This is a genomic window from Paenibacillus sp. VTT E-133291 (assembly GCF_002264395.1).
Classification (GTDB): Bacteria; Bacillota; Bacilli; order Paenibacillales; family Paenibacillaceae; genus Paenibacillus_AQ; species Paenibacillus_AQ nitricinens.
Window position 1 is genome coordinate 1 of the sequence record NZ_NFVA01000051.1, and the last position, 51,010, is coordinate 51,010.

General features: G+C 44.6%; 45 protein-coding genes. 42 read left to right on the top strand and 3 right to left on the bottom strand.

The window, feature by feature from the left end:
* The first annotated feature begins 131 nt into the window (after positions 1–131).
* From CA598_RS19320 to CA598_RS19475, 32 genes are all read left to right on the top strand, one after another.
* Entirely contained in the window at positions 132–578 is a 447-nt protein-coding gene (locus tag CA598_RS19320; protein ID WP_094877530.1) for a glycosyltransferase family A protein, read from the top strand.
* A 133-nt stretch (positions 579–711) separates the two neighbouring features.
* Positions 712–2,727, top strand: a complete 2,016-nt coding sequence (locus CA598_RS19325; protein ID WP_094877531.1) for an ATP-dependent helicase ComFA — start codon at positions 712–714, stop codon at positions 2,725–2,727.
* Positions 2,724–3,542, top strand: coding sequence for a ComFC family protein (locus tag CA598_RS19330; protein WP_256990553.1), 819 nt, complete (start codon positions 2,724–2,726; stop codon positions 3,540–3,542). Before CA598_RS19325 ends, CA598_RS19330 begins: the two co-directional genes overlap by 4 nt.
* A 168-nt stretch (positions 3,543–3,710) precedes the next feature.
* The gene (locus tag CA598_RS19335; RefSeq protein ID WP_094871892.1) at positions 3,711–4,121 is read left to right on the top strand and encodes a TIGR03826 family flagellar region protein; all 411 of its coding nucleotides are present in this window, start codon (positions 3,711–3,713) and stop codon (positions 4,119–4,121) included.
* A gap of 102 nt (positions 4,122–4,223) precedes the next feature.
* Positions 4,224–4,508, top strand: a complete 285-nt coding sequence (flgM, locus tag CA598_RS19340; protein ID WP_042192418.1) for a flagellar biosynthesis anti-sigma factor FlgM — start codon at positions 4,224–4,226, stop codon at positions 4,506–4,508.
* A 12-nt stretch (positions 4,509–4,520) separates the two neighbouring features.
* A complete protein-coding gene (locus CA598_RS19345) occupies positions 4,521–5,021 on the top strand; it encodes a flagellar protein FlgN (protein WP_042192416.1) in 501 nt (166 codons plus the stop codon).
* A 54-nt stretch (positions 5,022–5,075) separates the two neighbouring features.
* On the top strand, positions 5,076–6,659 hold the full coding sequence (gene flgK, locus CA598_RS19350; RefSeq protein WP_094877532.1) for a flagellar hook-associated protein FlgK: 1,584 nt from the start codon (positions 5,076–5,078) through the stop codon (positions 6,657–6,659).
* Positions 6,660–6,674: 15 nt separating this feature from the next.
* Complete coding sequence (gene flgL / locus CA598_RS19355) at positions 6,675–7,592, top strand: flagellar hook-associated protein FlgL (RefSeq protein WP_179283710.1); 918 nt, start codon at positions 6,675–6,677, stop codon at positions 7,590–7,592.
* A gap of 16 nt (positions 7,593–7,608) precedes the next feature.
* Positions 7,609–8,175: a DUF6470 family protein gene (locus CA598_RS19360; RefSeq protein ID WP_094877533.1), complete on the top strand. Its 567-nt coding sequence runs from the start codon at positions 7,609–7,611 to the stop codon at positions 8,173–8,175.
* 106 nt (positions 8,176–8,281) lie between these two features.
* Entirely contained in the window at positions 8,282–8,737 is a 456-nt protein-coding gene (fliW, locus tag CA598_RS19365; protein WP_256990554.1) for a flagellar assembly protein FliW, read from the top strand.
* Position 8,738: 1 nt separating this feature from the next.
* The gene (gene csrA / locus CA598_RS19370) at positions 8,739–8,981 is read left to right on the top strand and encodes a carbon storage regulator CsrA (RefSeq protein ID WP_076297902.1); all 243 of its coding nucleotides are present in this window, start codon (positions 8,739–8,741) and stop codon (positions 8,979–8,981) included.
* A 241-nt stretch (positions 8,982–9,222) separates the two neighbouring features.
* Positions 9,223–10,428 (top strand): flagellin N-terminal helical domain-containing protein, encoded by a 1,206-nt coding sequence (locus tag CA598_RS19375; RefSeq protein WP_094877535.1) that lies wholly within the window; start codon positions 9,223–9,225, stop codon positions 10,426–10,428.
* 199 nt (positions 10,429–10,627) lie between these two features.
* Positions 10,628–11,017, top strand: coding sequence for a flagellar protein FlaG (locus tag CA598_RS19380; protein WP_094877536.1), 390 nt, complete (start codon positions 10,628–10,630; stop codon positions 11,015–11,017).
* 17 nt (positions 11,018–11,034) lie between these two features.
* Positions 11,035–12,573 (top strand): flagellar filament capping protein FliD, encoded by a 1,539-nt coding sequence (gene fliD, locus CA598_RS19385; protein WP_256990556.1) that lies wholly within the window; start codon positions 11,035–11,037, stop codon positions 12,571–12,573.
* A gap of 19 nt (positions 12,574–12,592) precedes the next feature.
* Positions 12,593–13,000 (top strand): flagellar export chaperone FliS, encoded by a 408-nt coding sequence (gene fliS, locus CA598_RS19390; RefSeq protein ID WP_306440477.1) that lies wholly within the window; start codon positions 12,593–12,595, stop codon positions 12,998–13,000.
* Positions 12,993–13,328, top strand: a complete 336-nt coding sequence (gene fliT, locus CA598_RS19395; protein ID WP_094877538.1) for a flagellar protein FliT — start codon at positions 12,993–12,995, stop codon at positions 13,326–13,328. Before fliS ends, fliT begins: the two co-directional genes overlap by 8 nt.
* 234 nt (positions 13,329–13,562) lie before the next feature.
* Entirely contained in the window at positions 13,563–13,760 is a 198-nt protein-coding gene (locus tag CA598_RS19400) for a cold shock domain-containing protein (protein WP_019915069.1), read from the top strand.
* A 384-nt stretch (positions 13,761–14,144) separates the two neighbouring features.
* Positions 14,145–15,587, top strand: coding sequence for an S-layer homology domain-containing protein (locus CA598_RS19405; protein ID WP_179283711.1), 1,443 nt, complete (start codon positions 14,145–14,147; stop codon positions 15,585–15,587).
* 229 nt (positions 15,588–15,816) lie between these two features.
* Positions 15,817–16,365: a ribosome hibernation-promoting factor, HPF/YfiA family gene (hpf, locus tag CA598_RS19410; protein ID WP_042131328.1), complete on the top strand. Its 549-nt coding sequence runs from the start codon at positions 15,817–15,819 to the stop codon at positions 16,363–16,365.
* 279 nt (positions 16,366–16,644) lie between these two features.
* Positions 16,645–19,152: a preprotein translocase subunit SecA gene (secA, locus tag CA598_RS19415; protein ID WP_094877540.1), complete on the top strand. Its 2,508-nt coding sequence runs from the start codon at positions 16,645–16,647 to the stop codon at positions 19,150–19,152.
* 416 nt (positions 19,153–19,568) lie between these two features.
* Positions 19,569–20,682 (top strand): peptide chain release factor 2 gene (gene prfB / locus CA598_RS19420; RefSeq protein WP_143812426.1). Its coding sequence is split into 2 segments (ribosomal slippage): positions 19,569–19,640 and positions 19,642–20,682, totalling 1,113 coding nucleotides; the frame shifts between segments, so codons are not numbered across the junction.
* A 151-nt stretch (positions 20,683–20,833) separates the two neighbouring features.
* Positions 20,834–21,718 (top strand): YitT family protein, encoded by an 885-nt coding sequence (locus CA598_RS19425; protein WP_094871927.1) that lies wholly within the window; start codon positions 20,834–20,836, stop codon positions 21,716–21,718.
* A gap of 176 nt (positions 21,719–21,894) precedes the next feature.
* Positions 21,895–22,950, top strand: coding sequence for an N-acetyl-gamma-glutamyl-phosphate reductase (gene argC / locus CA598_RS19430; RefSeq protein WP_094877542.1), 1,056 nt, complete (start codon positions 21,895–21,897; stop codon positions 22,948–22,950).
* Between the two features lie 20 nt (positions 22,951–22,970).
* Complete coding sequence (gene argJ, locus CA598_RS19435; RefSeq protein WP_094877543.1) at positions 22,971–24,203, top strand: bifunctional ornithine acetyltransferase/N-acetylglutamate synthase; 1,233 nt, start codon at positions 22,971–22,973, stop codon at positions 24,201–24,203.
* Between the two features lie 42 nt (positions 24,204–24,245).
* The gene (argB, locus tag CA598_RS19440) at positions 24,246–25,076 is read left to right on the top strand and encodes an acetylglutamate kinase (protein WP_094877544.1); all 831 of its coding nucleotides are present in this window, start codon (positions 24,246–24,248) and stop codon (positions 25,074–25,076) included.
* A 70-nt stretch (positions 25,077–25,146) separates the two neighbouring features.
* A complete protein-coding gene (locus tag CA598_RS19445) occupies positions 25,147–26,433 on the top strand; it encodes an aspartate aminotransferase family protein (protein WP_094871936.1) in 1,287 nt (428 codons plus the stop codon).
* Positions 26,430–27,398: an ornithine carbamoyltransferase gene (gene argF, locus CA598_RS19450; protein ID WP_094877545.1), complete on the top strand. Its 969-nt coding sequence runs from the start codon at positions 26,430–26,432 to the stop codon at positions 27,396–27,398. Before CA598_RS19445 ends, argF begins: the two co-directional genes overlap by 4 nt.
* A 315-nt stretch (positions 27,399–27,713) precedes the next feature.
* The gene (locus CA598_RS19455) at positions 27,714–28,949 is read left to right on the top strand and encodes an argininosuccinate synthase (protein ID WP_094871939.1); all 1,236 of its coding nucleotides are present in this window, start codon (positions 27,714–27,716) and stop codon (positions 28,947–28,949) included.
* 93 nt (positions 28,950–29,042) lie between these two features.
* A complete protein-coding gene (gene argH / locus CA598_RS19460; protein WP_094877546.1) occupies positions 29,043–30,458 on the top strand; it encodes an argininosuccinate lyase in 1,416 nt (471 codons plus the stop codon).
* 146 nt (positions 30,459–30,604) lie between these two features.
* Complete coding sequence (locus tag CA598_RS19465) at positions 30,605–31,804, top strand: phosphoenolpyruvate hydrolase family protein (protein WP_094877547.1); 1,200 nt, start codon at positions 30,605–30,607, stop codon at positions 31,802–31,804.
* A gap of 195 nt (positions 31,805–31,999) precedes the next feature.
* Entirely contained in the window at positions 32,000–33,208 is a 1,209-nt protein-coding gene (locus CA598_RS19470; RefSeq protein ID WP_042131317.1) for a Tm-1-like ATP-binding domain-containing protein, read from the top strand.
* Positions 33,209–33,249: 41 nt separating this feature from the next.
* The gene (locus CA598_RS19475) at positions 33,250–34,080 is read left to right on the top strand and encodes a phosphoenolpyruvate hydrolase family protein (RefSeq protein WP_094877548.1); all 831 of its coding nucleotides are present in this window, start codon (positions 33,250–33,252) and stop codon (positions 34,078–34,080) included.
* A 104-nt stretch (positions 34,081–34,184) separates the two neighbouring features.
* Here CA598_RS19475 and CA598_RS19480 read toward each other — a convergent pair whose 3' ends face one another.
* Complete coding sequence (locus tag CA598_RS19480) at positions 34,185–34,973, bottom strand: alpha/beta hydrolase (RefSeq protein WP_094877549.1); 789 nt, start codon at positions 34,971–34,973, stop codon at positions 34,185–34,187.
* Positions 34,974–35,161: 188 nt separating this feature from the next.
* On the opposite strand from CA598_RS19480, the gene CA598_RS19485 reads away from it, so the two are divergent.
* From CA598_RS19485 to CA598_RS19495, 3 genes are read left to right on the top strand one after another with little or no spacing between them, the layout of a single operon-like run.
* A complete protein-coding gene (locus tag CA598_RS19485) occupies positions 35,162–35,710 on the top strand; it encodes a type IV pilus modification PilV family protein (protein ID WP_179283712.1) in 549 nt (182 codons plus the stop codon).
* On the top strand, positions 35,694–36,239 hold the full coding sequence (locus CA598_RS19490) for a PulJ/GspJ family protein (protein ID WP_094877551.1): 546 nt from the start codon (positions 35,694–35,696) through the stop codon (positions 36,237–36,239). Before CA598_RS19485 ends, CA598_RS19490 begins: the two co-directional genes overlap by 17 nt.
* Before the next feature lie 14 nt (positions 36,240–36,253).
* Positions 36,254–38,053, top strand: a complete 1,800-nt coding sequence (locus CA598_RS19495) for a hypothetical protein (RefSeq protein WP_094877552.1) — start codon at positions 36,254–36,256, stop codon at positions 38,051–38,053.
* Between the two features lie 86 nt (positions 38,054–38,139).
* On the opposite strand, the gene CA598_RS19500 is transcribed toward CA598_RS19495, so the two are convergent.
* Positions 38,140–42,720, bottom strand: a complete 4,581-nt coding sequence (locus CA598_RS19500; RefSeq protein WP_179283713.1) for a collagen-binding domain-containing protein — start codon at positions 42,718–42,720, stop codon at positions 38,140–38,142.
* A 375-nt stretch (positions 42,721–43,095) separates the two neighbouring features.
* Between CA598_RS19500 and CA598_RS19505 the strand changes: the two genes are divergently transcribed.
* From CA598_RS19505 to pilO, 7 genes are all read left to right on the top strand, one after another.
* Complete coding sequence (locus CA598_RS19505; RefSeq protein ID WP_094877554.1) at positions 43,096–44,760, top strand: GspE/PulE family protein; 1,665 nt, start codon at positions 43,096–43,098, stop codon at positions 44,758–44,760.
* A gap of 43 nt (positions 44,761–44,803) precedes the next feature.
* Positions 44,804–45,853, top strand: coding sequence for a type IV pilus twitching motility protein PilT (locus CA598_RS19510; RefSeq protein WP_094877555.1), 1,050 nt, complete (start codon positions 44,804–44,806; stop codon positions 45,851–45,853).
* Positions 45,853–47,058, top strand: a complete 1,206-nt coding sequence (locus tag CA598_RS19515; protein ID WP_094877556.1) for a type II secretion system F family protein — start codon at positions 45,853–45,855, stop codon at positions 47,056–47,058. The genes CA598_RS19510 and CA598_RS19515 overlap by 1 nt, the downstream gene beginning before the upstream one ends.
* Positions 47,059–47,225: 167 nt before the next feature.
* A complete protein-coding gene (locus tag CA598_RS33355; protein WP_094877557.1) occupies positions 47,226–47,684 on the top strand; it encodes a type II secretion system protein in 459 nt (152 codons plus the stop codon).
* Between the two features lie 107 nt (positions 47,685–47,791).
* On the top strand, positions 47,792–48,541 hold the full coding sequence (locus tag CA598_RS19525) for a prepilin peptidase (protein ID WP_094877558.1): 750 nt from the start codon (positions 47,792–47,794) through the stop codon (positions 48,539–48,541).
* Positions 48,542–48,556: 15 nt separating this feature from the next.
* Positions 48,557–50,179 carry a pilus assembly protein PilM gene (pilM, locus tag CA598_RS19530; RefSeq protein ID WP_094877559.1) on the top strand — a complete coding sequence of 541 codons (1,623 nt, stop codon included), beginning with the start codon at positions 48,557–48,559 and terminating at the stop codon, positions 50,177–50,179.
* Complete coding sequence (gene pilO / locus CA598_RS19535; protein ID WP_094877560.1) at positions 50,166–50,771, top strand: type 4a pilus biogenesis protein PilO; 606 nt, start codon at positions 50,166–50,168, stop codon at positions 50,769–50,771. Before pilM ends, pilO begins: the two co-directional genes overlap by 14 nt.
* A 49-nt stretch (positions 50,772–50,820) precedes the next feature.
* Here the strand turns inward: pilO and CA598_RS32735 are convergent.
* The coding region (locus CA598_RS32735) for a hypothetical protein (protein WP_218832612.1) at positions 50,821–51,010 on the bottom strand (190 nt) is incomplete at its 5' end.

Genomic DNA, 51,010 nt, shown 5'->3' on the forward strand with positions numbered 1-51,010 from the left:
ATATTTCTCGCTTAAACGCTTACCGTCCTTCCAAGGACGCCGAAGGCGTATATGCTTGATAGGAACGCTGGGCAGTCACCGACCTTTTAAAGCCGGCATATAGTGTTGGTATACAGAGGAGGTGCATCTCCATGGTAGCCCAGTTGATATGGATTGCGGCTGTTTATGTATCCGCTGCAGTGATTATTCATATGCTGCATAATCGGCAGAAGGTGCGGCAGACACCGCAGTCCGTGAAATGGATTCATTATATTTTGATTACTCGCAATCATGCATCTGTTGTGGAATGGTACATTCGGGCGCTGACATTTCAAGCATTTTTAACCGGAAAACGATTTCGAGTAACGTTCATGGATGATGGCTCGAGCGATGGAACCCTTGGAATTGTTTCCAGGCTGGCTGATAGTGGCTGCTCTATCGATCTTGCAACATCTACGTACACTTTTCAGATGAGTGAAGAAGAGCTTCAGCAACAAGGGATTGTGGTAGACTTGCGGTTGTCAGGGCAATCTGTTTCGTTGCCCTTTATGGGGATGGCAGGAAGTAGGGGATGCGAATCAAAGCGCGACAGATTTTAAGTGAATATGTGAGTAACGGGTGAAGCACACTCTCCAAGAAATGGGGGAGTGTGCTTTTTGCGTTTGAGGCAGGGAAAGTGGAGTGGGCAAAAGCGACTAATGGTGAGAGTTAAGAGTTAAGGAGGCGGTTTTTATGCGAGTTGGTGTGTATGTCTTGGAATGTAGAGGGATCTGGAGTGTTTGGATTTCTTTAGATCTTACAGTAGATGTATGGTGGTGGTCTGGGGCTGGATCAGAGAGTCAAGGTAGGGGCTTAATAACGGAGGACAAGCTGGTTTTATTATCTCCTGCGCTGCCACTGGGATGGGCGGTGAAGCTTCGCGATTCTTTTAAACCAAGAGATGGAATGAGGAACTGGGGGGCTAAGGAATGGGGTCAATACGTAAGCACTGTTCTTGAGCCGGAGTTGAGGGAGGAAAGGGAAGCGGGAGGAATGGGAAAGGAAGAGTGGCCTAATGATGGGGTATCGCTATGGCGGGTTTCTGAACTAAGAAAGATTTTTATTGAACAGGATAAGAAGAACAATGAAGGAGGAAATTATTGCGGAGGAAATGATCTCGATTATGCTTTACTTGAATCGGAAGCAGAACAACTATCGTGGGCGGTGGCCGGCCGCTCTTTACTGCAGCCGGAAATAGAAGCGCTGCTGGCAGAAGGATTGCCAGAGCTGACAGGTCGTTGGCGCCAGGCGGCACAACTGGCGCATTTGCAGGGGCGGCTTACGTTTGCCGCCGCCGTTGGTAGTCACGCCCCGGCTACGCTTGGGGCGTGGGCCCGCCAGCTCCCTGCGGGTGCTGGCGCTCTGGCGCGTGCGGCGGCTAGTCTGCCGCACGTGTGGTGGCGCGGCGCTGTCGCCCGCCGCGCCGTTTCGCGCTGCCTGCGCTGCGGCAGCGCCCCCACCGGCCGCACGGCATGCGCCGCGTGCGGCCTTATGGGCTGCGCCTACTGCGAGGCCTGCCTCGCACTTGGGCGCAGCCGGGCTTGTGCGCTGCTACTGCGCAGCGCAGCGCTTCCGGCCGTGCGGTGCACGGCCGCCCTTGACCCCACCGCGGCCGCAGGCCGGTGGGGGCTTAGCCCAGCGCAGGCGGGAGCCGCTGGCGCTGCGCTGGGTTTTCTGGCGGAGCGGCGTGAGCGCTCCGCCAATTCGTGCCCAGAGCGGTTCCTGCTCTGGGCGGTGACGGGAGCCGGGAAGACAGAAATGATCTTCCCGCTCCTAGAGGCCGTGCTCGCCGCCGGTGGGCGGGCGCTCGTAGCGACGCCGCGACGCGACGTCGTACTCGAGCTCGCTCCGCGGCTCGCCAAAGCTTTCCCGGCGGAGACTATCGCCGTGCTTTACGGCGGCAGCACAGAACGCTGGGTGGGTGGTCGCTTAACGCTCGCGACTACCCACCAGCTGCTGCGCTTCCATCGAGGCTTTGATCTCGTAATCATTGATGAGCTGGATGCGTACCCCTATCACAATGATCCTATGTTGGCTTATGCTGCCGAACAAGCCTGTAAGGTAGATGGCTCTTTTATCTACTTATCAGCCACACCACCACAAGAAATGCAGCGGTTGGTACGCTCAGGTAGACTTCCACATGCCAGAGTACCTGTTCGCTTCCATGGTCATCCCTTGCCTGTACCGCAGCATTTGACTATGACATCCGTTCATACATGCCTAAAGCGTGGAAATTTACCTAGATCTCTCGTACATACGCTTCGTAAGTCACTCGAGCGCAAGGCGCAAATCTTTTGTTTTGTTTCTCGTATCGCTCATATTGACGGGTTGCTGGCTCTGCTTCGCCGGAGCTTTCCCGGCGTAGTTATCGAGGGGACTTCCTCCAAAGATCCATCCCGGGCAGAAAAAGTAATTGCTTTTCGTAACCGCGCTGTTTCCTTGTTAGTAACGACTACTATCCTGGAACGTGGAGTTACAGTACCACGCAGCGATGTATTTATTTTAGATGCAGACAGTGATCTTTTTGACGAAGCCTCCTTGGTTCAGATGGCGGGACGTGCCGGGCGATCTAAAGATGATCCTGCTGGGCGTGTTGTATTCGCCTCTCCACAGTGGACCCGATCTCAGCGCGGAGCGATCTCTCAGATCCGTACTATGAACAAAATCGCTCGTAGCAAAGGATTTATTAGTAAGGAGACGTCGACATGAGTGCTATGTTCTCATGGTTAACCAAAGCTCAGTCACTCTTCTCCCCCTCGGCATCTCCATGTTTAACCTGCGGCAAGCGCATCTCTGGATCCTCACCATTTCCTGGAGTTTGCAGGATTTGCGCAGAATCTATTCCATGGATACGTTCCCCGCGTTGCTTGAAATGTGGTCGGCATGTGGGCTGTCCTGACTGTACCCGCAGCACCGAACCATCACCGATTATTTGTAACAGGAGTGCAGTTGCTTACAATAGTGATATGCGAGAATGGCTAGGTCAGTATAAATATCGCGGAAATGAACGATATGCCCTTTTACTTGGCCTTATGCTGGATAGAGCCTATCTAACCCTGAAAAAAGAGAAGCAGAGCACTCTTTTATCCCGAGAACCATCCATCATCCATCGCTCTTGGTCTGCTGATTTGTTAGTGCCAGTGCCTGTCAGTGATTCCCGGCTTATGGAGCGGGGGTTTAATCAAGCAGAAAGATTGGCGGATGTGCTGTCTAGACGTAGAAAGGTTCAACAGCTTCCACTGCTAATCCGTACACATCATACGGGAAAGCAAAGCTTTAAGAGCCGGGCGGAACGACTAGCGGATATGAAGCACGCTTTTGCGGAGAATCCGGCAGTAACAACACAGTTTGCGGATTTGATGAAACGGGAGGTACCTCTAAATCGTCCTGTTCGGATTATTATTGTTGATGATATTTATACAACGGGCAGTACCATTCGTGCATGCGCTGAGATCATTCAACAAATAGGTTCAGATTATGGTTATACGATAGAGGTATATAGCCTAACTTGGGCACGTTCCTGAGGAGAGCGAAATGCATGATTGTGAACAGCCCATTCACTTTTTGAAGAGATCCATGCCCGTAATAGCGTTTCTTCCGTCCCATAGACGAATTCTTTGCAATCATGTAATCTAGGAGCATAAGGATATTATGCATTGTACAGAATGTATGGAGAGGAGCGGCTGCTTGTTATGAATCTAGACAATTGTCCAAGGTGCGGCCGGTTGTTTGTTAAGAATCTTATGGGGTTGTGCCAGCCCTGCATCAAAGAGCTGGAGCATGAATATGAGATCTGCGTCGATTATTTGCGGGAGAACAAAGGAACCAACATTCAAGAGCTGTCCGATGCTACGGGGATTTCGATTAAGGAGATCACTCGCTTTATTCGAGAGGGCCGGATATCTATAGCAAATGCTCCTAATATGATGTATCCCTGCGAGGTGTGTGGAACACTGATTCGCGATGGGCATATGTGTGATAGCTGCCGTACTCGGCTTAGAAAGGATCTCACCAATGCCGCCAAGGAAAATGCTGCTGAGGATACTACCAAAAAGACAACAGACGGCGCATATCGTGCCATAGACAAGTTGCGTGACCTATAAAATCTGCAAAAAAACGTTTGCAGCTATAAAGTATGTTTCAGTCTACGCCGATAAACTTAGTAAAGATTATCGGCTTTTTTATATTAGGAGGAAGGTGAAGTTATGAAAATTAACGAGACCGGACGAATTAACGCGATGAATCCGTATCAACGCAGCGCGGATGCGCAAAGGCAGGAACAAATGAAGAAAAGTTCACGCAAGGATGAGGTTTCGATTTCTGATGAAGCAATTCAGCTCTTGCAAGCACAGAATTCTGGTAATGATGCTGAACGTGCACTTAAGATCGACAGTTTGAAGCAACAGGTCTCCGCAGGTACCTATCAAGTAGATGCAGCTAAGCTAGCAGAGAAACTCGCCCCTTACTTTAAGCAATCCTCCGAGAATTAGGTGAAACCATCCATGGCATTGACGACATTAATAGAACTATTGGAGCGGCTGGACGAAGTGCATAACCAAATGCTGGAGCTGGCCGCTGAGAAAAAACAGACGATTATGGACAACAAGGTGGATGCCTTAATCGACATCCTGAACCGTGAGTCCAAGCTAATGAAGCTGATTGGACAGCTCGAGGAACAGCGAATCGCGGCAGCATATACCGTTCTGCAAGGCGTAGGTATTCGTTCCAACCTGAACCTGAACCTAACTGAGCTGTCCAGACTTATATTTGACCCTGAAGATAAGGCACGACTGCTGCATATTCAGCAGAAGCTTTCTGGCACTTTGCACCGCTTGAAAGAAGCAAATGAGCTTAATCAGAAGCTGATAGAGCAGTCGCTTACTTTTATAGATTATTCTTTGGATCTGCTGGTCGGAAGACCGAATCAGGATATCACTTATCATCGTCCGTCTGACAAAGGCAATGGCGTAAATCGGTCGGGGATATTTGATGCACGAGGCTAGAATTGTACTGATGAAGTGTTCTGTCAGATCAGAACATAAGGAGGAGTAAGCAGCATGACATCCACATTTCATTCAATAGAGACGGCGAGACGCAGCCTTTTTACTCAAACCGCAGCTCTTAATACGACTGGACACAACATCGCAAATGCGAATACCGAGGGTTATACTCGTCAACGTGTAAATATGAAGGCTGCTTTGCCTATTGAAGCGTACGGATTTAATAAATCTACCGTTCCTGGTCAAATGGGTACAGGGGTGGAATTCTCATCTATTGATCGGATTCGGGAAATGTTTCTGGATGATCAGTACCGTGGTGAGAATTCTGCATTTGGAAACTGGAAACTTCAAGCAGATACCCTCTCTAAACTAGAAGCGATTGTTAACGAACCATCGGATACAGGTATTCGTACAGTTCTGGATAACTTCTGGAAATCATGGTCCGACCTTAGTAAGAACCCTGAAGATCCTACTGCTCGTAAGATTGTAGTGCAAACTGCACAATCTCTGACCGATGCTATGAATTATATGAGCACGCAGTTAGATAATCTCGATCGGGATCTAGCTACTAATATTGACGTTAAAGCCAAAGAAGCTCAGGGTTACCTGACCGCTATCGCAGACTTGAATAAATCGATCTATAAGATCGAAGGTATGGGCGATCAAGCGAATGATTTACGCGATCAACGCGATCTGATGGCGGACAAGCTATCCAAGATTGCTAATATTACCGTTGTAGAGACGGAAGCTGGTTATAACGTTTCACTAGGTGGACAGCCACTGGTAGAGGGTGGAGAAGTTACTGCAATCGTAGATAGTGCATTTCTTAATAATGCTTATGCCGCTGGAACGTTGAAGGGCGGCGAGGCTTACGGAATGATTTTCTCCAAAAATACTTATGTTACCGACTACAAGAAACAACTCAACGATATGGCTAGTACGATCGCTACTGGTGACGTTGAAATTACAATACCGGCAGGTTCCAATCTTCCTGAGGGTACTATGTTGACAAATGATGCCAAGATTAAGCAAGCAGATGGCACTGTAGTTACTCTGGCCGCTGGTCAAGCAATGCCTAAGGGAGCAACGATGTATGAGGACGCTAAAACCATTGTCAAAGGTTTGAACGGACTTCACAAGTTAGGTTATGCGATGGATGGAAGTTCTGGTCGTGATTTCTTTGTAACCTCTGGTGACGCTGGAACGATCAAGTTAAATCCGGAAATTGCTGCAGATGTTAGCTTATTCGCAACCTCATTACGTACAACTGTTGATGCAGCTGGCAACACACAGGTCGTTAAAGGAAATAACACCTTGGCGCTCTTGCTGACAAACCTGAAGGATAGTAAATTCACTACACCGGACGGTAGCATTAGCAATACTGTTGGTGGACTTCTTGGCTCCATGGTGGGTCAGCTAGGTATTCAATCACAAGAGGCTGCGCGTCAGACAGATAACTCAGATTATCTGGTAGAGCAGGTTAACTCCCGTCGCCAATCTGTCAGCGGAGTATCACTGGATGAAGAAATGTCGAATATGCTCGTATTCCAGCATGCTTATAGTGCCGCTGCGCGTTTTATGACTACTTTTGATGAACTGCTCGACAAATTGATTAATTCCACCGGCACAGTCGGCAGATAAAAGGAGATATAGCGTATGTTGAGAGTAACCTCTAACATGATGAATTCACAGCTTCTGCTTAACCTAAACCGTAACGCACGTACGATGAACGACACACAGTTACAGCTTTCAAGCGGACGCAAAATCAATAAGCCTTCCGATGATCCGGTAGGAATTACGTATTCCCTGCGCTACCGTGCGGAGCTTTCCTCTAATGAACAATATACTAAGAATGTAGATAGCGCACTTTCATGGCTGGATTATAATGATACTGTTCTAGGACAAGCTGGGGATGTTGTACAGAAAATTCGTGAACTGTCTGTACAGGCTGCGACAGGGACTAATCCACAGTCAGCACTGGACAGTATTAATGCCGAAGTGATGCAGTTAAAAGACCAACTTGTGGATATTGCGAACAGTACGCTGAACGGTAAGTATATCTTTAATGGCGAGCAATATAACACGAAACCTTATGATTTCGTTAAAGGTGCAGATGGCTCATACGATGTATCTAAGCCAATTACTACGGATACTGGGCAGATTCAGTTTATCGTAGGTGAAGATGTGCGTATGCCTATTAGTACGACTGGTAATGAGATATTTGGCAATACGGGGGATGCTGATAATCTGTTTGCAATCATTAATCAATTATCAGGTGCTTTGAAGTCTGGTGATTACTCAGGGGTATCGGCACAACTTGGTTCAATTGATACACGTATGGAGTCCATTCTATCAGCTCGGTCGGAAATAGGAGCGAAGACTAATCGCGTGGAGCTAATGCAAGACCGACTAAGTGATTTGAATATCAACCTAACTGATCTTCAGGCTAAGACTGAAGATGCTGACTACGAAGGTTTGATTATGCAGTCAAAGATCCAAGAGAATATCTATAATGCCTCCTTATCTGTGGGTGCAAAGATTATTTCCACAACACTCGTAGACTTTATCAGATAAACGGAGGTGGTTCTCGTTGCTACAGCCGATATTGCAAATTCGTCAGACGCCTGCTGTTATTGGGATTGATGCTGACCCGGGTACATATTCAATAACCCAGCCAAAGGCTGAAGTCAGCATAAAGACCACTCATGGAGAACTAACAGTGGAGTCCTCTCGACCTGAACTCACCGTTGATCAATCTCAGGCTTGGGCTGCCTATAATGGCGGAAATATGCTTGATATGAATAAACGGATCTATTCCGGTATTCAGCAGTTATATCTACAGGGTATCGCTAGAAAGGTAGAGCAGGGCAATCGAATGGCTGAGTTTTTTAAACCAGGTAACACGATTGCTGAAGTTTACGGTACAGATACAGAGCCAAATTCTTTTCCAGAGACCCGAGGCTCAGCATCCTACGATAATGTGGCTCTTCACTTTGAGACGAGAGCCCCACAAATCAATTTTCGTGCCGCTAAAGTTGATATTCAGGTGGAGCGACATACTCCGGAAATTGAGTATACTCGTGGTAAGTTAAATATTTATATGCAGCAGTATGCTTCTATTCAGTTTATTCCACCAGAATTGAATTTTCAATTGTAGCTTCTTGAGCTATAGATGTGCCAGAAAGCACCTCTATAGCTTTTGTGCTATATAATGTAATAGAATTCCGTAAGAAGCTAGTTTTGCATAGCAAAACTTTTGAGGAGTGAACAACTTGATTATAGAAACACTATCTTGGGGCAAACTGGAAGTAGATGAAATGCAAATATATCATTTTCCGAAAGGGCTTCCTGGCTTTGATGAAGAAACCGATTTTGCTTTGATTGCGATGGAGGAGACGCCTTTTTGCTATCTACAATCTGTTAGAAACAGGGGTCTATCCTTTCTGTTAGGAGATCCATTTGTTTTTTATCTGTCCTATGAGTTTGAGTTGCCGGATGATGAAGCTGAAGAATTAAGCATAAATGATGGGATTATCGTTCGTTGTATTATCACGCTGAAGGAACAAACCGAACATTCGACAATTAATCTTCTGGCTCCTATTGTATTGAATCCTACAGCTCGTTTAGCTAAACAGATCGTTCTTCATAAAGCACCTTATCATACAAAGCATAACTTGCTGCAGGTGCAGTTGGTTATCGATGGAAAGGATGGTGGATGATATGCTTGTGCTTTCTCGAAAAAAAGGGGAGTCCATCGTCATCCAAGATCAGATAGAGCTGACGATCTTAAGTGTGGAAGGTGATACGGTAAAGGTTGGTATTTCTGCACCGAAGCATGTCGATATTTTTCGCAAAGAAGTATATCTTTCTATACAAGAATCTAACCGCGAATCCGTTGCTCCACAACAGTCTGATCTGAAGGCACTGATCCATCAACTTCGCAAAGTGAATAATAACGATTAATGGTTATAACGTATATACTGAATTCAGAATCTGGGACTGCACGAATGCAGACTCAGGTTTTTTATTTGATTTAAGAGATTTATTCAAGAAATTTCAAAAAAACTTCAATTTGCTCTAAACACTTGGATACATACCGTCGATATATGTAGTAGACGCTGATCCGGCAGGGCGGCCGACCTTAATGGTTCGGCGTTTACCACATGGATGTGGAACTAACTCAATTTCAGGGAGGAAATATCTAATGATTATCAATCACAACGTAACAGCCTTAAATACTCATCGTCAATTATCCATTAACACTGCTAACACTAGCAAAAACATCGAGAAACTGTCTTCTGGCATGAGAATCAACCGTGCTGGCGATGACGCTGCTGGTCTCGCGATCTCCGAAAAAATGCGTGGGCAAATTCGTGGTCTTGACCAAGCTTCCCGTAACGCTCAAGATGGCATCTCTTTGATTCAAACAGCAGAGGGTGCATTAAATGAGACACACAGCATCCTGCAACGTATGCGTGAACTTGCAAACCAATCGGCAAACGGTACTAACACAGAAACTGACCGAGGAGAAATTCAGAAAGAGATTAACTCACTAACTTCTGAAATCAACCGTATCGGTAACACCACTGAGTTCAATACTCAAAAACTATTGAATGGCGATAAAAACGGAGCTGGTTCTGCCAAGGTAGACGCAGTAGCGGGTGTATTTAAAGCAGGTGTAGTAGATCCGACAGCAGCATTCACAATCGATGGTACAACCATTGCTGCTGGATCTGCTGATCTTGCTGGACTGGTTACATCAATTAATGCAAATGCAACGCTGGGTGCTAAGTACACTGTTACTGAAGGTACAGGTGGGGATGCTGGCAAACTGATCATAACCCAAAAAGCAGGTGCAGAAGCAGATTCTACTCCAACTATTGGTGGCGGTACCCTACTTGAAACAGTAACAAAAGGTGTAGCAGCAAAAGCTGCAGTAGTAGCTGACGATGCTAAGAGTATGAAGTTCCAGATTGGTGCAAACCAAAACCAAAGCTTGACTCTTGATGTTGCTGACATGAGAGCATCCGCGTTGGGTATTACTACTGCAGGTACGACTGATAAACTTGCTGTAACTGATGGAACAAACAATACAACTACTGAACAGGCTCTTGATGTAACAACTCATGAGGATGCAGCAAACGCAATTACAAAGATCCAATCAGCTATTGATAAAGTTTCCGGCGAACGTGCAAAATTAGGTGCAAACCAAAACCGTCTGGAACATACAATTAATAACTTGGGAACTTCTTCTGAGAACTTGACTGCTGCTGAATCTCGTATCCGTGACGTAGACATGGCAAAAGAAATGATGTCACAAACTAAGAACAACATCCTTGCTCAAGCTGCTCAAGCTATGTTGGCTCAAGCTAACCAACAACCACAAGGCGTTCTTCAATTACTTCGTTAATTTTAAAATTAACATTTATAGCTTTACAAAAAGAACCTTGGATTTTCTCCAAGGTTCTTTTTTTTGAATATTTGTGATTATTAATAAAACTTCGGAATTCCCGGGATTTTTTCAGGTTTATCTTTCTTAAGTCCTAAATTATCCCTGAATCTAACCGATATAAAGAGTATAAAATGAGCGTTGGTGGAGGTCGGGCTTTATGAATGTACAGTTTTCTCTTTCTGCTAGTTCGGTAACAAGTACACAGGTTGTATCTGAAGCAAAGTCCAGTACTGCATCGGTGTCATCCATAAATCAAGAAACTCCCATCCGAAATACTAAGGATATGAGTTTGAGAGAGAAGCAGGGCGTAAATGTGTCTGTTGCGGAAGAACAGCTCATTCGTACGATTGAACGGGCGGTGAAATCTCTACAGGGACCCCAGACTACGCTGCAGATCAGCATCCACGAGAAGACGCATGATATTATGGTTAAGGTGCTTAATAAGGATACCGGTGAGCTTATTCGCGAAGTTCCCCCAGAGAAAACTCTGGATCTCGTAGCTAAGATGATGGAAATTGCCGGAATACTTGTAGACGAGAAAATTTAGTAGTAGGAGGTGCTGTTTTGGTTACACGTGTAAATGGATTTTCAGGGATGGATATCGATAGCATGGTAAAAAGTATGATGACCGCTAAGCGTGTCCCCTTAGATAAGCTTAATCAACAGAAACAGATCCTTAACTGGACTAGAGACAGTTATCGCGAAATTAATAGTAAGTTGGTTGATTTTCGTACAAATAAACTTACTGATAAATATGGCGTTAACTCTGCTCTGAATGCCAATAAGGCTGTTACAAGCGGAAATACGGAAGCGCTAACCGCTGAAGCTACAGCAACTGCTAACGGAATTGATATGAAAGTAAGTATTACTCAGCTGGCTACCAAGGCTACAATTGAATCAAATGGTGCAGGTTCTGGTTTAACTACAGCTTCTTCACTAGCTAAGGCAAAGATTAACGGTTCAAATGTTGAGATTACGGATGCTGATAAGGAAGAAAAATATAGTTTGAAGATCAATGAGCAAACTTTTTCTTTTACAGGAGCGACAGAGATTTCTACTGTTATTGCAACGATTAATGGTAACACTAAAGCTAACGCTATCGCGAGTTTTGATGAAGTCACTGGGAAGCTGATTATTTCATCTAAGACTTTTGGAAGTAAAGGTGCCTTATCTATTGAATCAGTTGATGGTAGTAATAATTTATTTGAGGCTTTTAAAGGCATTAAACAATACACTGGTAAAGATGTTAAACCTGGTTTGGATGCAATTGTATTTGTTAATGATACGATGATAAAAAAAGATAGTAATAATTTCTTGATTAACGGGGTTCAACTGACATTATTGGCTACAACATCCACCCAGACCGATCCTGAGCTGAATCCATCAACAGGAACGGATAAGCCTATTACAATCAAAACTCAATCAGACCCTCAAAAAGCTGTAGATGCAATAAAAGGGTTTGTTGAAGATTACAACAGTTTGTTGAAATTGTTGAACGATAAAATATCTGAAGAGAAGTACCGCGATTTTGCACCATTGTCTGATGAGCAAAAGTCAGCAATGAAAGAGGCAGATATCACGACTTGGACAGAAAAAGCCAAAAGCGGACTTTTGAAAAACGATGATATATTAAGAGAAGCAGTATCCTCATTACGTGGGGTTATTTCTAACCAGATCGGTGCCTTGAGTTCTATCGGGGTGACTACCGGATCTTACTTTGAGGGAGGAAAACTGAAGTTAGATGAGACTGCTTTGAAAAAGGCTCTTGCCAACGATGCTCAAGGGGTTATGGATCTACTCCAGGGCCCAGCCAGCGCCTCCACTACAGGGTTATTTGACAAGTTAGCTAGTAAAGTCAATAACACACTAGATTCACTAGTTTCGAGGGTAGGAACTAACAAGTACTCGACTGATCTAACCAGCACCTTCAAAGAAGAGAGTGTTATGGGTAAGAAGCTCAAACAATATAACACTCGTATAAGCGATATGTTGACTATGCTAAATAATGCCGAAACACGCTATTACAAGCAGTTTTCAGCCATGGAAACGGCAATGAACAAGTTGCAGTCACAGTCTAACAGTCTTTTCTCCACATCCAGCTAAGATAATTATAAAATAGAGGGTGACATTATTGATAACATCTCCTTATGACAAGTATCGCCAATCTTCTGTCAAAACCTCAACGCCTGCACAGTTGGTAGTCATGCTTTACGATGGAGCCATTCGTTTCGTTAGAACAGCGATGGATGGTCTTAGCAAACAAGACTATGAGAAGACGAGTCTTAATTTTGGTAAAGCACAATCTATAGTTAGTGAATTAATGAGTACATTGGACTACTCCTATGAGGTATCTAATAATCTTTATTCACTTTATGAATATACGAATTTCTTGTTAGTGGAAGCTAATATCCGCAAAAGCCCGGAAAAAGCGGAAGAGGCCATCGGCTATCTTACAGACCTTCGTGAAACTTGGTTACAGGCATCCAAAATAGCCGCGGGTCAAGTGCAGCCCGAATCTGCTCATGGATGAGTTAATTCAGCACCTGAAGGAACTAACCTTAGATATCACGGACAGACTCTATGAGACTACCTATGAGGAGTTAGAGCTTTTTGTCGAGGATCGTCAGGAGCTTGTCGACTCTATTGCAGAACAAGCCGAAATTTGTAAGTCGACGACTGCACAAAAACAAGAAATTAATCGAATTTTGGAGTATGACAATGTGATCCTAGACAGAATGAACGCTCTTCATTTGGAAGCGCAAGACTGGTTGCAGAAGCGCAATCAGGCCAAGGTTCAGCGCAGCGCCTACGAGGCCGCTTACACCCCAGATAGTTTTCTAATGGATCGCAGAAAATAATTTATTTCAGTGTTTCGCCATAGGAGTAGACGGGTATAAAATACCGTCTGCTCTTTTTTAATCCTTACGCCGAAACTATTTCTTGATTATGGTAAATTAAACGTCCTATTTTACGTGGTAAATTATTGCATGTAAACATTTACTTTTCCAATTGACAATGAAGAAGTTACGGTGGTATAGTCGATTTGTGAGCAAGACTCACGTTCATCTGATGACGAAGGGAATGTTTAATCAATGGAAGGTAAAGTAAAATGGTTTAACGCAGAAAAAGGTTATGGTTTTATCGAGACTGCAGACGGTGGCGACGTATTCGTACACTTTTCCGCGATTCAAACTGATGGTTTCAAGACTTTGGATGAAGGCCAATCCGTAGAGTTCGATATCGTTGAAGGTGCACGCGGACCACAAGCAGCTAACGTAATCAAATTATAATCATACGGCTAAGCCGACCTACATATAAGTAGATGGTTAGCAATTTAGACAGCGCTAGCAAGGATCTTGGGATTTCTCCCAAGGTCCTTTTTTTGTGTGCTTGGGGCCCCCGCAAAGTACCTGAGTATGCATCGAAGTAAAGCTCCACTTTGTGGGGATAATTTGTGCTCATAAGCCTCTATCAAGGCAGTTAATAGAAAGAAAATAGCGCACTTTGTAAATTTATAATATGGAAAATGTTAGAACTCTTCGAAATGTGGGTAATAGTTGTACGTTGAGCTGTTTATCTTACCTCGACGCACACTATGTTAGCCTAGGCCAACACTTCCATGAGAGATTCAAATAGCCTAAGCTATCAAAACTTTTAGGAGGATGATTAGCAGGATGAAAAAGAAGTTGCGCGGTCTTATGACCGGAGTTTTAGGAGTTAGTATGTTATTAGGATCTCTTGGCAGCGTATCTGCCGCCTCCGTACCTAAGGATATTCAAGGTCACTGGGCTCAAGCTCAGCTACAGCAATGGCTAGATAGAGGATACCTTGGAGGATACCCAGACGGTACAGTTAAACCAAACAAGGCCATTACGCGCGGTGAGTATGTGACTATGGTAAATCGCCTGTTCGGTTTTACAGCAAAAGCAACTGTAAGCTTTAAAGATATGAAAAGCACAAACTGGAACTACAGTGAAGTGGCTAAAGCCGTGGAAGCTGGTTATATCGGGGGATACGAGGACAATACGTTCCGTCCCAATACTCCGCTCACAAGACAAGAGGCAGCTGTAATGGCTGCGAAATTACTTAAATTGAGCACTAATACCACTACTAGCAAATTTAAAGACAATGCACAAATCGCAACATGGGCAAAAGGTGCAGTAGCCGCTGCAGCAGATAAGAAGATTATTAACGGTTATCCGGACGGAACCTTCGGTCCTAAGAGATCGTTAACACGTGCAGAGGCTGTAGGTATCATCAATACCTCGGTCATCTATTACCCAGGTAGCGGTACAGGTGGTGGAGTAATTCCTACCCCAACGCCAACTCCGACACCAACAGCTACCCCAACGCCAACAGCTACTCCAGGTGGTAGTACTGGTGGAGGAAGTGGTGGTGGATCTGGTGGAGGTAACGGTGATGGCGGAACTGTCACTACACCAACCGTAAGTGGGGCAACCTATGGTAACGTTGGTTCGGTAACAGCCGATGTATACCTGACATCTTCCGTAACAGGCTCAGTGTACTATGTTGTAGCTCCTTATACTGCTAACGTAAGTGCACCGAGTGCATTGCAGGTGGAAAAAGGACAGATCAGCAATGGAACTGCAAGCGAAATTCATGGTAGTGTTGCAACTGTACCGAACACAACGGTTACATTCTCGGTTTACGGATTGAATCCTGGGACAGAATACGCAACATATATCGTAGCAGCGGATGCATCTGGTAATCTGTCTACTGTGACAACAGTTCGATTAACTACTGCTCAGGCAACTGAAAAGTCGATTACACTTTTTGAACCAGGACAAGTAGGTACTGTTACAGCCGATGTATATGTTAAATATGGTGTGACAGGTTACGCTCCAACCCCAGTAAGATATGTAGTATTACCAGCTAATGAAAAAGCACCTAGCGCAGCACAAATTTCTTTAGGACAGAATAGTACTGGTACAGCGTTGACTGCTCCATGGACGGACACGCTTACGTTCGCTCCTGGTGTAAAACATACGCATACTTTGACTGGATTGACAGCCAATACTGCCTATAAGGTATACGTTATTACAGGATCGGGTACAGAATTGTCACCTGTCGAAATCATTCAAATTCATACCAAGTAACTTAATCTTATACTGTCTCAGTTTGGGAATATAAGAATGGAATTCGTACTATAATAACGACAGGTTTACAATTGGTCCGGTGAGGCGAATAGTTGCTCTTACCGGACTTGTTTTATTTGTGAACACTACGACAATATTTGTTATCTAATTGTAAGGGCTGTAAGGAATTACTTTTTACTTAGCCTTAACAATTTGGTATAATGAAGGTGTAACTAAAGGAGGAGTGGCCATGCAATTCACCATTCGAGGTCAACAAATTGACGTGACCGACGCTTTGAGAGAGTATGTTGATAAGAAGCTCAGCAAACTTGAGAAGTATTTCGAAGCACCCCCTACCTCTGAAGGGTCTGTGACGCTTGGCGTAGTTCGCGGCCTTCATACGGTGGAAGTAACCATTCCGCTTGCTGGTGTGACGCTTCGTGCGGAAGACCGCAGCGATGACATGTACGCTTCCATAGATGCCGTTGTGGACAAGCTAGAACGTCAAATTCGCAAACACAAAACGAAGATCAATCGTAAGTTCCGTCAAGAGGGACTCAAGACGCTGTTTGTGGATGGAGCTAGTACCGCTGTTGCTGTAGAAGAACAAGATTATGATGATTTAGAAGTTGTGCGGAACAAACGCTTTACGATGAAGCCGATGGATGTAGAAGAAGCAATTCTTCAAATGAACATGGTAGGACATAATTTCTTTGTTTTTTCCAATATCGATACCTCGGAAGTAAGCGTAGTTTACAAACGTGATGATGGTAAATATGGATTGATTGAACAGGGCTAAGATACAATGATGCCAGTTATGCTCTAAGTATAAAGGGCCTCGAGAGTTAGTCAGAACCTAAGAAATTTAAACCGAGCCCCTATTCGCTTGCAGCGAATAGGGCTCTTGTGCGTATAAGCGACTATATTTGAAAAATGTGGCTGATACACCTTGTATTGCGGCATCTCTTACAAACTGTTACAATTTATGAAGCAGCGGAATCGAATTTATAAATGGCCCTTTCAATTTTGTGAGGATGGGCTCGGTTCCACCATCTGTGTTGCATGAAAGGGGTTAACCATGCTAGGACTTGTAAAGAAAATATTCGGAGACACCAACGATCGTGACGTTAAACGTCTCATGAAGACAGTCGATGTAATTAATGGATTGGAACCGGAATTTGTAAAGCTATCTGATGAACAGTTACAAGCGAAGACAGCAGAATTCCGTGCCCGTATTGAAAAAGGCGAAACTCTGGAAGAAATTCTTCCTGAGGCATTTGCAACCGTACGTGAAGCTTCCAAGCGGACACTTGGTATGCGGCATTTTGATGTGCAGTTAATTGGTGGTATGGCTCTGCATGAAGGCCGAATCTCCGAGATGAAGACTGGTGAAGGTAAGACACTAGTAGGTACATTGCCAGTGTATTTGAATGCTTTGCTAAGTAAAGGCGTACACGTTGTAACGGTCAATGACTATTTGGCTCAGCGCGACAGCGCACAAATGGCACAAATCTATAACTTCCTGGGCATGACGGTTGGGGTTAACCTAAGCGGTATGGACCATGCTGATAAACAAGCTGCTTATGCCTGCGATATTACGTATGGCACGAACAACGAATTTGGTTTCGATTATTTGCGTGACAACATGGTGCTTTATAAAGAGCAAATGGTTCAGCGCCCTCTGTATTTCTGTATTATTGATGAAGTGGACTCTATTCTTATTGATGAAGCACGTACACCTCTTATTATTTCCGGACAAGCTGAGAAGTCTACAGAATTGTATTTTTCAGCAGACCGTTTCGTGAAAAAGCTTAAGGCTGAAGAAGACTACACAGTTGATATTAAGGTGAAGTCTGTAGCCTTGACTGAAAAAGGTGTGGCTACTGCTGAGCGCGCTTTTGGTATTGAGAACTTGTATGATCACAGTCATGTAACCTTGAATCACCATATCGTCCAAGCCCTAAAAGCAAATGTAATTATGCGTCGTGACGTAGACTACGTTGTAAACGAGGGTGAGGTCGTTATTGTCGATGAATTTACAGGACGTCTAATGTCAGGTCGTCGTTATAGCGATGGGTTGCACCAAGCGATTGAAGCGAAGGAAGAAATCGAAGTACAGAATGAGAGTATGACTCTTGCTACGATCACTTTCCAGAACTACTTCCGTATGTATCGCAAACTGGGCGGTATGACAGGTACTGCGAAGACTGAGGAAGAGGAATTCAAGAAGATTTATGGTCTTGAAGTTCTTCAGGTTCCTACGAATAAGCCGAACAAGCGCGATGATATGCCGGATGTCGTCTACAAGAGTGAGAACGGTAAGTTCAAGGCTGTTGTGGAAGAAATCGTAGAACGTCACAAAAAGAACCAGCCTGTACTGGTTGGTACAGTGTCGATCGAGAATTCAGAGCTCGTCTCTGAAATGCTGAAGCGCAAAGGTGTTAGGCACCAAGTGCTTAACGCGAAGCATCACGCTGCGGAAGCAGAAATCATTACCCATGCAGGTCAGCCAGGTACAGTTACGATTGCTACCAACATGGCTGGACGTGGTACGGACATCGTTCTGGGTGAAGGTGTGACAGATCTTGGAGGTCTGCATATCATTGGTACAGAGCGTCATGAATCGCGACGGATTGATAACCAGCTGCGCGGTCGTGCGGGTCGTCAAGGTGACCCGGGTTCTACACAATTCTACTTGTCGCTTGGCGATGAGCTGATGAAGCGTTTTGGCGCTGACAACGTTCTGACTATGATGGATCGTCTCGGATTCGAGGAAGATCAGCCGATTGAGAGCCGCATGATCACGCGTGCTGTAGAATCTGCTCAGAAACGTGTTGAAGGCAATAACTTTGATATCCGTAAAGTCGTATTGCAATATGATGACGTGATGAATCAACAGCGTGAAATTATTTATAAACAACGCCGTGAGATTCTGGAGTCCGATAATATTAAAGATATCGTGCTTGAAATGATCAAGCCTGTAATTGAGCGTATCGTTCTCGCACACTGTAGCGATGATATTCCTGAGAACTGGGAACTGCAAGAAGTTGCTGATTACGTAAACAGCAAGCTGCTTGAAGAAGGTGCTTTGACCCGTGATATTCTATGGGGTAAGGAAGCTGAGGAGATTATCGAGTTTATTTTCGAACGTGTGCTTGAGAAATATGCAGCACGTGAAGAACGTCTGGGTTCAGAGCTCGTACGTGAATTCGAGAAGGTAATCGTGCTTCGTTCCGTAGATAGCAAATGGATGGATCATATTGATGCAATGGATCAATTGCGTCAAGGGATTCACTTGCGTGCCTACGGTGGTACGGATCCACTTCGTGAATATCAATTCGAAGGCTTTGAGATGTTTAATACTATGACTGCTACGATTCAAGAAGAAGTAGCTACTTATATTATGAAGGCTCACATCGAAGCGAATCAGGAACGTCAATCCGTTATTGATGAAGACAAGATCTCTACAAACAGCGAACCTGTTGAGAAACGTCCGGTTCATGTTGAGGCTGTGACTGGCCGTAATGATCTTTGCCCTTGCGGAAGCGGCAAGAAGTACAAGAATTGCCATGGTCAAAACGCATAAGACAAACGTTTTGAAATACGCATAAATAGCGTGTTAAGGTATAGATTAAGTTGGTATTGGAATGTGTTTTTCTCTGCTCTTGCCATTTATCTAGTCCTTATTATCGCTTCCATGGGTATACTAACCATAAAGAGCGGCTGGGCCCGGGGGGATCCCCCGTTTACGGCCCAGTCGCTTTTTTGGATCTTTAGCACTTGAGTGAATGTGGAATGGAGAGAAGGTTTGGAACTGGAGAAGCGTAGCGCTCGCCTTTATCTTCAGATTCCAACCGCAAGTGCGGTTATCTAATCAAGGAATCTGAGGATAACAGTGATCGGAAGTCCAATCCTTCTCGGAATGGCTAATCATTCACTCACCCACTAACTATCCATTAGTGCGATGACCTTAACAACCAATTTTGAAAGGTGAAGTGACCTATGATAGAACCAAATGTAAAGCAGGATTTGCGTGAAATAGGCAAGAAACTAACTGACCTTAGGGGGTCTCTTTGACTTAGATCTCAAGCAAGAGATGATTTCTAACTTTGAAGAGAAAATGGCGGCTCCAGGATTCTGGGATAATAGTGAGCAAGCGCAGAGTGTAATCGCTGAGATGAACGCTGTGAAATCTTCCGTAGATCAATACGAGAAGCTTCAACAGGAATATGATGATGCTGCGATGATGGCAGAGCTTGCGGATGAAGAGGGCGATGAGGATCTGGCAACAGAAATCGGAGAGACGATCCGTAGCCTAGGTAGTAAAGTGGATGAATTCGAGCTGCAATTGCTGCTTAACCAACCGTACGACAAGTTAAATGTTATTCTTGAGCTTCATCCAGGTGCAGGCGGAACAGAATCCCAAGACTGGGGACAGATGTTGCTGCGTATGTACACACGTTGGGCTGAGAAACGTGGATTTAAGGTTGAGGTGCTTGATTATTTACCGGGTGATGAAGCAGGGATTAAGAGTGTCACACTGCTCATTAAAGGCTTCAACGCCTACGGATATCTGAAAGCTGAAAAGGGTGTACATCGGCTGGTACGGATTTCTCCTTTTGACTCTTCGGGCAGACGGCATACCTCTTTTGTATCCTGTGATGTCGTTCCGGAAATAGCGGATGATGTAGACGTTGAAATTCGTACCGAGGATCTTAAGATCGACACGTATCGCGCGAGCGGTGCCGGTGGACAGCATATCAATACCACAGACTCTGCGGTGCGGATTACTCACTTACCTTCGGGTGTGGTGGTAACCTGTCAGAATGAACGTTCTCAGATCAAGAACCGGGAACAAGCCATGAAGATGCTGCGTTCCAAGCTGTATGAGCGCAAGCTGCAAGAACAGCAGCAGCACTTGGATGAGATTCGCGGCGAGCAATCCGATATTGCCTGGGGCAGTCAGATTCGCTCCTATGTATTTCATCCGTATAACATGGTCAAGGATCACCGCACTTCCGTAGAAACAGGGAATGTGGGTGCAGTCATGGACGGAGACCTGGATGCATTCATTGATGGTTACTTACGTAGCCAGATCAAGATTGAGGCGGACTAAGGGATTTTTTCGGGAATATAGGAAAGTATAAGGTTACTCCATACTATCTTTATATTGATTTTTTGAGGAAACGGATCCCATTCTTTGATATGGATGGTGTACCCGTTTCTTCTTACGTAAAGCAAGATGACACTTTAAGGAGCGCCTTGAAATGCAAAAAATCAATTCACGTAATAAACCCCCACTAATTCCTCTAAATGGACCACTCCGACATGTAGTGGATACAACGCTAATTCTGCTCGGTTCGTTAGTGACAGCGCTGGGGTTTAATCTCTTTTTTCTGCCGAATCATATTGCTTCTGGTGGTGTATCCGGTCTGTCTGTATTGGCTGAAGCCTGGTTTGGAGCTGAACCGGCTTACACGCAATGGGCACTTAATATTCCACTGTTTGTGCTCGGGGTAATTTTCCTAGGTAAGCAATATGGAGTACGCTCACTGCTTGGGAGTTTTGTACTGCCGTTGTTCATCCTTGTGACGAAAGATTTACCTGCACCTACAACCAATCCACTCTTAGCCTCCATTTATGGCGGTATCTGTGTCGGAGTGGGACTAGGTCTTGTGTTCCGTGGACGTGGATCGACAGGTGGACTCACGATTTTGGCGCAGATTATTCAAAAGATATCCGGTCTCAGCTTCTCGATTTCTGTAGTGCTGCTAGACGGGACAGTCATTGTGTTAGCTGCATTTATACTCGGTATGGAGCAAGCACTGTATGCGCTGATCGGATTATTTGTGACAGGTAAGGCCATTAACGCGATAGAGGTAGGCTTTCGTTATACGAAGGTTGCGTACATAATCTCTGACAAGACGGAAGAAATATCTGAAGCGATATTAAATGATTTAGATCGTGGTCTGACGAAGCTGGACGCACATGGCGGGTATACTGGTGATGCACGTACCGTTCTGATGGTAGTGGTAGGCCAGAATGAAGTGTCGAGACTGAAAGCGATTGTCCAATCTGTAGATACAAGTGCATTTGTGATTATTACCGAAGCTCATGAAGTGCTGGGCGAAGGGTTTAAAAGGGAAGCGTAATCTCACCTACGGGGGAGGCGGCGCTTCTCTTTTTTTGTAAATGAGGTTATATTTAGGAGGAAATAAAGTTCACATAATATGTTGTATTTATATTAATTGGGATGTATAATAATACATATTTCTAAGACGGTATGCATTATATTAAATAATATATTCATGATAAGCAGGAAGTGGGGATGACAGTGGAAGGCAAGCTGAGGGCGGCGATTGTTGGATCAACGGGTTATGGAGGCGTAGAGCTGATTCGGCTACTACAAAGTCATCCTAAGGTAGAGATTACTTCGGTGATTTCCTCATCAAGTGCAGGGGATGCAATAGAGGAAGGGTTTCCTCATTTGACGGGCATTATTGACCGAAGGCTGGATGGCGTTGATCCGGCTCAGATGGCTGAGCGGGCGGATGTGGTTTTTACGGCTACACCGTCTGGTGTAAGTGCAAAGCTGGTGCCGCAGCTGCTGGAAGCTGGACTAAAGGTCGTAGATCTATCCGGTGATTTCCGATTGAAGAATGGCGCAGAGTATGAACACTGGTATAAACATCCGGCTCCGGCTGATGAATACCTAGAGCAGGCTGTATACGGACTTTGTGAGGTGTTCGGAGAGCGCGCGGCTGGGGTTGATTTTATATCTAATCCAGGCTGTTATCCTACGGCTACACTTCTTGGACTAATTCCTGCCATTCAGGCAGGCTGGATTAAGCATGACAGTATTATTATTGATGCCAAATCAGGGGTTACCGGAGCAGGACGCGGAACGAGTCTGATGGTGCATTATGCAGAGATAAACGAGAACTTAAAAACTTATAAAATAAATAAACATCAACATATACCAGAAATTGAGCAGACACTCACGGAGATTGCTGGAGAAAAGGTAACCGTAACGTTCACCACACATCTCGTGCCGATGAGCCGAGGTATTATGAGTACGATGTATGCAGGAATGACGGGCAATTATACGGAGCAGGATTTTGTGAATTTATATCGTGAATATTATGCGGGCAGACCTTATGTGCGGGTGCGCGATGCAGGTGTGATTCCAGCGACAAAAGAAGTTAGCGGCTCTAATTATTGTGATATCGGATTTGCAACAGATGCTCGTACAGGGCGGGTGACGATCGTCTCCGTCATTGATAACGTTGTAAAAGGTGCGGCAGGGCAGGCAATACAGAACCTTAATTTGATGATGGGATGGGAGGAAACCCTTGGCCTCGGCTACACACCTGTGTATCCATAAGGTTCAGCGGTACAAATAACATGAACGAGATTGAATTATTTACTACCATGGATAGTGGCAGCATTACTTCACCTAAAGGCTTTAAGTCCGGAGGTCTGCACTGTGGTCTGAAAAAAACAGATCGTAACGATCTCGGAGTGATTGTCTGCGAGGTTCCGGCAACGGCGGCGGCTGTGTATACGACGAATGTTTTTCAGGCGGCTCCTCTGAAGGTGACACGGGAAAGTCTTGTGAACGGAACGTTGCAGGCGGTAATCGTGAACAGCGGGAATGCTAATGCCTGCACAGGTGAACAAGGTGAGGCCGATGCTTATGAGATGCGCGCTGCTGCGGCTCAACATTTGGGCGTAGAGGTTAATGATGTTGCTGTCGCTTCGACTGGTGTGATCGGTGAGCTGCTGAAGATGGATTGCGTACGTAGTGGTATTACTGTACTGCCAGAGAAGCTGGACGGTGGGGCTGCTGGAGCGGAAGAATTCTGTCAGGCCATCCTTACAACTGATTTAGTTAAAAAAGAGGTTGCCGTAAAGGTGCTTGTTGGTGGTGTAGAAGTTATTATTGCTGGAGCCGCGAAGGGCTCCGGGATGATTCATCCTAACATGGCTACCATGCTCGGTTTTATGACTACAGATGCTGATATTTCAGCGGAGGATTTACACAGTCTACTTCGTTCTGCTACGAACGTTACTTTTAATATGATTACAGTTGATGGAGATACAAGCACGAATGATATGCTAGTTTCGATGGCTAGTGGGCTTGCAGGTAATGAGAAGCTGACTCGGCTTCATCCGGATTGGGACGCTTTTGCCGCTGGCTTCACGTATGTCTGCCAGACGCTTGCCAAAGCGATTGCGCGGGATGGCGAAGGTGCGACTCACCTGATCGAGGTGCAAGTGAATGGGGCTGTTCATGATGAGGCGGCAGCAGCGATTGCCAAGACGGTGGTGGGTTCTAGTCTAGTGAAATCTGCTATTTTTGGAGCGGATGCGAACTGGGGACGAATTATTGCAGCGGTTGGACGCGCGGGTGTGCCAGTATCGCCAGAACGTGTAAATATTTCGTTAGGTGAGATTGAGGTGCTCTTGCACTCGAAGCCAGTTGCATTTGACGAGGAAAAAGCTTTGGCCTATTTGCAAAAAAGTGAAACGGTGCTGATCACTGTAGATTTGCATGATGGAACCGGAAAGGCTACAGCTTGGGGCTGTGACCTAACTTACGATTATGTGCGGATTAACGCTGCATATCGTACCTAATTTGTGACGGCTTTAAGCCCACAAGGGAAGGATACCGATCATATGACGCTAAACAGCGAGCTTGAACTTATAGATGCATTAGATGGCAGTGGATTGTTTGTGATGAAATGCGGCGGCAGTACGTTAGCTGCGCTTCCGGATTCTTTTTTTGAGGATTTGCGAGATTTGCAGCAAGAAGGCATTCAGCCTGTAATTGTTCATGGCGGAGGGCCAGCCATTTCAGAGAATCTAGCAAAATTGGGCATTGAAAGCAGCTTTGTAAACGGTCTGCGAGTAACTACTGAAGCCGTGCTAGATGTCGTTGAGATGACGTTGGCAGGGAGCATTAACAAGGCGATTGTAAGACGAATTCAAGAAAGTGGCGGTCTAGCTCTAGGGCTATCCGGCATTGATGGAAATATGATTACTGCTAGACCTGTAGCTAATAGCGCTGAAGTAGGTTTGGTAGGAGAAGTAACGGAAGTAAAGGCTGAGATTGTAACAGGAATTATTGGCATGGGTTATATCCCAGTCATTGCGCCTATCGGAGTTGATGCTGCAGGTCAGCGCTACAATATTAACGCAGATACAGCAGCAGGGGCAGTCGCTTCTTATGTAGAGTCTCCCCAAATGATCGTAGTCACAGATGTCCCTGGCATTATGAGTACGGTGGAAGGCCAAAAGGTTGTACTTCCATCCGTTACCGTACAGGAAATTGAAGCCTTAATCGAAAGTGGAGAAATCTACGGCGGCATGATCCCAAAAGTGCGGGCAGCTATCGACTGCATTCAAGGCAGCGTTTCAGAGGTTATTATTGTGGATGGAAAAGAACCGCGGGTGCTTAGCCGAGTACTGCAAGGTGAAGCGATAGGCACACGTATTATTCGTTCGTAGAATCATAGATGAATATCATTTAGAGGTGCAGCCTGGTACACAGGAGCACAAGATGGGAGAGTGACTTAGAATGAGCAAGCTTACACAAACGGAATTGGATTCGCAAGCAGGGGCACAGCAGACCGATACCGTAGGATCAGGTACACCGGATGTTGCAGCAGGCAAGCTTAGCGCGGTATTCCCTTCTTACGCCAGATATGATCTTAGCTTAGTTAAAGGCAAGGGCACCTGGGTATGGGATGATAAGGGCAATAAGTATCTTGATTTTACAAGTGGATTAGCTGTGACCAGTCTAGGTCATGCTCCTGAAAAAGTCGGTGCGAAGCTGAAGGATCAGATTGACACGCTCTGGCATGTCTCGAACCTGTTCCATATTCCGGGACAGGACAAAGTTGCAAATCTTTTGACAGAGAATAGCTGCGCTGATCAAGTCTTTTTCTGCAATAGTGGGGCAGAAGCGAATGAGGCTGCTATTAAGCTGGCTCGCCGTTACCACCAGAAGGTAAAGGGTGCTGATCGTTATGAAATCATTACGTTTGAACAATCTTTCCATGGTCGTACGCTAGCTACACTGACTGCTACAGGTCAGCAAAAGGTAAAAGAAGGCTTCCTGCCGCTTCCAGCAGGCTTTAAGACGGTACCTTTGCATGATCTCCCAGCGTTAGAGGCTGCTATTGGCGATCACACAGCTGCTATTATGCTGGAGATGGTACTTGCAGAGGGTGGCGTGCTTGAGGTAGAACCTGAGTTCTTGAACGCTGTTGTGGCGCTATGTGAGAAACACGGACTGCTTCTAATTGTAGACGAAGTACAGACCGGTATGGGACGTACAGGCAAGTTGTTCGCTCATCAGCATTATGGAATTGAACCGGATATTTTCACCTTGGCTAAGGGGATTGCTAGTGGGTTTCCAGCAGGCTTAATGCTTGGCAAAGGCTATTTGCGTGAGGCTTTCTCACCGGGCAGCCATGCGTCCACCTTCGGGGGAACACCGCTCGCAACAGCGGTTATGGCAGCGACGATTGAAACGATGCTGGAGGATGAGCTTCCACAACGTGCCGAAGAAATGGGTAAGTACCTGACAGGTCTTTTGAAAGAGAAGCTGGCGGACTGTTCTTTTGTGAAAGATATCCGTGGTAAAGGACTGTTGATCGGGATTGAATGTCAATCACCAGCGGGCGATATTGTATTGGCTGGACAAAAGAAAGGCCTGTTGTTCGTGACAGCGGGTCCTAATGTCCTTCGCCTGCTGCCTAATCTATATGTAAGCAAAGAGGAGATCGACCAGGCGGTGGACATCCTATCCGAACTCATTCATACTTATGCTAAACAAGCAAACGGGGAGGTAAGCTCATGAGTCAGGGCGTACAGAGTAATAAGATCACCATTGCACAGCAACTGAAAGGCCGTGATTTACTGGAGCTGAACGATTACAGCCCGGAAGAAATTACGTACTTAATAGATTCTGCGATTGAGCTGAAGAAGAAGCAAAAAAATGGCGAAGAATTCCAGCCGCTGAAAGGGAAGACAATCGGTCTTATTTTTGAAAAGTCTTCTACTCGTACGCGCGTGTCGTTTGAAGTTGGAATGTATCAGCTGGGAGGGCATGCCCTTTTCTTAAGCAAAAATGATATCCAGCTTGGACGCGGTGAAACGGTTGGCGATACAGCACAAGTAATGTCACGTTACCTCGACGGCATTATGATCCGTACCTTTGGCCATGAAAAAGTAGAAGATCTGGCTCGTTATGCTTCTATTCCAGTAATCAACGGTCTGAGCGACCTGGCACATCCTTGCCAAGTGCTGGCGGATTACCAAACGATTTACGAGCACAAAGGGAAGCTTAAAGGCCTGAAGCTGGCTTACATCGGCGATGGCAACAATATGGCACATTCCCTGATGATTGGTGGCGCTAAGCTGGGTGTGGACGTATCTATCGCTGGACCGGAAGGTTATGAGCCGGATGCAGCGGTTGTAGCAGAAGCTCGTGAGATCGCTAAGGTAACCGGAGCAAAGATCGTGGTCACTCACAGCCCGCAAGAAGCTGTACAAGACGCTGACGTCATCTATACGGATGTGTGGGCGAGCATGGGCTTCGAAGAGGAGCAAAAGGCGCGTGTAGCGGCATTCAAAGACTATCAGGTCAATGAGGAGCTTGTAAAAGGCGCGAAGAGCGATTATCTTTTCCTGCACTGCCTGCCAGCCCACCGTGAGGAAGAGGTCAGCACAGGCGTGATTGACGGCCCTAACTCGGTGATCTTTGATCAGGCTGAGAACCGCCTGCATGCGCAGAAGGCTTTAATGGCTGCGCTGATGGGATAAAAAATTCATAAAGAAAATTAGGATTGAACTTATATTGGTCTAAGATTATATAAAATACTATATAAGATGAACTTATTAAGTAGCGTTGGAATTTCGGTGCGGAGCAACGGAGTGAAAGTTTGGAACTGTAGGAGCGTTAGCGTTCGCCTTTATAATCAGATTTCATCTGCGAAACGCAGACTTAAATCATAGAAATCTGATTATAACAGCGACCGGAAGTCCAAACATTTCACGCAGTTGCACCTTATCACCGGAGTTCTATAAGCGCACTTTAGCGAATCTTATACCTCCCACACGAAAGGAAGTTGCCACACCATGGCTAAAGAAAAAATTGTACTCGCCTATTCCGGCGGACTAGATACATCCGTTATTTTGAAATGGCTTAAAGAAACCTATGACGCGGAGATCATCGCCTTCACAGCCGATATCGGCCAGAAGGAAGAGCTCGACGGTTTGGAGGAAAAAGCACTAGCAACCGGTGCATCGAAAGTATATATCGATGACCTGCGCGATGAATTCGCTAGCGATTTCATCTACCCAATGTTCCAATCCGGCGCACTCTATGAGGGTCAGTACTTGCTTGGAACTAGTATTGCTCGTCCGCTGATCGCTAAACGCATGGTGGATATCGCCATCGCTGAAGGTGCAACAGCTATCGCACACGGCGCGACAGGCAAAGGGAATGACCAAGTCCGTTTTGAGCTTGGTGTAGCTGCTTTGGCACCAGACATCAAGGTAATCGCACCTTGGCGTCTGGAAGAATTCCGCAATCAATTCCCAGGCCGTGCGGAAATGATCGCTTATGCGGAAGCTAATGATATTCCTGTACAAGCATCTGCGGCTAAGCCGTATTCGATGGACCGTAACCTGCTGCATATCAGCTATGAGAGCGGCGTATTGGAAGATCCTTGGTTTGATCCAAGTGCACCGGAGAACAAAGGAATGTTCCTGCTGAGCAACGCTCCTGAAGATGCTCCGGATGAAGCGGAATATTTGGAACTCGATTTCGTTAAGGGAGACTGCGTAGCCCTGAATGGTGAGTCCTTATCCCCACTGCAAGTGATGGATAAACTGAATGAGCTAGGTGGTAAACACGGTATTGGACGTGTGGATATGGTTGAGAACCGTTTTGTCGGCATGAAGAGCCGCGGCGTGTATGAGACTCCGGGTGGAACCATCCTGTTCGTCGCTCATCGCAAAATGGAATCCATCACGATGGACCGTGAAGTGATGAACCTGCGTGACAGCCTGATCACTCGTTACAGCACTTTGGTGTATAACGGTTTCTGGTTCGCACCAGAGCGTATTGCACTGCAAGCTCTTGTAACACAGAGCCAACAAAATGTAACGGGTACTGTTCGTCTTAAACTGTACAAAGGCAACATCATTGGCGCTGGAGTGAAGAGCCCGGTCAGCCTGTACAATCCTGAGATTGCAACGATGGAAGCTGATCCTACACAAGCTTATGATCAAGGGGATGCAACTGGTTTTATCCACTTGAACGCATTGCGCCTTAAAGTTTCTACAGGTGTAAATGGAGCTTCGAAATAGAACGGTAATATAAACTTAAACGGGCATTCCGAAGGCCGTTCCTCCCGTCAGGATAGGAGCGGCCCTCTGGCGTCCAAGAGGAGGAAACTACAGGTGAGCAAGCTTTGGGGCGGACGGTTTACTAAAGGAACGAACAAACTGGTGGAGGAATATACGGCTTCCATTGGATTTGATAAGGCTTTGGCTAAAGAAGATGTACAAGGCAGTCTGGCACATGTCACAATGCTGGGCAAGTGCGGAATCCTTCCACAAGAAGATGTGGAGACGATTAAGCAAGGTCTGAACAAAGTATTGGACAAGGTTAACGCTGGTGAGGTTGTTTTCTCCGTAGCGGATGAAGACATCCATATGAATATTGAAAAACATCTGATCGAGGAAATCGGTCCGGTCGGTGGTAAACTGCACACAGGACGCAGCCGTAACGATCAGGTGGCAACGGACATGCATCTTTATTTACGTGGCCGTGTAGTTGAGCTAGTTAGCTTGCTGCATGAATTGCAGGAAGCTTTGATCGAGCAAGCTAAAGACAATGTAGAGACGATCATCCCTGGTTACACGCATTTGCAGCGGGCACAACCGATCCTCTTTGCTCACCACTTGCTTGCTTACGTCTCCATGTTCCGCCGCGATGCGGAGCGTTTGACGGACAGCTACAAACGGATCAACGTTCTGCCGCTCGGAGCAGGAGCGCTTGCGGGAACGACCTTCCCGATTGACCGCCATTTTGTAGCGGAACAACTGGGCTTTGACAGTGTATATGAGAACAGTCTGGATGCTGTCAGCGACCGCGATTTCATCGTGGAGTTCTTGGCGAATGCAGCCCTTGTAATGACCCACCTTTCCAGACTTAGTGAGGAATTGGTGCTGTGGAGCAGTACAGAGTTCAGCTTTGTAGAACTGGATGATGCTTTCTGTACAGGCAGCAGCATTATGCCGCAGAAGAAGAACCCGGATGTACCAGAATTGGTACGGGGCAAAACAGGTCGTGTATACGGCAACCTGGTTGGCTTGCTGACTGTTCTGAAATCTTTGCCACTAGCGTACAACAAGGATATGCAGGAAGATAAAGAGGGCATGTTCGATACTGTTACTACGCTGACTGGTGCGCTGCAATTGTTCGCGCCGATGATTTCCACCATGAAGGTGAACAAGGGGCGTATGCGTGAAGCTGTGAACACGGACTTCTCGAATGCAACGGATATCGCCGACTTCTTGGTAGGCAAAGGTCTTCCTTTCCGCCAAGCACATGAAGTCATCGGAAAAACAGTGCTCTACTGCATTAACGAAGGCAAGTTCCTGCTGGATCTGACGCTGGAAGAGTTCATGCAATTCTCACCGCTGTTTGACGAGAATATCTATGCTGTTCTTCAACCGGAAGCGGTAGTCAACGCCCGTAACGTTTATGGTGGCACAGCTACTGTTCAGGTGAAAGCTGCAATCGAACGCGCGGAGCAGGCACTGCACGAAGCTAATGAATGGGTTGTAAAACACGGTAACGCTATATTGTAAACCGTTTGAATACCAAATCTCGCCTCAGACTGTTATAGGTCGCAGGCGGGATTTTTTTTAGCTAAAAGGACTCTAAGTACAACATAACTGGATTCGCAGTGTTCTTTACGGTTATCCTTAGAGTAGGGATAGGAGGGGGCGTAAGTATGAGTAGAGAGCAAATCCTAGACGAGCTTAGATCCCAATTAGAGCTGGGAAATCATATTATTGGAGTAGCCACAGGTGCTGGAATAACCGCAAAGTATGCGAAGCAGGGTGGCGCTGATTTTCTACTGATGTTAAATTCGGGTAAATTCCGCCAGATGGGGAGGAGCTCTCTTGCTGGGATTTTGCCTTTTTGTAATAGCAATGATATGGTGATGGACTTTGCATCTAGGGAGATCATCCCTTTGGTAAGAGATATTCCTATTATTTTTGGCCTTAATGCAACCGATCCGACAAAAGATATGGAGAGCTATATCAGTGAAATAAAGAATAAGGGATTTTCCGGAATTAATAACTACCCCACGGTTGGCTTAATAGATGGTCAATTTGGAGAAGCGCTCGAAGAAGAGGGAAATGGTTATCTACTCGAAGTAGAAGCTATAAGAATAGCCCATGAAAAAGATTTGTTTACCATAGCCTTTGTATTTGATGAAATTCAAGCTGCTCAGATGATAGAAGCTGGAGCGGATGTGATTTGTGCACATCTAGGCTTAACCGAAGGGGGATTATTAGGAGCCAGGAAGGTATTCTCTCTGGAAGCTGCCAAGGCTAAGGCGGACAAGATTTTTAATAGATGCAATGCGCTAAAGCCAGATTTAATTAAATTGGTGTATGGTGGTCCTGTGAAAACGCCAATTGATGTGCAGTATATGTACAGTAATAATCAAAACTTGATGGGGTATATCGGGGGCTCTGCTTTTGAAAGAATTCCCTCGGAGAAGTCCATTACGAATATAACCAAAGCTTTTAAAGTGTCGGGGACGCTGGATGAAGATGATTTTATGGTCAAAATGTTAGACGGCATCACCAAGCACTATGATTATGTTGAATTTGTAAAAGAATACATAGCTCAAAATTATAGGAATGAGATTTTGTTTGCAGATTTAGCTAAGGTGGCCCATGTATCCCGAAGTTACTTAAGTAGCTTGTTTACCAAAAAAGTAGGCTGCAGCTTCCAAACGTATCTCGTGCAATTTCGGATGGATAAGGCAGCGGAAATATTACATAGAGACTCTATCCAGTTATCTGAGCTGGCGCCATTAGTTGGCTACCAAGACTATGCGCAGTTTAGCAAAATGTTTAAGAAGTATAAAGGTTATTCTCCCAAACAATATAAATCTAACATAAACACAAAAACATAAGACATAAAAGCGTTTTCATTGATAATTCAAAGAAGTATGATTAACTCATAAGTTGATCATGCTTTTTTGAAATATAAGAAAGTATAAGTTTCACATTATACTTTCTTATATTTCTCGTTTAAACGCTTGCCGTCCTCAAAAGGACGCCGAAGGCATTTATACTTGTTGCAGATATCTGAAGAGGAGGTTGAAGAAATGAAGACGATTGCCATTGCCGGAACTTTTGACACCAAGGGTGAAGAATATCTCTACATTAAAAATTTGCTTGAAAGCTTGGAGTTAGGTACGTTTACGATTCATACGGGTGTGTTTGAGCCCACTTTTACACCGGATATCTCTAACCGAGAAGTAGCAGCAGCCGCGGGTGTAAGTATAGACGAGCTCGTTGCCAAGAAAGATAGAGCGTTAGCGACAGAATTATTAGCTAAAGGTATGGAAAAATTAGTACCTGAATTATATAAGCAAGGCAAGTTTGATGGCATTATCTCCTTTGGGGGTACTGGAGGTACCTCGCTTGTCACTCCTGGTATGCGGGCACTGCCTATTGGTGTACCAAAAGTGATGGTTTCGACCGTAGCTTCAGGGAATACTGCTCCATATGTAGGCACTAGTGATATTGTCATGATGCCATCTGTAGTAGACGTTGCAGGACTGAACTCCATTTCGACGAAGATTTTTACGAATGCAGCCTTCGCCATCGCCGGTATGCTTAAATTTGAGAATAAACAAGTGATAGAGAAAAAACCATTAGTAGCTACAACAATGTTTGGGGTAACAACCCCCTGTGTGACGGCAGCCCGTAACTATCTTGAAGCTAGAGGATATGAAGTGCTTGTATTCCATGCAACAGGTGTAGGTGGCCAGTCCATGGAAGCACTAATCGAGGCTGGTTTTATTGAAGGTGTATTGGATCTGACCACAACAGAATGGGCGGACGAAATTATTGGTGGTGTGCTAAATGCTGGACCTCATCGGTTAGAAGCTGCTGGAAAACATCATATTCCACAGGTTGTGTCGGTAGGTGCGCTTGATATGTGTAACTTTGGTCCTTATGATACGGTACCCGAGAAATTTGCTGGACATAAATTCTATAAGCATAACCCTACAGTTACTTTGATGAGAACAACAGTAGAAGAAAATGAAGCCATCGGCAAAAAGCTTGTCGAGAAATTAAATATGGCCAAAGAGAAAACGGTGTTAATGCTGCCGCTTAAAGGGATATCTGGCATTGATGTCGCAGGCGAAGCTTTTTATGGGGTAGAGGAAGATCAAATGTTATTTGATACCTTAAGAAATGGTGTAAACAGAAATGTTGTAGAGGTTATCGAAATGGATTGTGCCATTAATGATGTGGAGTTTGCAGAAGCTGCCGCACAGAAGCTAATAGATCTCATGAGCAAATAACACTAACACAGAACATTTAATTAATGATGGAGGCGTTTCACATGAACAAAAATACAAGAACTGAAATCATGGAGAAGTTTAGAGAAGAAGTAGCAAATGGAAAAATTCTTTTAGGCGTGGGAGCCGGTACAGGGATTACTGCAAAGAGCAGTGAAGCTGGCGGAGCGGATATGCTAATTGTTTATAATTCAGGAAGATACAGAATGGCAGGTCGTGGATCATTGGCAGGGCTACTATCTTATGGAGACGCCAACCAAATCGTAGTCGAAATGGGCTCTGAAGTATTACCTGTTGTGAAAAATACTCCTGTTCTAGCAGGCGTGTGTGGAACGGACCCTTTTAGAGTGATGGAGGTGTATTTGAAACAGCTTAAGGATCAAGGTTTTAGCGGCGTGCAAAACTTCCCAACCGTTGGTTTGATCGATGGCGTATTCAGACAGAACCTGGAAGAGACCGGGATGGGATATGGTTTAGAAGTAGATATGATTAGAACAGCGCATGAATTGGATATGCTCACAACTCCTTATGTATTTGATCCTGAGCAAGCTAAAGCCATGGCGGAAGCAGGTGCAGATATTTTGGTGGCACATATGGGGTTAACTACTAAAGGAACAATTGGAGCGAAAACCGCTCTTACTTTGGACGATTGTGTTGAAAGAATTGAAGCGATTATTAAAGCAGGGAAAGCAGTAAATCCCGATATTATGGTTATTTGTCACGGTGGACCGATTGCAGAGCCGGAAGATGCGGCGTACGTAATTGAACGGACAGAAGGCATAGACGGATTCTTTGGGGCATCCAGTATCGAAAGATTTGCTGCTGAAAAAGGGATTACGGAACAGACAGGATTATTTAAAAAGATCACTAAATAAAAGGCATAAGGCAACAAAAGAACCCTCCGAAGAGGGCAATCTGCATAGCACAGATATTAAGGTGTAGCTTATGGCTGCACCTTTTTGTTGTCTATTAGAAAAAGCTAATTATTACTTAACGGCAGCCATGCCAGTACATCGCGGATCTTGGTATCCCAATAGCCCCATTCATGAGTCCCTGGACCTTCCTCATAGGTTAAAGAAAGTGAGGTTGCTTGGCAGGCATCGCGGAATGTCAAGTTATCGGTATATAGGAAATCTTCTGTGCCACAGCATTGATACAACGCTGGCTTTGGTCCCGTGGAGCGGTTTACTTCCTCAAGCAACCATAAAAGGTCTTCGGGCGTTCCGGCGATATCTTCTTTTCCGAAAATCATTTCGTATTCTTTGCTTCTGACGTTTGGATTTTCCCCGTTCATAAAATTATGCGCCATATCCAGTGCTCCCGACAAACTAGCTGCCGCTGCAAAAGACTCCGGTTTACGCAGTCCCAGCTTGATCGCTCCATAACCACCCATGGATAACCCGGCTACAAAGTTTTCCTCGCGTTTATCCGATAACGGGAAGAATGAACGCGCCAGCATCGGAAGCTCCTCACTAATAAAGGTCCAATAACGACCGCCAACCGCCATATCTGTATAGAAACTGCGGTGTACATTCGGCATTACTACAGCTATCCCCATCTCTGCTACATATCGTTCTATAGAAGTCCGGCGCAGCCAGATCGAGTCATCGTCTGACAAACCGTGCAGCAAATATAGCGTAGGGTGAAGTTCGCCTCTAGTCACGTTGCTCATCCCGATTTGTGTGGTTGTTTTTTGCGGCAGAATTACAGTCATTGAGGTATTCAATTCTAGCGCTTCCGAATAAAATTTGCATTCTATTAAAGCCATTTGACACATCCCCTCTCTTTCCAAATCATAGCATAGACCAAAAGTGAGAGATATTGTAGAAATATCTGAATTATAAGGGTTTTGAGGATTGCTGTAGCTCGATATGAGAGAATATAATGGAAGTAGAAAAATAAGGAAGAAACGTGCAAATGCGAAAGCATTCTCGTAGGCAGGAGGAAAAAAGTAGGATGAAATCAGGCCTAAAGCAGGAAAAAGGATTTACATTGATCGAAGTGCTGGCCGCTATTGTGATCTTATCGATAGTTTCACTGGTACTTACGTCTTACTTTACAAACGCCATGAGTTACTCTAAATCGAACCAGAACAAGACAATTATGGTCAATCTAGCGCGGAACGCGCTGTTTTATGTGGAGAAGCAGGATTTTGATCAAATGAAGAAATATTTAATTAAGTACAACTCAATAGAGGCATTATCGAAATGCAAACAAGATACAGCGGAATCTCCGAAATGTGATGATTACATAGTGCTTGTTCAGGATACAGAAACCTTAAGCCAAGTCTTAAACCCTGCTATCAATGGGGTAAACTATCAAATAAAAATTGAATATCAGCGTGATCTACATAACCAAAGCTTGAATTCTAGTGATCCAGAGAAACAAAAGATGGCAGAATATTTGTTGCCAGTGCTGGTCAAAGTCAGCCGAGCGGATTCTTCCGGAGGACCTCAAAGTGAATCTGTTTTGGAGGGATACATTACCGATGAAAAAATTCGTTAACCTTTTCCGCAGGGAGGGTGGATTCACTTTAGTGGAGCTAATTGTAGCCCTATCGTTATTTACAGTTGCTGCAGGAATTATTTCAGGGATCATGATGTTAGGCTTACGCAGTTATCATAAAATATCGATTGAAAACTCATTGCGGGATGAAGGGGATTTGTTAATGTCCGCAATAATTACGGAGCTTTATACCTTTGCGCCCGATAAGATTACCCCAACGATGATCCAGAATGCTGATAAGACACAGATTATTGATAGCTTCATTACGTTAGAGCGCCAGGACGGCACCAAATCGCGGATTCGTATTGCTAATGGCATTCTTACGATAGCTCCACCCGATGTGATAGATCCTTCAGCGGACACAAGAACAAACATAGTTTCTAGGCTGGCACAGGGTTCTGCAATTACTTTAGAGTGTCAGAACGCCGTTCTGTGTGACAGTGGTCTGATATCGATAGATTTATCACTAGTTCAGAGCTACAACGGAAGGGACTACCCATTGGAGTTAAAAAGCAAATTCGGATTCTAGGAGGAGTAGGAGGGATGAGGAATAACGAAAAAGGATCAGCTCTAGTACTAGTTATGTTTGTTGCTCTTCTACTTACGATACTCGGACTAGCTGTGCTCGGGGCGACGGTGGGCGGGGCACAACGAACGGAGACCAGAGAGAACGACGTACAAAGTCTACACCTTGCACAGAAAGGGCTGGATGAAGCGGTCGCTTACATACAGACGAAGCTGGATGGACGTAAGGATATTGATCCTGATCATATGGAAGATGAGATTAAAAGTATTGTTAATGAGGTGACCGCCAAAATCGTTGGGTTAAGCGACGGCGTAAGTACGGAGTTATCGGGAGCTGGTGGAACGATCAAAAGCATCACCTATGAGAAGCAGGATAAGCAAAAATACTATGTCAATATTGAAGCACAAGCCACAGTTAATGGCGTCATCAGACAGCTGAGACAAAAGATTGTCATTGATACCTATCCTGATTTTCTTAAATATGCTTTTGGATCGGAAAAAGTATTAACTTTAAACGGAGCGCCTGGTCTCCATGGCAATATATATGCGGGTAAAGAATTACACATCAGTGATACGGCCGTATATACATACAAGGGAGTGAAAGGTCTAAAAGAAAGGACTCAATATCCTAGAGTGGAATTATTGAAAGACCAAACTATAGCCACTTCTACCGAGCCTCAACCTGAAGTACATGTACAATCTCTTGAAAGTATCAAATATTCTGGAAATGGAGTTATTGATGCAGCTGTGAATAAGAATAATGCCTCAAGCATTCTTCCTACTATTTTTGGTATTCATGAAGAACAGGTGTTTATCAAACCGCAGAAAAAGTTCATTCAGATCAATGTGTTGGGATCCTTTCTTGATAAAGTGGAGGAAGCGACAGGGTTGACTGGGAAAAAGTCTGAACTTGAGCAAGCTATTAAGGATAATCAACTGGGGAATTATTTAAGCACAACAACATTAGATAGACTACCCGATGAGAATCCACCCTACACTGAGCCAGTACTTAAAGATAATCCAACAGAAGAAGAAAAGGATAATTACAAACTAGAGTACAGCGAATACTTAGAACAATTGAGAATGTATCAGAACTCCTTGTTGGATAAGGATTTGAATAATTCTACGATTTATAACGGTAATCTGCTTATCGATGGAATTGATTACAAACAGTTGAAGTTCAGTGATGAAGCCAAAACAGGTAATCCTTCCAACAAGCCCAAATGGCTTATTGTTAATGGTGATCTGGAGGTAAATAACTATAGCCCAGATATAACTAAATTTTTGGAGATTCAAGCTAATATTCTAGTTACAGGAAATGTTACTATTAAAGGCCAGGTGAAATTCAACTCTACTATGTTTGTTTTAGGGGAAACGAAAGTCGAGGACGCCGTGATCCAAGGATTAAGTAGTAAGGAGTTAGTCCTTATATCTCAAGGAGATGTGCTCATTAACCGAATTGACACTTTCACGAATCCACCTAAAAAAAAGGATGAGCAGGATTCATTTTATATGAAAGCTTTTTTTTACACGGATAGTGATGCTAACTTGTACGGAGTGGGGTCAATCTTTTGGTTAAACGGAGGTTTTTTCGCTAAAGGGGATCTTACAGTAAACGCAGTACTAGGAGGCGTGACTGAGCCCTTAGATCCGGCACTCGGCTTTACTTTCGAAAATCAGGATACGGATCGATATAATTCGGGTCACCGTTTTAAGATTAAATATAATCAGGATGTTTTTACTCATCAGCAGTCTAGCCTCCCGCGTGTACAGCAGGTGAATGTAACCGTGGGGCCTCTGGAACTTGTAAGTCATTAAGACTAGTTGAAAAAAGGGTATCCTTAAGCGATTGCTTAGGGATACCCTTTTTTTGTTGGATGTTTCTTGTTGTTTAAATGTAAAGTTTAGTAACGATCGTCATTCTGAGGTGCCACAACCTTAACCGTAATATCTGCTTTTACTGTTGTACCTGTGCTTCCGGTATAAGTCACTGTGATGAGTGTGGATCCCTTTTTAACGCCTGTAACAGTTCCCCTGGTATTAATATTGGTTCCATTATTGACGCAGGCAATTGCAGAATTGTCGCTTACCCAACTCAAGTTATCTTTGATTTGATCTATTGAGATGGAGGTTGGGAATGCCCATAAAATATCGGTTAACTGGAAAGTATGGCCTACCTCTAAAGTAATGGACTGATCCCGGAATCTTAATCCATTTAAATCAACGATATTAACCATGTGTGTTGAAGTGATTTTTTGGAATGAAACCTTAATCAGCAGTCCTTCTTTAGCGGTATTACCAGCCGTCAATTTAGCGGTTGACCCGTCACTAGAAGGCGTAATTGTAGCCATCTTGTTATCCGTTGATTGCACGAAATCCCAGATTAGCGTTGATGGATCGGAATCAGCAGGATTCCTAATTGCTTTTAGATCAATTTGCCCCCCTAACATTACCGTTATTGGACCTTCAATCGACAGTGACTTTAGCGGGTTAGTGATTACGATTGTCTTATCTGCAGTGATTGGATCACGATTACTAGAATTTACAGTGAGTTTCACCAAGTAAGTTCCTGACTGTGTAGCACTGAATACCTTTTTGGTATCATCACTTGGGTAGTCTGGATTGGTATTAATGACAGCATTGCTTGCTCCAGAGGTGACATTGGTGACCGACCAGGTATAGGTAATATTGGCCTCTGGTCCTTGATTATTTAGGTTGCCTTGCACATAGATAGCACTTAAAGGGATAGAATCGTTAATTTCACCAGTCCCATCTCCATCAATCGTTAAGGATCGTGGAGTTCGCTCAGCTACCGTTATGGTTGCTGTAGCCTGTTTGCCGCTACCATCTAGTGCAGCCACATGAACAGTTGCTGTGCCTTTGGCGAGGCCTGTGATGTAACCACTGCTTGAATCCAACTGTACATAATTAGTATCGGTAGTTGTCCACAGAAACGTCAGATCAGGGATATCTGAAGGAATGACTGTCGGAATTAAACGCATTCCTTCTCCGACATAGATGGTCCTGCTTTCTAATTGTAGAGCCTTAATTTTATATTCGGCTGTAAAGGTTAAGGTCTCAAACGAAATCGTAGTACGCGATAAATTAGCTGATGAAGGATCTGTTGGTGCTGGGACAAGTAGCGGATAGATCTCCGCTGGTAGGTTACCGGTAAAAGGAACATGAAATAAAGTTGCTGAACTCATAGTCATTGAAGCTCCAATAATTGTTCCATACACCTGACCTCCATCGAATGTTATGGCAGACCGTGGTGCTAGAATGGTTCCGTATACATTGGCTTGGGATATCCGCACAGGCTTTGTGCCAGAGAAATTGAATAGCACACGGCTGCCGTCACTTCCCAGCGGGAAATGTAAGAATGGTTCACTGGTACCGTCCTGCTGTACATTAACAATTACGGTTGATCCTTGCGGAACCTTGAGCTCGGAGCTGTTAAGCGTATTTAATACTGAAGTGGAAATATTAACAATATTGATAGATGAGCTACCTGTTACCGTAAGTTTTCCATATTCATGAGTCGTTGAAGTATTGGAAGGCAGCTTAGCAATAGCATCAGAGAGTCCAAGGAGATAACTCTCATGCTTGTTGAAATTGAGAAGTTCACCGTATGTGATAGTACCATTTTGAATAGAACCAGGTCGTTGGTCTTTAACGGAGCCCTTAACCAATATGTTTCCGTAAACCGTACCTTCAGGAAGAGAAACATCTCCGCCCGTGACAATACCGTATGGAACTTTGTCTTTGAATTGTTCATTTACTGTAATACCAGCGTTGTTGAAGTTGACTGTGCCCCCGGAAGCTAATGGACCCTTAATAGTTCCTCCACGAAGTGAGGTTGTCTGAAGGATAAATGCGTTGTATTCACCTGTGATTCCCAGAGGTGGTAATGTGGCATGGATATCGACATAACTAAGCTTGGAGTCATTTAAAGTATAGGTTTGGATCTGAGTCGGTTTAACTGTGATTTGGAACGTTATAGGTTGCTCAGAGTCTGGTTTATAGATTTGGGCGCCGTTCACCGTTTTTAATGAATAGGTTATGTTATTTAGATTGCGTGTCAATCTAAACCCACTGGTTACATTTCCAGTGACAATCGTACCGGCTGGTAGTTCTCCTGAAATCTCCAGGTTAGGTGGAAGGTTCTCAGTAAATACAATATCCGATATTAATTGTGTGTTAGAGGTCTGGTTGACCGTACCTACTTTATCAAAAGGTACAGATTTTGGGGTGATGGAATAACTAAGAGTGACCGGTTCTCCCTTTTCTACTTTACCATTCACAACATTCTGAGAGAGAGAGCGTGTTACACTCAAATTGGTGTTCGACGGCAGGACATTTACTCTGATAGTTTTACTTGAGAGAGCTCCGTTTTGGTCCCATGCGTTAATTTCGATGTCGAGTGCGCCCCCATTTGGAAGCGGATTTTTAACCGTTCTATATATACTTTTCCCTGATTTAATGCTCGTTTTATTCATTTCAATGTCGGTAAAATACGTGCTCCCATTTTTAAAGCGAATTTCAGTTGTCAGATCACGATCGTTAAAGTCCAGATCAGTGACTGTATAGTCGACAAGTATTGTGTTTTGATAAGAAGGAACCGATGAGCCATTAGCCGGTGTATGTACCGTAATCTCAGGAGCATGATTGGCACCAATAAAAGCACGATACATGGTATTAACGAACAATTTTTGTTCCCAAACTGGGAAATTTCTTAGATTGGCGGGAATATCACTTACTCCAAAAAAATGACCTGTACCCGAGTAGGTAATATTGCCTTTGGAATATGTGTAATATTGATTCCAACTATCCTCGGTATCACGTTGGTATTGATTATAGTCACCATTTGGTTTTATCTTCGTACCTGACGCTTCGCTTTGAATGTTATACCATGATACTACTTCGGGATCTTCAAGATTAAGCGTGAAGTACTGGTTATGTGTTGGTGCAATTTGTGGTGTGGAGATATCGATTTGCTGGTTGCTGTCGTCCCGCTTGCTTAGATAAAAAGGATATTGCATCAAAAGCCCGTCATTCACCGGCTTAACCTTGGTGGAAAGATTGATGGCATTATGGCCTAAGTTGGTCTCCGGATTCATCTGACCGGTAATCCCCATGAAATTATTGATCCAGTTCTTTTTATTTGCATCTAAATTAATGATGGTATCGTGAGTGAACAAGGCGCTTTGCTTGAAGGTACCAGTGAATTGTGTAATCGCGTTGGTTGTATTAGTGTTTAAGTTGGATTTCTTATAGTATTCGTCGACAAAACCAAAGATGAGCATGTCATAGGTGCCGTTTAATCCGTAACTTTGTGTTGCAGCATATTTTTCATTCACATATGTGTTAAATTGGGTCATAGTTTTGACCGCTATATTAAGTTGATAATCGGTTGTATTCAAAAACAGTGGATCCATATTACTAGTGTTCAGGAGGCTGCTTTCCGTTAGAGTGTCAGGCATAACCTGAAGAATATTTACGATGGTCTTCTCTCCGCGATAACGAATTACCCCGCTGTCAAAATCCTTTAATTGCGATTTATGATAATCATTGATTTCTAACTTCCAATAGAGTAAGCCGGAGTATGTTTTTGGCAAAGTGTATTCGATAGTTCCGCTGGATGTATTAAGCTCTGTTTCAGCAACGACCTGCTTTTCTCCCATCTTGATGGACTTATCAAGACCGATATATAGTTTGACTGAGAGCGGAGAGCTTTGTAAATTAGGTGCGTTAGTGATATTGAAATTAAAAGAAAGTTTCTCCCCAGGAACATAGATTTTGCTGTTAGTTGCATTAGGGTCATAGTTGGGGATTCTGTTCGTAATTTGAAGGCGGGGACGTTGCTTTAGATCATTTATGTACGTTGAGTTTTGTCTTTTTAAATCGGTAAAGATATTTGCGAGTCCAGCATCATCCACAAATTTAACTTTTGGGTTGGATGAGGAAAGACGGTAACTGTTAAAAGAGCTGTATAGTATACCTTGTTCTGCTTGTGGTTTATTATCTTTGTCATTAAAGGGTTGGCTATGAAAGAAAACATATAATCCTTTATTAATAAATTCCTTCGTAATTTGATCTGCCTTCAGCTTAGTAATATCGTTCTTCATGCTTCTGGTGTCCAGTGCTCTAGCTCTATTCTCCTCCGAGGCCGGTTGCTGATTACTCACTTGTGCAGGATTGTAAGTCCCCTTTCCGATATAAATCGCATCGTATTTTCCATCCAGATCATCCCGCAGCGCCACAAAGCGCTTCATACTCATCGTATCAATGGTAAGGCCAGATATTCCCGTTTTTAGAGACGCAAGCTCACTAACCCCACTCTCAGTAACCTCAAGCATACGAATCTGATAATCATTTGAACTGGCTTCGACATTCGTGAAGTGATTTTTGAGTGGCAGAACAAGCAGAAGGAGAAGCAAGATCGTTACTGTAAAAAGATAGATCCATTTGTTACTGGCAAATTTCATGTTCATCTCTCCCTGATTGTTAACTATTGGTAGATATGGTCGAATTGTATGTTGTGTATGCTAGTTTCCGACAGCTTTTTCAGCTGAATTCGTTGTAAAATTATCCAATCTATGTTATATACATTCTAGGACATTCAGCATTGATAGACAACATAAATCTATTGAAATATACCTATAAATTCATTACTAAAGTCCCAAGTATATTGAAAAATACGCTAGTTTGACAAAAATGATGAATCCGTAATTATGGAAAAAATCATTTTCATATTTTGCAGAAATAGAACTGGTAATTTATCTTTGGTTATTCCTAGTATTATCCATTATTGAGGTCAGTGTAAAAGTATAACCAATAACGGCATACGGAGCTGAACGGACATGGCTATCGCCAAAAAGAGACTTGGAGATTTGCTGGTAGAAAATAATATTATTTCGCAGGAGCAGCTGCTTGAAGCACTTGCGGAACAGCGTAAAAGCAAGCGTAAGCTTGGCGATCTGCTAATCTCTCAAGGCTATATCACGGAGCAGCAGCTGATTGAAGTGCTTGAATTCCAGCTCGGTATTCCGCATGTCAGTTTATTTAAATACCAGATTGATCCTGCGATTACGCAGATTATTCCTGAAAGTATGGCTAAGCGTTATCAAGTACTTCCCTTCTTAAAAGAAGGCGGTAAGCTGATGGTTGCGATGGCTGATCCGCTGGATTATTTTGCGATAGAAGATTTACGAATGAGTACAGGGTTCCGGATCGAACCTGCTATTTCTACGAGGGATGAGCTGCAGCGGGCGATTGCGCGTCATTATGGGATGCGTGATTCTATGAATCAGATGCTAGTAGAACTCCCGACACAGGAAGAAATAGAAGAAACAGAGATTACAGACGAGGACTCTCCGATTGTTCGTTTGGTCAATCAGATGATTCAGCAGGCAGTTGCCCTGCGGGCGTCTGATATACATATGGATCCAGGTGAAAATAATCTAACCATCCGCTACCGCATTGATGGAACTTTACGGACAGAGCGGATTATTCCTAAGCAAATGCAGGGCTTTATAACCGCTCGTCTGAAAATAATGGCCCGACTGAATATCGCAGAACGGCGTTTGCCACAAGACGGCCGAATCAAAATGCAGTTTGATTTCAAAATGGTAGATATTCGCGTGTCCTCATTACCTACGATGCACGGAGAGAAGATTGTGCTGCGGTTGCTAGATTTAAGCACTGGGGTTAAATCTGTAGATGCTTTGGGATTCAGTGAGGGGAATGCGGAAGCTTTTAAGGAAATGATCGCTCGTCCTTATGGAATTCTGCTAATCACTGGACCTACAGGTAGTGGAAAAACAACGACTTTATATTCAGCACTGAATCAACTCAATGTAGAAAGTGCAAATATTATCACGGTTGAAGATCCAGTGGAATATCAGCTTGAGGGCGTAAACCAGGTGCACGTAAACTCGGCTATTGGGTTAACCTTTGCGGCGGGACTACGTTCGATTCTCCGACAAGATCCGAATATTGTAATGGTGGGTGAAATACGGGATGCAGAAACTGCTGAAATTGCAGTTCGTGCCTCATTAACAGGTCATCTAGTGTTGTCTACTTTACATACAAACGATGCGATTAGCTCCGTCTCTCGCTTGCGAGATATGGGGGTGGAGCCTTACTTGATTGCCTCTTCACTAATAGGTGTGGTAGCGCAGCGGCTCGTTCGTAAAATCTGCACCGACTGCAAAGAAACCTACAAACCGTCTGAGCAGGAAGCGATTATGTTACGTAGCTTGGGGTTGCCAGCGGACGAATTACATCGTGGTCGAGGTTGCGGTAGCTGTAGCAGTTCCGGTTATCGTGGCCGAATAGCGATTCATGAGGTACTCAGTATTGACGATCATTTGCGGCAGCTTATTACGAACACTGCTTCGGTAGAAGAACTGCGTGTCGCAGGAAAAGCGCGCGGACTTGTACAACTGATGGATGACGGACTACTCAAAGTAAGTCAGGGAATCACGACGTTACAAGAGGTCATGCGCGAGACGGTCTCACATTAGGGTCTGTTAGGTGTTTTTCATTTTAAAATAGGGGGAGCAGCGGATGCCAACGTATACGCGGGATATTAGACAGCTTTTGCAGACGGCTTACTCCTCCAAAGCTTCCGACTTACATATTTCTGTAGGCTCGCCTCCAGTTATACGTATGGATGGAACGCTTCACCCACTTGAGGGTGCACCAGTAACAGCCGATGAAGCGGCAGAAATGGCAGAAGCGCTGCTTGGCAGTGAACGAAATGAAGTGTTTCGAAATGCAGGTGAGGTAGATTTCTCTTATCCGCTGGATGGCGGCGTAAGATTTCGGGTGAATGTCTATCGTCAGCGGGGTGAGATTAGTATCGCTGCCCGGGCAATTCCCGCAGAGATTCCGAGTCTGGAACAGCTGTCGATGCCTCCGATTTTGTCCACTTTGTCAATCAAACCACAAGGTTTGATTCTTGTTACAGGACCTACGGGCAGCGGTAAATCCTCTACGTTAGCAGCTATGCTGAATTACATTAACAAGACCGAAAGCAAGCATATTGTGACACTTGAAGATCCTATAGAATTTCTGCATAGTCATGGAACCTGTTTAGTCGATCAACGTGAAGTGGGCAGCGATACGGCAAGCTTTGCGAGCGGACTACGTGCCGCGTTACGTCAGGATCCGGATGTTATTCTCGTTGGAGAGATGCGGGATCTGGAGACCATTACAGCAGCAGTTACTGCCGCGGAGACAGGTCATCTTGTGATGGCAACCTTACATACAACAGACGCACCACAGACAATTGATCGAATTATTGACGCTTTTCCGGGTCATCAGCAGGGACAGATTCGTTCACAGCTAGCCTCAGTATTACTGGCAGTTGTCAGTCAGCGGTTGTTTCCAAGAGCAGGGGGACGGGGGCGGATATGTGCAACAGAGATCTTAGTGAATACACCTGCCGTAGCCAATCTCATTCGTACCGAAAAGACACATCAGATTAAAAATGTAATGCAAACCGGACGCGCGCAAGGCATGCATACGTTGGACATGAGTATCCGCGACTATTTATCTCAAGGTCTGATTGACTCGGCTGCCGTAAAAGCATTTATGACGGAGGTGAGTAACTGATGCCTCTTTTTGAATATCAAGTAAAGACAACTGCAGGTAAGTCCATTAAAGGAAAGCTAACCGCAACAGATAAGCCTACGGCGATGGAAGAGCTGCGTAAGCGGGGGCTTACAGTGTTCTCGCTGATCGAACGCAAAACAACGATTCTATCGGTGGACATTTATATCGGTAATCCGGTTAAGCCGCTTCATTTCATTATTTATTGTAGGCAGTTCGCCACGCTAATGCGTGCTGGAGTGTCGATTGTGGATGCAACGCGTATTCTAGCAGAGCAAACTGAGAGTAAGCCGCTGCGCAAAGCGTTAGTAGATGTGAATTCTAGCCTCATGCGCGGGATCTCGTTCTCACAAGCCGTTCAGGATCATAAAAAAATCTTCCCGCAGCTATTTGTCAGCATGATCCGAGCAGGTGAAGAATCCGGTGATATTGAAGGAACTTTGGACAGGCTGGCGATGTTTTTTGAGAAACAGCACACCACGACAGAGAAGATCAAGTCTGCGCTCACTTACCCGATTACGGTCGGGGTTATGGCGATTGGAGCGGTTATATACCTACTCTGGGCGATTGTTCCACAGTTTGTAACGATGTTCGAATCGATGAATGCAGAGCTTCCGGCGATTACAAAGATGGTATTGGCACTGAGTAAAAGCATTCAAGGGCAATGGTATTTCTGGATACTCGGAGTTCTTCTCCTAGTGATAGCTTTTCAGATTACAAAACATACAGAAAAGGGTGCCTACGCACTCGATTATGCCAAGCTTAAGATTCCGGTGTTCGGCAAGCTGAATCAAAAAGGCTCGATTGCTCAGTTTACGCGTACTTTTTCTTCTCTTTATGCTAGCTCAGTCCCGATTCTGCAATCTTTGGTGATTGTAGAGGAAGTAGCCGGAAATAAGGTGATTGGGAAATTCATCCGAAGTGCGGGCGATTCGTTGCGACAAGGAAATCCACTATCTGAGCCGCTAAAAAAAGCTTGGGTCTTCCCGCCGCTAGTTACTCAGATGATTGCGATTGGTGAAGAGACGGGGGCGCTCGACACAATGTTGTCTAAGGTAGCTGATTTTTATGAGATGGACGTGGAGAATACCGTTGATCGTCTGAAGTCACTGCTTGAACCATTGCTGATTGCTTTTCTAGCAGGTGTTGTAGGTGTGATTGTGGCCGCTATTATGCTGCCGATGTTTAGTCTGTACGGCAATATGTGAACCTTACGGTTCCTTGAAGATATTGAGAGGGGTGACGCCGGGGAGGCGGGGCAGGGTTGCAGATCCATTGCTAGCGCTGGACAAGGAAGGACGAGCATTGTAGCGGGATTCACGGAAATAAAAGATATAAGCTGTATTACCACACACCACTTAGAGGGGGAAATAAAATGTTAGCACAAGCCATTAAAAGAAGATTGAGTAAAGAGGAAAATCAAAAGGGGTTTACACTGATTGAGTTATTGGCGGTTATCGTTATTTTGGGGATTATTGCGGTTATTGCGATACCGATGATTGGTGGAATTATTAATAAATCAAAAACGGATGCGGATTTAGCAACTGCTCGACAACTTTATGATGCTTCTCGGATGTACATTATGGGTGAGAAAAATGGAGAATTTAAAAGTGCATCAGTAACACTTGCAGAACTTAAGTTGAAAAAATACATTGATAAGACACTTGTGTTACCTAGTTCCAAGAAATCGATTGCTGAAAGTACAACTATAATTAAGTACGATGCTGATGGATCACTTGAAAAAGTAACTATAGATCCTGCTCCTGAGGGAAGTGATAAAGGCGATTATACCGCTGATAAAGTACTAAGTGCAGAGCCTACACCAACAAAATAAGATTAAGAGAACTTCAGATATTTATTATATATATTCAATACAAAAATACCAAAGGAATCGGACTTCCCGATTCCTTTTTAAAATCCAAAAGCCAACAGAGGACATCCATGACGATATTCATCGCAAGTTACATCACCTTACTGGGCCTGATTCTAGGCTCCTTCTATAACGTAGTGGCACTGCGGGTGCCAGCTAAAGAATCTTTGCTTAATCCACCGTCACATTGCCCGAACTGCAATACGCAGCTGAAGGCGCGTGATTTGTTTCCGGTGATAAGCTACCTGCTGTCAGGAGGCAAGTGTCGTTACTGCGGCACAAGGGTGTCTCCTTTATATCCACTAGGAGAAGCGGCGACGGGTTTGCTTTTTCTATGGGTGTACATGCAATTTGGTCTGACGGGGAAGGGGATTCTCGGATTCATTCTGGTGAGTCTGGCGGTCATTGTGACGATTGCCGATTTGAAGTACATGCTGATTCCGAATAAGGTATTGCTATTCTTTTTGCCGCTGCTGCTCATTCTTGTATTGCTCTTTCCAGAGGGGCCGTTATGGCATCACTTGCTGGGAGCTGTGCTTGGGGGAGGGTCCCTTATTCCTTTTGTTCTGTTAGGAGGGATGGGTGCCGGGGATATGAAGTTATTTGCGCTGCTGGGCTTGGTGATTGGATTTCCTAATGTTATTCTGGCTTTTCTGATGGCTTGTCTGCTTGGAAGTGTGGTCGGAGGACTGCTGATGCTGCTCGGAATCATCAAACGAAAACAACCGATTCCTTTTGGTCCATGGTTAGCAATAGGGGCTTTAATTAGTTTCGGATATGGTTCACATATCATTGGCGCGTATCTCTCGCTCATCGGATAGGAGGACATCGATTATATGCTTGGATTAGGCTCTAAAGTGGCCGGAATTTCAATTGAAGCTACCGGAATTCGTTATATTAGTTTTAAGAATAAACAGTCATGGGAAGTCCGCAAAAAACGGTTTCTCCCGCTCCTTCCAGGCATGATCATTGAGAATCAGGTGGCGGATAGCGAAGCGCTTTATGATCGGGTAAGACAGTGGGTGAAGAAGGAAGGGTTAAGGGGCAGTAAGGTTTCCTTGTCTATTCCACCTTCGCAGATCATCATCCGCAAAATGAGCATCCCAAGTACCAACGATAAGCAGGTAGAGCAGCTCGTGAAGCTGGAAGTGGAGACGGGGCTGCATTTACCATTTGAAAATCCTGTTTATGACTATGTGACGCTCGAAGTGGATGAGGAGCATAGTCATTTACTCGTATTTGCCGCTCCGCGGAAATCGATACAGGATTATGTGGAAATTTTGGAGCGTGCGGGCCTCCGTATAAGCAGTGTTGAAATTTCGGCAACCGCCTTGGCACGCAGTATAACGGCTGGACATGGGGAAAGCTTTGCAGAAACGATGCTAATTAATTTAGAGCCATCCGTCATGGACGTTTATATGTTCAGAAACGGAAATCCGGTGTTCATTCGTACGATTAACTTGCTTGATCTGCATAAGGGTAGAAATGTTGCGGCATTGGGGTTCATGGCAGACAGTGAGGTTTTGGCAGAAACAGCAGTTGCTGTGGAAGAGCAATTATCACCGGAACAAATGGTGGAAATCACTGCGGAAATCTCACGGATGCTCAGCTTCTACCAATACAGCTTGCACGATGGCTCGACTCGTATTAAAAACTTAGTTATAACAGGTGCCCCATCCATTCGTAAACAGCTAGATCTAGAGCTTCAGCAGTCGCTGGCAGAACTCGACATTACACCGATAAGCCTAGACCAGATGGGTAAAGATGCTGTATCTGATCTTGAGCTAAATGATTATCGAGTAGCCGCAGGGACGGCTCTAAAAAGCATCATCAGCGTGGACACGATTGATCTTCTGCCGAGAGAAGATCGGGAGACGTTATTATTCCCCTATGTGACCATGGGTCTTGTGGCGATCTGGCTGGTGGGAACGATTGGGACGGGGATTTATTTTTCGGCTAATAAGGGTCAACTCTCTAATGGTAAAGAGGAGCTGCAAGGCTTACAGGATCGCAGTTTAATGCTACAGATAGAGCTTGGGAAACTTAAAAACAGCGGACCTGGGCAGTTAGATCGGAAGACGGCAATCACAGAGATTCAGAACAATAAGGTAATTGCTGTTCCGATTCTGGATGAATTAGTCGAAGGGTTCCCACCGGGTGCTTTTATCCGTGACATCAACTACACCTACCGGACATCGATTGACCTGACTGTAAATGTACCTACTATGGTAGATGCCTCTAACTATTTAAGACAACTACGTCAGATGTCCTTTACAGTGGATGCTTCTATTTCGAAGCTGACCGAAGGAACTGTGGATCAGAGTGCGGGGCCAACGAATGCAGCCACTTCCTTAAATATGTATACAGCCATTTATAAAGTAAACTTAGTAGAAAATAAGCAGCAGGAAATTGGAACAGATGCAAGCCAAGAGGAGGTGAACAGCGATGGAACAGATTAATAAGTATCGTTCTCCAATCGTATTAGGTGTATTGATTCTGTTCTTGATGCTGTTTGCCTTTTATATGTTAGGTGTTCAGCCGACCAATAAGGAAATATCCGCACAGAACGCCGAGATCAGCCAGCTGGAAAAAGAAGCTGAGATTCTCCAAACTAAAATTAATGAACTAAAAAGCAGTGCTACTTCTGTGGATTCGGAACAACAGGAGCTCCTGGCAGCACTCCCGAAAGGCGATGACAGCGAAGGCTTGATTGTTGATTTGCGGGGAGTAAGCACTTCCTCAGAAGCGCGGCTAAGAGACGTCAGCTTTATTCTGGATGAGGCTAATCCGATTCAGCAAATGACAGGCTCAGCAGAAGTATTGTTCCCTACCATCAAACAGATCAAAATGACCGCAGTCATAGAGGGTACGTATTCGGGGATACGACAATGGATGGACGAGTTGCAGAAGCTGTCCCGTATAGTGAATGTAGACTCATTTAATTTCCAGCAATCCTATGAAGAGCGTTCTGCGAACAGCCCTGAAAGTATTTTGACTGCTAACGTAGCTTTCACAGCTTATTATGAGGCTGTCACTCCATCATCGAACTAGGTCTCATCATTATAATAACACCATTATAAGACTCCACTTTTCCTGTAAATCAGGAGGGTGGAATTTTTTTTTTACTATAAATTATAAATCCGTTTTCATTCCTCTGTTTATTGGGTATTTTAGCTTGCGGGGTGCATAAGCTGGAACAGTGGCTATCGCCTGCATTTTTCAAAATATAAAAAGTATACGGTTCACGCTTTACATTATTTTTATATTTCTCGCATAAACGCTTACCGTCC

Excerpts from the sequence above, each read along its gene's own strand:
- CA598_RS19320 (WP_094877530.1), top strand. The coding sequence starts at position 132 with ATGGTAGCCCAGTTGATATGGATTGCGGCTGTTTATGTATCCGCTGCA.
- CA598_RS19325 (WP_094877531.1), top strand. The coding sequence starts at position 712 with ATGCGAGTTGGTGTGTATGTCTTGGAATGTAGAGGGATCTGGAGTGTT.
- CA598_RS19330 (WP_256990553.1), top strand. The coding sequence starts at position 2,724 with ATGAGTGCTATGTTCTCATGGTTAACCAAAGCTCAGTCACTCTTCTCC.
- CA598_RS19335 (WP_094871892.1), top strand. The coding sequence starts at position 3,711 with ATGAATCTAGACAATTGTCCAAGGTGCGGCCGGTTGTTTGTTAAGAAT.
- flgM (WP_042192418.1), top strand. The coding sequence starts at position 4,224 with ATGAAAATTAACGAGACCGGACGAATTAACGCGATGAATCCGTATCAA.
- CA598_RS19345 (WP_042192416.1), top strand. The coding sequence starts at position 4,521 with ATGGCATTGACGACATTAATAGAACTATTGGAGCGGCTGGACGAAGTG.
- flgK (WP_094877532.1), top strand. The coding sequence starts at position 5,076 with ATGACATCCACATTTCATTCAATAGAGACGGCGAGACGCAGCCTTTTT.
- flgL (WP_179283710.1), top strand. The coding sequence starts at position 6,675 with ATGTTGAGAGTAACCTCTAACATGATGAATTCACAGCTTCTGCTTAAC.
- csrA (WP_076297902.1), top strand. The coding sequence starts at position 8,739 with ATGCTTGTGCTTTCTCGAAAAAAAGGGGAGTCCATCGTCATCCAAGAT.
- CA598_RS19375 (WP_094877535.1), top strand. The coding sequence starts at position 9,223 with ATGATTATCAATCACAACGTAACAGCCTTAAATACTCATCGTCAATTA.
- CA598_RS19380 (WP_094877536.1), top strand. The coding sequence starts at position 10,628 with ATGAATGTACAGTTTTCTCTTTCTGCTAGTTCGGTAACAAGTACACAG.
- fliT (WP_094877538.1), top strand. The coding sequence starts at position 12,993 with ATGGATGAGTTAATTCAGCACCTGAAGGAACTAACCTTAGATATCACG.
- CA598_RS19400 (WP_019915069.1), top strand. The coding sequence starts at position 13,563 with ATGGAAGGTAAAGTAAAATGGTTTAACGCAGAAAAAGGTTATGGTTTT.
- CA598_RS19405 (WP_179283711.1), top strand. The coding sequence starts at position 14,145 with ATGAAAAAGAAGTTGCGCGGTCTTATGACCGGAGTTTTAGGAGTTAGT.
- hpf (WP_042131328.1), top strand. The coding sequence starts at position 15,817 with ATGCAATTCACCATTCGAGGTCAACAAATTGACGTGACCGACGCTTTG.
- secA (WP_094877540.1), top strand. The coding sequence starts at position 16,645 with ATGCTAGGACTTGTAAAGAAAATATTCGGAGACACCAACGATCGTGAC.
- CA598_RS19425 (WP_094871927.1), top strand. The coding sequence starts at position 20,834 with ATGCAAAAAATCAATTCACGTAATAAACCCCCACTAATTCCTCTAAAT.
- argC (WP_094877542.1), top strand. The coding sequence starts at position 21,895 with ATGACAGTGGAAGGCAAGCTGAGGGCGGCGATTGTTGGATCAACGGGT.
- argJ (WP_094877543.1), top strand. The coding sequence starts at position 22,971 with ATGAACGAGATTGAATTATTTACTACCATGGATAGTGGCAGCATTACT.
- argB (WP_094877544.1), top strand. The coding sequence starts at position 24,246 with ATGACGCTAAACAGCGAGCTTGAACTTATAGATGCATTAGATGGCAGT.
- CA598_RS19445 (WP_094871936.1), top strand. The coding sequence starts at position 25,147 with ATGAGCAAGCTTACACAAACGGAATTGGATTCGCAAGCAGGGGCACAG.
- argF (WP_094877545.1), top strand. The coding sequence starts at position 26,430 with ATGAGTCAGGGCGTACAGAGTAATAAGATCACCATTGCACAGCAACTG.
- CA598_RS19455 (WP_094871939.1), top strand. The coding sequence starts at position 27,714 with ATGGCTAAAGAAAAAATTGTACTCGCCTATTCCGGCGGACTAGATACA.
- CA598_RS19465 (WP_094877547.1), top strand. The coding sequence starts at position 30,605 with ATGAGTAGAGAGCAAATCCTAGACGAGCTTAGATCCCAATTAGAGCTG.
- CA598_RS19470 (WP_042131317.1), top strand. The coding sequence starts at position 32,000 with ATGAAGACGATTGCCATTGCCGGAACTTTTGACACCAAGGGTGAAGAA.
- CA598_RS19475 (WP_094877548.1), top strand. The coding sequence starts at position 33,250 with ATGAACAAAAATACAAGAACTGAAATCATGGAGAAGTTTAGAGAAGAA.
- CA598_RS19480 (WP_094877549.1), bottom strand. The coding sequence starts at position 34,973 with ATGGCTTTAATAGAATGCAAATTTTATTCGGAAGCGCTAGAATTGAAT.
- CA598_RS19485 (WP_179283712.1), top strand. The coding sequence starts at position 35,162 with ATGAAATCAGGCCTAAAGCAGGAAAAAGGATTTACATTGATCGAAGTG.
- CA598_RS19490 (WP_094877551.1), top strand. The coding sequence starts at position 35,694 with ATGAAAAAATTCGTTAACCTTTTCCGCAGGGAGGGTGGATTCACTTTA.
- CA598_RS19495 (WP_094877552.1), top strand. The coding sequence starts at position 36,254 with ATGAGGAATAACGAAAAAGGATCAGCTCTAGTACTAGTTATGTTTGTT.
- CA598_RS19500 (WP_179283713.1), bottom strand. The coding sequence starts at position 42,720 with ATGAAATTTGCCAGTAACAAATGGATCTATCTTTTTACAGTAACGATC.
- CA598_RS19505 (WP_094877554.1), top strand. The coding sequence starts at position 43,096 with ATGGCTATCGCCAAAAAGAGACTTGGAGATTTGCTGGTAGAAAATAAT.
- CA598_RS19510 (WP_094877555.1), top strand. The coding sequence starts at position 44,804 with ATGCCAACGTATACGCGGGATATTAGACAGCTTTTGCAGACGGCTTAC.
- CA598_RS19515 (WP_094877556.1), top strand. The coding sequence starts at position 45,853 with ATGCCTCTTTTTGAATATCAAGTAAAGACAACTGCAGGTAAGTCCATT.
- CA598_RS33355 (WP_094877557.1), top strand. The coding sequence starts at position 47,226 with ATGTTAGCACAAGCCATTAAAAGAAGATTGAGTAAAGAGGAAAATCAA.
- CA598_RS19525 (WP_094877558.1), top strand. The coding sequence starts at position 47,792 with ATGACGATATTCATCGCAAGTTACATCACCTTACTGGGCCTGATTCTA.
- pilM (WP_094877559.1), top strand. The coding sequence starts at position 48,557 with ATGCTTGGATTAGGCTCTAAAGTGGCCGGAATTTCAATTGAAGCTACC.
- pilO (WP_094877560.1), top strand. The coding sequence starts at position 50,166 with ATGGAACAGATTAATAAGTATCGTTCTCCAATCGTATTAGGTGTATTG.